At 39.5% G+C, this 57,671-nt stretch carries 49 protein-coding genes, 1 other RNA gene and 1 pseudogene (1 of these 51 running past the window's edge); 16 read left to right on the top strand and 35 right to left on the bottom strand.

Going from position 1 to position 57,671, the window contains the following annotated elements; all coding sequences use genetic code 11:
- Positions 1-2,158: the 5' portion of a class 1b ribonucleoside-diphosphate reductase subunit alpha gene (gene nrdE, locus B2V22_RS00370; RefSeq protein WP_290489806.1), read on the bottom strand. It extends 26 nt beyond the left edge of the window; only the first 2,158 of its 2,184 coding nucleotides appear in the window; it begins with the start codon at positions 2,156-2,158; the stop codon falls past the left edge of the window.
- Complete coding sequence (gene nrdI / locus B2V22_RS00365; RefSeq protein ID WP_003142546.1) at positions 2,139-2,510, bottom strand: class Ib ribonucleoside-diphosphate reductase assembly flavoprotein NrdI; 372 nt, start codon at positions 2,508-2,510, stop codon at positions 2,139-2,141. Before nrdI ends, nrdE begins: the two co-directional genes overlap by 20 nt.
- Positions 2,511-2,943: 433 nt before the next feature.
- Here nrdI and B2V22_RS00360 point away from each other — a divergent pair, with 433 nt between their 5' ends.
- Entirely contained in the window at positions 2,944-3,405 is a 462-nt protein-coding gene (locus tag B2V22_RS00360; RefSeq protein WP_290489805.1) for a CopY/TcrY family copper transport repressor, read from the top strand.
- A gap of 4 nt (positions 3,406-3,409) precedes the next feature.
- Here B2V22_RS00360 and B2V22_RS00355 read toward each other — a convergent pair whose 3' ends face one another.
- Complete coding sequence (locus B2V22_RS00355; protein WP_290489804.1) at positions 3,410-4,090, bottom strand: uracil-DNA glycosylase; 681 nt, start codon at positions 4,088-4,090, stop codon at positions 3,410-3,412.
- A gap of 190 nt (positions 4,091-4,280) precedes the next feature.
- Between B2V22_RS00355 and B2V22_RS00350 the strand changes: the two genes are divergently transcribed.
- The 6 genes and pseudogenes from B2V22_RS00350 (at position 4,281) to B2V22_RS00325 (ending at position 14,856) form a co-directional block, all read left to right on the top strand.
- Positions 4,281-5,159, top strand: a complete 879-nt coding sequence (locus B2V22_RS00350; RefSeq protein ID WP_290489803.1) for a Cof-type HAD-IIB family hydrolase — start codon at positions 4,281-4,283, stop codon at positions 5,157-5,159.
- A gap of 480 nt (positions 5,160-5,639) precedes the next feature.
- Positions 5,640-7,193 (top strand): Ppx/GppA family phosphatase, encoded by a 1,554-nt coding sequence (locus tag B2V22_RS00345; RefSeq protein ID WP_290489802.1) that lies wholly within the window; start codon positions 5,640-5,642, stop codon positions 7,191-7,193.
- Positions 7,194-7,235: 42 nt separating this feature from the next.
- A pseudogene (locus B2V22_RS00340) lies at positions 7,236-9,392 on the top strand (RNA degradosome polyphosphate kinase); the annotation flags it as partial.
- 137 nt (positions 9,393-9,529) lie between these two features.
- Positions 9,530-11,161: an ABC-F family ATP-binding cassette domain-containing protein gene (locus B2V22_RS00335; RefSeq protein ID WP_290489801.1), complete on the top strand. Its 1,632-nt coding sequence runs from the start codon at positions 9,530-9,532 to the stop codon at positions 11,159-11,161.
- A gap of 133 nt (positions 11,162-11,294) precedes the next feature.
- Entirely contained in the window at positions 11,295-13,034 is a 1,740-nt protein-coding gene (locus B2V22_RS00330) for an ABC transporter ATP-binding protein (RefSeq protein ID WP_290489800.1), read from the top strand.
- On the top strand, positions 13,027-14,856 hold the full coding sequence (locus B2V22_RS00325; RefSeq protein WP_290489799.1) for an ABC transporter ATP-binding protein: 1,830 nt from the start codon (positions 13,027-13,029) through the stop codon (positions 14,854-14,856). The genes B2V22_RS00330 and B2V22_RS00325 overlap by 8 nt, the downstream gene beginning before the upstream one ends.
- A gap of 207 nt (positions 14,857-15,063) precedes the next feature.
- Here B2V22_RS00325 and B2V22_RS00320 read toward each other — a convergent pair whose 3' ends face one another.
- From B2V22_RS00320 to B2V22_RS00300, 5 genes are all read right to left on the bottom strand, one after another.
- Complete coding sequence (locus B2V22_RS00320) at positions 15,064-16,218, bottom strand: AI-2E family transporter (RefSeq protein WP_290489798.1); 1,155 nt, start codon at positions 16,216-16,218, stop codon at positions 15,064-15,066.
- 14 nt (positions 16,219-16,232) lie between these two features.
- On the bottom strand, positions 16,233-17,168 hold the full coding sequence (coaA, locus tag B2V22_RS00315; protein ID WP_290489797.1) for a type I pantothenate kinase: 936 nt from the start codon (positions 17,166-17,168) through the stop codon (positions 16,233-16,235).
- Positions 17,169-17,188: 20 nt separating this feature from the next.
- The gene (locus B2V22_RS00310; RefSeq protein WP_290489796.1) at positions 17,189-17,950 is read right to left on the bottom strand and encodes an acyl-[acyl-carrier-protein] thioesterase; all 762 of its coding nucleotides are present in this window, start codon (positions 17,948-17,950) and stop codon (positions 17,189-17,191) included.
- 131 nt (positions 17,951-18,081) lie between these two features.
- Positions 18,082-18,852: an ABC transporter permease gene (locus B2V22_RS00305; RefSeq protein WP_290489795.1), complete on the bottom strand. Its 771-nt coding sequence runs from the start codon at positions 18,850-18,852 to the stop codon at positions 18,082-18,084.
- On the bottom strand, positions 18,845-19,510 hold the full coding sequence (locus tag B2V22_RS00300) for an ABC transporter ATP-binding protein (RefSeq protein WP_290489794.1): 666 nt from the start codon (positions 19,508-19,510) through the stop codon (positions 18,845-18,847). The genes B2V22_RS00305 and B2V22_RS00300 overlap by 8 nt, the downstream gene beginning before the upstream one ends.
- A gap of 194 nt (positions 19,511-19,704) precedes the next feature.
- On the opposite strand from B2V22_RS00300, the gene B2V22_RS00295 reads away from it, so the two are divergent.
- The 3 genes from B2V22_RS00295 to B2V22_RS00285 all read left to right on the top strand — a co-directional run bounded on the left by B2V22_RS00295 (position 19,705) and on the right by B2V22_RS00285 (position 22,121).
- A complete protein-coding gene (locus B2V22_RS00295) occupies positions 19,705-20,001 on the top strand; it encodes a HesB/YadR/YfhF family protein (RefSeq protein WP_290489793.1) in 297 nt (98 codons plus the stop codon).
- Between the two features lie 99 nt (positions 20,002-20,100).
- Entirely contained in the window at positions 20,101-20,424 is a 324-nt protein-coding gene (locus B2V22_RS00290) for a hypothetical protein (RefSeq protein WP_290489792.1), read from the top strand.
- Between the two features lie 104 nt (positions 20,425-20,528).
- Positions 20,529-22,121 carry an ABC1 kinase family protein gene (locus tag B2V22_RS00285; RefSeq protein ID WP_290489791.1) on the top strand — a complete coding sequence of 531 codons (1,593 nt, stop codon included), beginning with the start codon at positions 20,529-20,531 and terminating at the stop codon, positions 22,119-22,121.
- Between the two features lie 128 nt (positions 22,122-22,249).
- Here B2V22_RS00285 and B2V22_RS00280 read toward each other — a convergent pair whose 3' ends face one another.
- The 3 genes from B2V22_RS00280 to B2V22_RS00270 form a co-directional block, all read right to left on the bottom strand.
- Positions 22,250-23,125: a DegV family protein gene (locus B2V22_RS00280; protein WP_290489790.1), complete on the bottom strand. Its 876-nt coding sequence runs from the start codon at positions 23,123-23,125 to the stop codon at positions 22,250-22,252.
- A 23-nt stretch (positions 23,126-23,148) separates the two neighbouring features.
- Positions 23,149-23,724 carry a DUF1836 domain-containing protein gene (locus B2V22_RS00275; protein ID WP_290489789.1) on the bottom strand — a complete coding sequence of 192 codons (576 nt, stop codon included), beginning with the start codon at positions 23,722-23,724 and terminating at the stop codon, positions 23,149-23,151.
- 114 nt (positions 23,725-23,838) lie between these two features.
- Positions 23,839-25,128: a YcjF family protein gene (locus B2V22_RS00270; protein ID WP_290489788.1), complete on the bottom strand. Its 1,290-nt coding sequence runs from the start codon at positions 25,126-25,128 to the stop codon at positions 23,839-23,841.
- 149 nt (positions 25,129-25,277) lie between these two features.
- On the opposite strand from B2V22_RS00270, the gene trhA reads away from it, so the two are divergent.
- Complete coding sequence (trhA, locus tag B2V22_RS00265) at positions 25,278-25,949, top strand: PAQR family membrane homeostasis protein TrhA (RefSeq protein WP_290489787.1); 672 nt, start codon at positions 25,278-25,280, stop codon at positions 25,947-25,949.
- A gap of 80 nt (positions 25,950-26,029) precedes the next feature.
- On the opposite strand, the gene B2V22_RS00260 is transcribed toward trhA, so the two are convergent.
- Positions 26,030-27,013 carry an aromatic acid exporter family protein gene (locus tag B2V22_RS00260; protein ID WP_290489786.1) on the bottom strand — a complete coding sequence of 328 codons (984 nt, stop codon included), beginning with the start codon at positions 27,011-27,013 and terminating at the stop codon, positions 26,030-26,032.
- A gap of 176 nt (positions 27,014-27,189) precedes the next feature.
- Here B2V22_RS00260 and B2V22_RS00255 point away from each other — a divergent pair, with 176 nt between their 5' ends.
- Positions 27,190-27,408, top strand: coding sequence for a DNA-directed RNA polymerase subunit epsilon (locus tag B2V22_RS00255; RefSeq protein WP_003142522.1), 219 nt, complete (start codon positions 27,190-27,192; stop codon positions 27,406-27,408).
- On the top strand, positions 27,408-29,081 hold the full coding sequence (rnjA, locus tag B2V22_RS00250) for a ribonuclease J1 (RefSeq protein WP_290489784.1): 1,674 nt from the start codon (positions 27,408-27,410) through the stop codon (positions 29,079-29,081). Before B2V22_RS00255 ends, rnjA begins: the two co-directional genes overlap by 1 nt.
- Positions 29,082-29,169: 88 nt before the next feature.
- On the opposite strand, the gene B2V22_RS00245 is transcribed toward rnjA, so the two are convergent.
- From B2V22_RS00245 to gshAB, 17 genes are all read right to left on the bottom strand, one after another.
- On the bottom strand, positions 29,170-29,802 hold the full coding sequence (locus B2V22_RS00245) for a response regulator (RefSeq protein WP_290489783.1): 633 nt from the start codon (positions 29,800-29,802) through the stop codon (positions 29,170-29,172).
- Positions 29,795-30,853 (bottom strand): sensor histidine kinase, encoded by a 1,059-nt coding sequence (locus B2V22_RS00240; protein ID WP_290489782.1) that lies wholly within the window; start codon positions 30,851-30,853, stop codon positions 29,795-29,797. Before B2V22_RS00240 ends, B2V22_RS00245 begins: the two co-directional genes overlap by 8 nt.
- Entirely contained in the window at positions 30,850-31,608 is a 759-nt protein-coding gene (gene liaF / locus B2V22_RS00235) for a cell wall-active antibiotics response protein LiaF (protein ID WP_290489781.1), read from the bottom strand. The genes B2V22_RS00240 and liaF overlap by 4 nt, the downstream gene beginning before the upstream one ends.
- Positions 31,609-31,790: 182 nt before the next feature.
- Entirely contained in the window at positions 31,791-32,270 is a 480-nt protein-coding gene (gene greA, locus B2V22_RS00230; protein ID WP_290489779.1) for a transcription elongation factor GreA, read from the bottom strand.
- 118 nt (positions 32,271-32,388) lie between these two features.
- Positions 32,389-33,024: a uridine kinase gene (gene udk, locus B2V22_RS00225; protein ID WP_290489778.1), complete on the bottom strand. Its 636-nt coding sequence runs from the start codon at positions 33,022-33,024 to the stop codon at positions 32,389-32,391.
- 127 nt (positions 33,025-33,151) lie between these two features.
- Positions 33,152-34,273: an endolytic transglycosylase MltG gene (gene mltG / locus B2V22_RS00220; protein WP_290489777.1), complete on the bottom strand. Its 1,122-nt coding sequence runs from the start codon at positions 34,271-34,273 to the stop codon at positions 33,152-33,154.
- A gap of 225 nt (positions 34,274-34,498) precedes the next feature.
- Complete coding sequence (locus B2V22_RS00215) at positions 34,499-37,114, bottom strand: YhgE/Pip domain-containing protein (protein WP_290489776.1); 2,616 nt, start codon at positions 37,112-37,114, stop codon at positions 34,499-34,501.
- Positions 37,115-37,132: 18 nt separating this feature from the next.
- Positions 37,133-37,612, bottom strand: a complete 480-nt coding sequence (locus B2V22_RS00210) for an RrF2 family transcriptional regulator (protein ID WP_094517893.1) — start codon at positions 37,610-37,612, stop codon at positions 37,133-37,135.
- Positions 37,613-37,793: 181 nt separating this feature from the next.
- Positions 37,794-38,093, bottom strand: coding sequence for a DUF1292 domain-containing protein (locus tag B2V22_RS00205; protein ID WP_197558944.1), 300 nt, complete (start codon positions 38,091-38,093; stop codon positions 37,794-37,796).
- A gap of 189 nt (positions 38,094-38,282) precedes the next feature.
- Positions 38,283-38,702: a Holliday junction resolvase RuvX gene (ruvX, locus tag B2V22_RS00200; protein ID WP_290489773.1), complete on the bottom strand. Its 420-nt coding sequence runs from the start codon at positions 38,700-38,702 to the stop codon at positions 38,283-38,285.
- On the bottom strand, positions 38,702-38,965 hold the full coding sequence (locus tag B2V22_RS00195; protein WP_003140964.1) for an IreB family regulatory phosphoprotein: 264 nt from the start codon (positions 38,963-38,965) through the stop codon (positions 38,702-38,704). The genes ruvX and B2V22_RS00195 overlap by 1 nt, the downstream gene beginning before the upstream one ends.
- Positions 38,966-39,029: 64 nt before the next feature.
- Complete coding sequence (gene alaS, locus B2V22_RS00190) at positions 39,030-41,672, bottom strand: alanine--tRNA ligase (RefSeq protein ID WP_290489771.1); 2,643 nt, start codon at positions 41,670-41,672, stop codon at positions 39,030-39,032.
- Between the two features lie 300 nt (positions 41,673-41,972).
- Complete coding sequence (locus tag B2V22_RS00185; RefSeq protein WP_290489770.1) at positions 41,973-44,531, bottom strand: ATP-dependent RecD-like DNA helicase; 2,559 nt, start codon at positions 44,529-44,531, stop codon at positions 41,973-41,975.
- Positions 44,532-44,717: 186 nt separating this feature from the next.
- On the bottom strand, positions 44,718-45,809 hold the full coding sequence (gene mnmA, locus B2V22_RS00180; RefSeq protein WP_059134596.1) for a tRNA 2-thiouridine(34) synthase MnmA: 1,092 nt from the start codon (positions 45,807-45,809) through the stop codon (positions 44,718-44,720).
- Between the two features lie 199 nt (positions 45,810-46,008).
- A complete protein-coding gene (locus B2V22_RS00175) occupies positions 46,009-46,353 on the bottom strand; it encodes a hypothetical protein (protein WP_290489769.1) in 345 nt (114 codons plus the stop codon).
- Positions 46,354-46,385: 32 nt separating this feature from the next.
- Positions 46,386-47,516 (bottom strand): cysteine desulfurase family protein, encoded by a 1,131-nt coding sequence (locus B2V22_RS00170; RefSeq protein WP_290489768.1) that lies wholly within the window; start codon positions 47,514-47,516, stop codon positions 46,386-46,388.
- Entirely contained in the window at positions 47,516-49,810 is a 2,295-nt protein-coding gene (gene gshAB, locus B2V22_RS00165) for a bifunctional glutamate--cysteine ligase GshA/glutathione synthetase GshB (RefSeq protein ID WP_290489767.1), read from the bottom strand. The genes B2V22_RS00170 and gshAB overlap by 1 nt, the downstream gene beginning before the upstream one ends.
- 190 nt (positions 49,811-50,000) lie before the next feature.
- Between gshAB and B2V22_RS00160 the strand changes: the two genes are divergently transcribed.
- The 3 genes from B2V22_RS00160 to B2V22_RS00150 all read left to right on the top strand — a co-directional run bounded on the left by B2V22_RS00160 (position 50,001) and on the right by B2V22_RS00150 (position 52,218).
- Positions 50,001-51,272: a replication-associated recombination protein A gene (locus B2V22_RS00160; protein ID WP_290489766.1), complete on the top strand. Its 1,272-nt coding sequence runs from the start codon at positions 50,001-50,003 to the stop codon at positions 51,270-51,272.
- Between the two features lie 96 nt (positions 51,273-51,368).
- Positions 51,369-51,556, top strand: a non-coding RNA gene (gene ssrS / locus B2V22_RS00155) — 6S RNA.
- A gap of 197 nt (positions 51,557-51,753) precedes the next feature.
- Positions 51,754-52,218, top strand: coding sequence for a universal stress protein (locus tag B2V22_RS00150; RefSeq protein WP_290489765.1), 465 nt, complete (start codon positions 51,754-51,756; stop codon positions 52,216-52,218).
- 92 nt (positions 52,219-52,310) lie between these two features.
- Here B2V22_RS00150 and B2V22_RS00145 read toward each other — a convergent pair whose 3' ends face one another.
- The 6 genes from B2V22_RS00145 to B2V22_RS00120 all read right to left on the bottom strand — a co-directional run.
- Positions 52,311-53,477, bottom strand: coding sequence for a M20/M25/M40 family metallo-hydrolase (locus tag B2V22_RS00145; protein ID WP_290489763.1), 1,167 nt, complete (start codon positions 53,475-53,477; stop codon positions 52,311-52,313).
- 62 nt (positions 53,478-53,539) lie between these two features.
- Positions 53,540-53,902, bottom strand: a complete 363-nt coding sequence (locus tag B2V22_RS00140; RefSeq protein WP_290489762.1) for a Spx/MgsR family RNA polymerase-binding regulatory protein — start codon at positions 53,900-53,902, stop codon at positions 53,540-53,542.
- Positions 53,903-54,113: 211 nt separating this feature from the next.
- Entirely contained in the window at positions 54,114-54,977 is an 864-nt protein-coding gene (locus B2V22_RS00135) for a MurR/RpiR family transcriptional regulator (protein ID WP_290489761.1), read from the bottom strand.
- Positions 54,978-55,063: 86 nt separating this feature from the next.
- Entirely contained in the window at positions 55,064-56,560 is a 1,497-nt protein-coding gene (locus B2V22_RS00130; RefSeq protein WP_290489760.1) for a PTS transporter subunit EIIC, read from the bottom strand.
- Positions 56,561-56,579: 19 nt separating this feature from the next.
- A complete protein-coding gene (murQ, locus tag B2V22_RS00125; protein WP_290489759.1) occupies positions 56,580-57,473 on the bottom strand; it encodes an N-acetylmuramic acid 6-phosphate etherase in 894 nt (297 codons plus the stop codon).
- Between the two features lie 15 nt (positions 57,474-57,488).
- Positions 57,489-57,671 (bottom strand): DUF871 domain-containing protein (locus tag B2V22_RS00120; protein ID WP_290489758.1); only part of this gene is annotated, 183 nt, incomplete at its 5' end.

Below are 57,671 nucleotides of genomic sequence, written 5' to 3'. Positions count from 1 at the left end.
TTGCGCCAACTTCTTCGTTGTTATCTGTGAATGTACGTACGTAGTAAATAGATTTGATGCCACGTTTCCATGCGTAACGACGCAAGATGTTTAAATCACGTGTCGTCATTTTGCTTGTACGCCCTTCTTTCCAAGGGTATAAACCTGCAGGAATATCTGAACGCATGAATAAGGTTAAACTCATACCTTGATCAATATGTTGTTGAGCAGCTGCATAAATATCGATAATACGACGGTTATCGATGTCGTAAGCAGATTGGTAATAAGGTAGCGTCTTATTGCTTAAGAATGGTGCTGGATAGTAAGTCTTACCAGTTTTCTTTTCTTGACGCTCTTCAATCAATTGAATGATTGGGTGTAAGCTTGAGCTTGTTTCATTTACGTAAGAAATTGAACCGGTAGGCGCAACTGCTAAACGGTTTTGGTGGTATAAACCATGCTCTTGAACGGCAGCGCGTAAGGCTTTCCAGTCTTCTTGAGTTGGGATGTGAATACCTTCAAATTGTGCTGCAACTCTTTCAAATTCAAACGTTGTTTCTTCATTGATGTATTTGTCAAAATATTCACCCGTCGCATAAGTTGAGTTTTCAAAGTTTTCGAAAGTGATACCACGTTCTTTAGCGATTCTATTAGATGCTACTAACGTATAGTAGTTTAATAGTAAGAAGTATTTGTCTGTAAATTCAATCGATTCTGGTGAACCATAGTGCATTTCATTTAAGGCAAAATATGTATGTAGTCCCATTGCCCCTAAACCGATAGTATGAGCTAAATCATTACCTTTTTTTATTGAAGGTACTACGTCAATAGCTGATGCATCTGTTACATATGTTAAACCGCGAACCATTGTATCAACTGATTTACCAAAGTCTGGTGAATGCATTAAGTTATTGATATTTGTTGAACCCAAGTTACATGAAATATCTGTACCTAATTCTTCAAATGTTTGGTCGTTGTTGATAATTGAAGGACGTTGTACTTGTAAAATTTCTGAACACAAGTTACTCATAACAATTGTCCCATCAATTGGGTTTTGGTCATTTACAGTATCGATATTGATGATGTAAGGATAACCAGATTCTTGTTGTAATTTAGAGATATCGTCTTCTAAATCACGCGCACGGATCTTGGATTTCTTGATTTCTGGGTTGTTTACCAAGTTGTCATACTCTTCTGTAATGTTGACATAGGCATAAGGTTTCCCATAAATACGTTCAACATCGTAAGGACTGAATAAGTACATCATTTCGTCTTTTTCTGCTAATTCATAGAATTTATCGGGTACAACTAGACCTAGTGATAAAGTCTTCACACGGATTTTTTCATCAGCGTTTTCTTTTTTTGCAGATAAGAATGATACAACATCTGGATGGAAGACGCTAAGGTAAACTGCACCTGCACCGTTACGTTGCCCTAATTGGTTAGAGTAAGAGAATGAATCTTCTAATAATTTCATGACTGGAATGATACCTGAAGAAGCATTTTCAATTTTCTTAATTGGGTCTCCGGCTGCACGAATGTTTGTTAGGTTAACCCCAACCCCACCACCTAAACGAGATAGTTGAAGTGCTGAGTTGATTGTACGACCAATTGAGTTCATGTCATCTGTTGCTTGGATTAAGAAACAAGAAACCAATTCTCCACGACGTTTACGACCAGCATTTAGGAAGGTAGGTGTCGCTGGTTGGTATCGTTGGTTAATCATTTCATCACGTAAATCGCTCGCTACTTGCTCATCACCATTTGCTAAAAATAAAGCAGTAAACACGATACGGTCTTCGTAACGCTCTAAATAACGTTTACCGTCGTTTGTTTTTAGTGCGTATTGTGTATAGAATTTGTAGGCACTCATGAATGATTTGAAACGGAATTTAAAGTCATACGTTTCCTGCATTAAACGTTTCACAAATTCACGGTCGTATAAATTCAAGAATCCTTCTTCTAAGTAGTCATGTTCAACTAAGTAGTCGATTTTTTCATCTAATGTATAGAAGAATACGGTATTTGGGTTAACGTGCTCTAAAAAGTAAGCCCGTACCGCTTCTTTATCTTTCTCGATTTGAATTTTTCCGTCTAGTGGACGGTTAACTTCGTTATTCAGCTTGAAATATGTAATTTCTTTTTCTTGTACTACTGCTTTAGGTTGGTCCAATTTCATTCACCTTTTCTTTCATAATTGTCACGTCGTTCACATTTCCCTGGAATTCAAAAGTTAACAGCAAAGGTACATTATACGCTTCTGCTAGATCTTTTGCAGTAAAACAATAAAGTTCATTGAAATTTAAATTACCTGAACCACAAACGCCTTTTAAATACGTTAGATTTTGGCCAGTTTCAATAAAATCATTTAGTATTTCGGTCACTTCAATATCATAAGTTGGAGCAATCACGATATAGGGTTCGTTAATTTCTTGAAAAGCATTATCCATTGTAATTCGCAGGCTGTCCATTTCAAGTTTATTTACAAACTTGTGTGTCTGTCCGGTTAGAGACATGTACACAATTTTCACATCACATTCCTCCTATTCAAAAAAACGACACCACTACATGTAGTGGTGTATTTATGTTACGTATAACTATATATTGTTCATTCTGTAATTTCAACTATTTAAGACCGGTATTGTTTCAGGAAAAAATAAACAAATCCAGATAGCCAGAGGTTATTATAAAATACAATCATTAGTCTAAGCCAACAATTAAGGCAATTCATCTGAAGCTTAAATAATTTTTCGGGCCTTTTTTGCCCACAAATAAATCTTTTGCTTGAAAATTTTATTTTAAATTATGAGATGATTTATACAAAAAATGTTTTAAGTCTATTTTATGCAAATCTATTATTACAAATTAACTACATAAAATCCATTTGGCTTGCTTTTAACCATCTACAAATGTAAACTAAAATTGATTCAATCATCTGGTATCTACTACTGAAAGGAGTCAGCGATGACAAGCAATATTATCCAAGAAAAAAAACAAGATTTCCAAGATATTTCCGCTGCTGAGTGGGAAGTCATGCGGGTCGTATGGGCACAAAAAGAAACGAATTCCCGCACTATTATCGCCTCATTAGAGGACAAAAAAGATTGGAAAGCCGCAACGATTAAGACCTTAATTGGCCGCCTAACTAAAAAAAAATGGCTAGAAACGACTAAAAATGGTAAATCCTTTATTTACCGTCCGGCAATCGATGAAGACACTGCCTTAGAAAACCAAGCACATACTCTCTTAAATGGTTGGTGTAATACCGATGCTGACAAGGTGATTTCTGCACTTATTCAAGCCTCTGTATTAGACGATAAGATGAAGGATAATATCCTCAATGCCCTAGACAGAGCCACTTACGTTGACCATGTTACTTGTAATTGTGCGCCCGGTCAATGTATCCACCATCCAGAAACCCATTAACCATCTATTCTGACACTTGCCAATCAATTGGTGTCCGCCCTGATTTTTCCAGCAATTCATTTGCCTTGGAAAATGGCTTACTCCCGAAAAAGCCACGTGAGGCGGATAAGGGACTCGGGTGCACTGAACTTAGAATGTAATGTTTATTTTCATCAATTAAAGTAGCTTTGGCCTTTGCAGAATTACCCCATAAAATAAAGACAATGGGTTCAGTCGCTTGATTTAAGGCACTGATAGCCGCATCGGTTAAAACTTCCCAGCCTTTACCTTTATGGGCATTGGCGTTTGAATCTGGCACTGTTAAGACCGCGTTCAATAATAGGACACCTTGATCTGCCCACTGTCTTAAATCACCATGATTAGCAGGCTGGATATTTAGATCTGACTGCAGTTCTTTATAAATGTTTCGTAAAGAAGGTGGAATTTTCACACCTTTGTTAACTGAAAAACTCAATCCTTGTGCTTGACCTGGTTGATGGTAGGGATCTTGTCCTAAGATGACTACTTTCACTTGGTCAAATGGTGTATGCTCAAAAGCTGCATAGATATGATTTTGGTCTGGGTAAACCGGGCCTTTTTCATATGCTTGTATGATAAAATCTTCTAGTCGTTTAAAATTCTCAGACCCTAATACTGGCGCCAATTCTTTGGCCCAGTCACTTGGCATCTTCCCTAATCGTGTCATGCTTTTCGCTCCCCTCTTCTTTATAGTCCATCTTTCATTATAACATGGATGAGGTCTTTTGTAATTCACTGCCTAGTCAAACCCCTAGTTAGATTGGGTTGGTATCTGTTCTTCCATGCACCGTTTGACTAGTGAATTTAAATTGCCCGTGGTAAACTGAAATTAACTTAATTGAGATAGGAGCTTACAAATGATTGAATTAATTGTTTCAGATATGGATGGCACCTTATTGGACGAGCATATGGATATTCCACAAGCAAATATTGACGCGATTATGCATACGTATAATAAAGGGATTCCATTTGTTGTATGTACTGGCCGTAATTTTACCGAAGCTAAAGTTAAATTGGATGAAGCGGGTATCCGTTGTCCGATTATCGGCTTAAACGGCTCAATCCTTTTTGACAGAAATGGAAATGTAGAATACGAAGTAGATATCGAAGACCAAACAGCCCTTGATATCCTGAATAAAGGGTATGAGGCAGGCTTTTATATGGAGGCCATGACCAGTAAAAATGTCTACTCATCTTCATTAGAGCAACGTATTCTTGCCATTACTGAACTGATTCACGAGATGAATCCGGAAATGTCATTAGAAGAAGCGAGGACGCGTGCAACCCAATCGAATGAGGTAACAACTATCGATTATCGTGATGATTTAAGAACTTTGATCACTGAAGAAGGTCAAGCCATTATAAAGATTACTTTCGTGGATGCTGATCCAGAAAATACCATTAAACCAATGGCTGCAGAAATCGGAGAACAATACCCTGATACCCATATCACCTCATCGTTTAAGTACAATATTGAGATCAACCATGCTGATGGGACTAAGGGTAAGGCTGTTGAAAAATACTGTCAAGACCATGGTTACAACATTGATAATGTCGTGACAGTTGGGGATAATTTCAATGACGTATCTATGTTAAAAGTTGCTGGCTATTCGTTCGCAATGGCCAATGCGGAACCGGAAGTAAAAACATACGCTAAATATGAAACAACTAGCAATTATGACGGTGGTGTGGCGAATGCCATTTACCAGTCACTGAAAATGGCTGAGAACAACTAAAATATAGCGGCTAAAAAATCAATACATAGTCACTATTCACCCAACCACTAGACTTTATAGTAAGTGGCATCAGATGCCACTTACTAAGTAACCTCACAAGTATATGGCGCAACCGGTGGTAAACCAGTTCATTTATAGTTCAAAAGAGGTGCTACGACAGTCGCTTATACTCAACGCAATAGACTAAAAACCGACCAATACTGTCAGGGAATTGGATTATTTTAACAAATATCATAAGAGTTTGACTTTCGTAGCCCGATAGATATTACGGCTATCGTTAAATAGCAAGTATGGGGCTTGTGGCTTTTGGGTCACGGGCCTCTTTTTCTAGAAAGCCCCATAAATTTTCACGCAAAAATAGTCTTTTACTTATCGGGAAATAATATTTCGAATTTACCTAAATTACGTTATACTAAGCTTAAGATAAATTTCATTTTAGTTGTTACTGAAGCACATAAGAAACGAAAGGACACAATAGTTATGAAAGAACGAATTGGTTTGATTGATATAGGTTCAAACTCTATTCGCCTTGTTGTCTTTCAAGTCGAAGATAATTTAGCCATGCGAGAAATTCAAAACATTAAAATTCCCGCACGGATTTTTCAATATATAAATGAAAATCACGAAATGTCACAGGATGGTATTGATACCCTAGCCCGAATTATTGGCGCCTTTGCCAAAGAAGCGGCTATTTTAAAAGCTGACCGCATATTGCCAAAAGCAACTGCAGCCATCCGACAATCAAAAAACAAAGATGACATCGTCAATCAAGTGAAGAAAAAAACTGGTGTCACCATTGAATTAGTGCCAGAGGAAATGGAAGCTTACTACGGATTCTCTGCAGTCATTCACTCTATGAGTGATTCTGACGGTGTATCCATTGATATCGGTGGTGGCTCAACAGAAATCACAGTCTTTAAGGACAAAGAATTGGTTGAAGCCTTCTCTTTCCCATTTGGGGCCGTATCATTACAAGAGAAATTCTTTAACGGGAAAGACTTCAATGATGCTAAAAGCATCAAGGAAACACGTAAATTTGTCCGCCAAGCCTTTTCTGAACAACCCTTCTTTGAAAACTTAAACTTACCGATTTTTGCGATTGGTGGTTCTGCGCGTAACGTTGCCCGTGTCCACCAAATGCAGTCAAATTACGGTATGGCAGGTTTACACGAATATACAATGAAACCTAAGCAAATTGACCAAGTCTTCGATACTTTTGTCGACTTGTCAATGAAAGAGATGCTCAAGCTAGAAGGTCTGTCATCTAACCGAGCAGATATTATCGTACCAGCGACAATTGTTTTCCAAGAACTCATTCAAACTGTTGATTCACCAGTATTTAAGTTCTCACAAGAAGGATTGCGTGAGGGTATTGTGTATGAATATTTAGAGGAAAAATACCGATCTGCCTTCGACATCCATCGAGTGGCCCAACAAACAGTTGAACGATTATCTAGTATTTACCAATTTTCAATGCCTGATTCAGCGCAACGAATGGTGATTGCTCGCCAGTTATACACGGCCTTAAGTGAAGATGGCTATTTGAAATTGAATGACCATGAATTAGAGTTATTGAATTATGGGACATATTTGTACAATCTTGGGGAAATGATTGAACCAGGAAATGCATCGCAACATACCTTCTATTTACTTTCTAACTCTAATTTAAATGGATTCTCGCACCCTGAAAGATTAGCCCTTTCTATTTTAGCTTCATATAAAAATAAAACTTTATTTGACCAATATTTAACAACCTATGGAGAAATGCTAGACGATAAACAAGTGGAAAACCTTCAACACATTGGAGGACTGATCAAGTTTGCTGAATGTCTAAATGATTCTCATAACAATATTGTGAAAAGTATGGATACTGTGATGAAAGGTAATAGCCTGATTCTACGTATCTTCTACCAAGGAGAATTATTATCCGAAGTCTACCGTTCTGAGGACCAAAAGAAACATGTAGAACGTGCAATCGGCAAAGACATTACCCTAGAGTTTATACATGCAAATTCATATCGGGCCATTTTATAACAGTTACTAGTCTCTCCGTAGCTTAATGAAAAGGAGAATACAAAAATGACTGAACAAATCAAATACGACCTTGATAATCCTGATTACTATGAAAACCGAGAAGTCTCTTGGTTAAATTTTAACTACCGTGTATTACAAGAAGCTGCCGATGACAGAAACCCTTTATTAGAGCGATTAAACTTTCTAAGTATTGGGACGTCAAATTTAGATGAATTTATGATGGTTCGTGTAGCTGGCCTACAAGATCAATACCATCTAAATGTCAATGAATTAGATTCTAAGAAACAATGGACTGCTGAACAGCAACTCATCGCCATTGCAGATAAAAACCATGAAAACAACGAATATCAATATGCTCTATACCAAGAATTGAAGAAAGAAGTGGCAAAACACAATATCCACTTTATCCGTTTCAACGAAGCGCCTACGCGTCGCCAAGAGAAAATAAAAACATTCTTCTTTAATGAAATTTACCCAACGCTTACACCACTTGGTATTGATGCTTATCGTCCTTTTCCAAGTTTAAACAACAAATTAATTCATATTTTTGTGAACTTAAGTCGTGAAGGCGAACAGCAGGTAGCTATTGTCCCAATTCCACAATTGGTTAACCGTTACTTCCATTACGAAGAAAATGCTCACTATTACTTCATTAATCTAGAAGATATTGTGACAAACTTTCTTGAAACCTTATTTACTGGCTATACTATCGAATCTAGCTTCTTGTTCCGTGTGACCCGAAATGCCGATCTAGATATTCAAGAAGATGGCGCGGAAGATTTATTAACAGTCATTGAAGACTACTTAGTACAACGACGTAACGGTATGGCCGTTCGTATCGAAATTCAACAAGAAGAAAATTATGATCAAGAATATATCCATGCAGACCTTGAATATTTGCTAGAAGAATTGGGTCTATTAGAACGTGACCTCTACTTCGTCAACGGTCCACTAGACTTAACTGGACTTGGGGATGCCATCGATGTCTTGGAAAATTACTTTCCTAACTTGCGCTATGAACCATTTAAACCGGTTTACCCTAGCGAATTACAAACCACTAATTTATTCAAATTAGCTGAAAAACGTGATATCTTTCTACACCACCCTTATGATTCGTTCAAACCAGTGGTCGAATTTATCCAAGATGCAGCCAATGACCCACATACGCTTGCGATCAAGCAAACTTTATACCGAGTATCGGCGAATTCACCAATCATTTCAGCCTTAAAAACAGCTGCTGAACGTGGTAAACAAGTAACAGTTTTAGTGGAATTGAAAGCACGTTTCGATGAAGAAAATAATGTCCAATGGGCAAAAATATTAGAAGAAGCTGGTTGCCATGTAATCTATGGTAAAACCCATCTTAAAACGCACTCTAAAATTGCCATGGTTGTGAAACAAAAGAATGGTCGCGTTCACCGTTACGTCCATCTTGGAACTGGTAACTACAATGATAAGACTGCCCGTTTCTACACTGATATGGGGATCATCACAACTAACGAAGGGATTGCAGAAGATGCAACAGATTTCTTCAACTACCTAAGTGGCTACTCTAACCAACCAGACTACCACTACCTACATGTATCACCTTTTGCGATTCGTGATAACTACATTGAAGATATAGAGGATGAAATTCAAGCTCACAAAGCGAATGGTAATGGTCATATCATCGCCAAAATGAATTCTTTAACCTCAAAAGATGTCATCAAGAAATTATACGAAGCTAGCCAAGCTGGAGTAAAAGTAGATCTGATTATCCGTGGTATTTGCTGTCTGGTACCAGGTATTCCTGGCGTATCTGAAAATATCAATGTCATCTCAGTTGTCGGTCGTTTCTTAGAACACAGCCGTATCTACTGGTTTAACAATAACGGAGATGAGAAACTATTCTTATCATCTGCTGATATGATGACTCGTAACATGATCGGCCGTGTAGAAATCGAGTTCCCTATTTTAAATGAACACATTCACGAAGAAATTATGGAAATCTTGAAAGTATACTTAGAAGATAATACCAAAGCGCGTTATAAATTACGTGACTGTACCTACCAATATGTACAAAATGATTTAGCGCCAGTAGACTCACAACAAATCTTCATGCAAAAGGCTTTAAACGAAGCCGAACAAGCCAGAACATCTGCCCCGCGCAGTAAAATGACTTGGTTTGAACGTTTGCAAAATAGACTAAATACAAAATAGCGATGGCCATTAATAATCGATCACAATAAAAATAGCACCTTTGGATTAAATGTATTTGATTCAAGGGTGCTAATCATGTACCATGAGTATGGTTAGGCGTTTTACGCCACGAATCTTATGGAAGAAAGAGGATCAAGATGTTAACTGTAAATAATGTAAGTGTACAATTTGCAAGTCGTAAATTGTATGATGAAGTAAACTTAAAATTCACACCTGAGAACTGCTACGGCATTATCGGTGCCAATGGAGCGGGTAAATCTACCTTCTTAAAAGTATTATCTGGCGAATTAAGCCCAACAACTGGTAACGTATCCATGGGTGATGACGAACGCCTATCAGTTTTAAGCCAAAATCACTTTGGTTTTGAACAATACACAGTTTTAGACACTGTTATCATGGGTAACAAACGTCTTTACACAGTTCGTGAGGAAAAAGATGCTCTATACGCTAAAGCTGACTTCTCTGAAGAAGACGGTGTTCGCGCTGGTGAATTAGAAGCAGAATTCGCTGAAATGAATGGTTGGGATGCTGAAAACGAAGCATCACAATTATTACGTGGTTTAGGTATTGGCGAAGACATGCACTACCAAACAATGAGCGAATTAGCTGAGCAAGAAAAAGTAAAAGTCTTGCTTGCACAAGCTCTATTCGGTGAACCTGATGTCTTACTACTAGATGAGCCGACAAACGGTTTGGATTCAGACACCATCGAATGGTTAGCTGAATACATCATCAACTTCCCGAACACTGTATTAGTTGTTTCCCATGACCGTTACTTCTTAAACAAGGTATGTACGCACATCTGTGACGTAGATTACGGTAAAATTCAACTTTACGTTGGTAACTACGACTTCTGGAAGCAATCTTCAGAATTAGCTGCTAAATTACAAGCTGATGCAAATGCGAAAAAAGAAGAGAAAGTGAAAGAGTTACAAGACTTTATCGCCCGCTTCTCTGCTAACGCATCTAAATCAAAACAAGCGACATCTCGTAAGAAAACATTGGAAAAAATCGAATTGGATGACATCCGTCCTTCAAGCCGTAAATATCCATTTGTTGGTTTCGAGCCAGAACGTGAAATTGGTAATGATGTATTAACTGTAGAAAATCTTTCTAAAACAATTGATGGCGTGAAAGTGTTAGATAATGTATCGTTCATTATCCGTCCAAAAGATAAAGTCGCTTTTGTATCTCGTAACGATATTTCAACTACTGCTTTAATGGAAATCATCACAGGGAATATGGAACCAGACTCAGGTTCATACAAATGGGGTGTCACTACAAGTCAAACTTACTTGGCACGTGATAACTCAGATGAATTTGAAAACAGTCAACAAAGTATCCTTGATTGGTTACGTCAATTCGCCAATGGTCCAGAGGAAGAAGATAACACATTCTTACGTTCATTCTTAGGTCGTATGTTATTCTCTGGTGACGAAGTAAATAAAAACCTAGATGTATTGTCAGGTGGGGAACGTGTTCGTTGTATGTTATCTAAGATGATGTTATCTAAAGCCAATGTATTGGTGATGGATGACCCAACAAATCACTTGGACTTGGAATCTATTTCTAGTCTGAATGAGGGCTTAATCAAATTTAAGGAAGTCGTCTTATTTACTTCTCATGACCGTGAGTTTATCCAAACAATCGCTAACCGTATCATCCATGTTACACCAAATGGTGTGGTTGACCGTATGGATACTACTTACGAAGAATTTTTAGACAATAAAGATGTGCAAGACCGCATCCAAAAATTATACGCTGAATAAAATTGTGTGTTGTTAAAACACAAACTGACAAAAGCAGACCGATTTCGGTCTGCCTTTTATTCACTTTACCTATAATTTATTCATTATATTTTTCAATAACTACTAGACAAAATAAATTTAAGGAGGAAAACGTTTGAATTTTATCTGGAAATACGTAAAAAAATACCCTGGTAAATTGCTGATCACCTTCATTGCTACCTTTGGGACGGCAGCAGTAATGATTGGTTTACCTACCCTATTAGCGCAAATGATTGATAATGCCATTATTACCCAAGATATCCCCCTGTTATGGCGCTATACATGGATAATGATGGGATTGGTGGTACTATCCCTCGTTTCACGGACGATCACCGCTTATACCGTTTCTAATATCGTCAATGACATGGTCATGAACATCCGAAACGATGCCTATAAAAAAATGCAAAACCTATCTCACCATGAGTTTCAAGAGTTGGGTGTGGCATCTTTAACGACACGTATTTCAACTGATGCCTTTGTGATTTTACAATTTATGGAGATGACTTTAAAACAAGGTCTAGTATCCCCTATGATGCTAGTTTTCTCGATCATCATGATCTTCTCCATTTCACCAGCATTAGGCATTTACGTGATTCCCGTTTCTATTATTATCATCTTATCTGTGATTTTTATCGCCAAATACACTTTGCCGATTTCTGAAAAACAACAGGCAAGTTTAGATAATATCAACCGGATTCTACGGGAAAATATTACTGGTTTACGTGTAATCCGGGCCTTCAATAATGAGCAATTCCAAGAAGGCCGATTTAAAGACGTTAACCAATCTTACAAGAAACAATCTGGTAAATTATTCAAAACCATCGCAGTTACACCGGCCCTATTCTCTCTATTATTGAATACCGTGATTATTGCGATCCTTTGGTTTGGAGCTGGTTTGATTGAGACTGGCTCTATGCAAGTCGGTATCATGGTTGCCTTCATCGAGTACGTATTCCACGCATTATTCTCATTATTAATGTTTGCCAACATCTTTATGATGTACCCACGTGCGGCGGTATCAGCGGGTCGTTTACAAGAAGTGATGGATATGCCAATTACAGTTGCTTCACCTGATCCACAAGTGGCGATTACTGAATCTGATGAATTTGGTACCCTAGAATTCCGTGACGTTGACTTTGCGTATCCAGATGCCTCTAAGCCCGTTCTACGGAACATTTCCTTTAAAACAAATCCTGGTGAAACAGTTGCTTTTATTGGGTCAACTGGATCTGGTAAATCAACGATTGTTAAGCTAATTCCTCGTTTCTACGACGTGAGTAAGGGTCAAATTTTAATTGACGGGATTGACGTTCGAAACTATGACTTGAATGCTTTACGGTCAAAAATTGGGTATACACCGCAAAAAGCCTTACTATTTACTGGGGATATCGCGGAAAACTTACGTTACGGTAAATTCAATGCGGATGAAATGGATTTTGACCGAGCGACTAACGTTGCGCAGGCTTCTGAATTTATCAACCGTTTGGAAACCAAATACGCAACCCATTTGGATGAAGGTGGGGCCAACCTATCTGGTGGACAAAAACAACGGTTGTCTATTGCTCGTTCAATTATTGCGGACCGAGAAATTTACATCTTCGATGACTCGTTCTCAGCACTAGACTACAAGACCGATGCTGCAGTGCGCCAAGCTTTAAAAGACGAAACACAGAATGCAACAACTATCATCGTTGCCCAACGTGTAAGTTCTATTATCCATGCTGATCAAATCATCGTTCTAGATGAAGGTGAAGTGGCTGCGCGCGGTACCCATAAAGAACTACTTAAAACGTCTGAACTTTACTATGAAATTGCATCATCTCAATTAAGTGAGGAGGAATTAAATCGTGGCTAATACAGAAATTGAAAAACGAGAAATTCCAACTAAGGAAATCTTAGGCAACCTATGGCGGTATATCAAACCCTATAAAGGCCAGTTCTTTTTGGCCATGTTTGCCACTGTTTGGATGAATATTGCCGGTGTTTTAGAACCGATCGTACTTGGTTTAGCAATCACTGAATTAACCAGTAATGTAGTAGATTTGATGAACCAAGTACCTGGTGCAGGTATCAACTATGAATACGTTGGTTACATTGCCTTGCTTTACTTTATCCGTGGTTGCTTCTTCTGGTCAGGTCAATACTTAGGTCAATATTGGCTAACAAACGTGGTGCAAAATGCTATATACGACCTTCGTAACGATGTTGCTAAAAAAGCCAACAATATGCCTGTTTCTTATTTTGACAGCCATCCAACGGGCGATATCTTATCACGGATGACCAATGATATTGATTCAATTACCAATGCTTTGCAACAGTCCTTTATTCAGTTCGTGAATGCGATTCTTGGGATTTCCTTTGCGGTTATTTCTATGTTCATTATCCAATGGCACCTAGCCTTAATTATTGTGACCACAATTCCATTGTCATTCATTTTTGCTAAATTGATTATCAACCAATCACAATCAGCCTTCCAAAATCAAGCGAATGCCTTGGGGAACTTATTTGGTTATACCCAAGAACAGCTGTCAGGTTTCACCGAAATTAAGGTCTACAGTCGTCAAGAGGAATCGGTGGCAGAATTTGAACGCCGAAACAAACAATTGCGGGATTACGGTTTTAAAGCTAGCTTCCTATCGTCACTAATGATGCCGCTACTGAATACGGTAAGTAACTTGGGTTACGTGGCCACTGCAATTGCCGGTGGTTTATATACCCTTGCTGGCAAGTTGACAGTTGGTAATCTACAAGCCTTAGTCCAATACGTGATGCAAATTACCCAACCGATTCAAATGTTGACCCAATTATCTGGTGTCTTACAATCAGCCCTAGCTGCAGCCCACCGTGTATTCGACTTCTTAGACGAGGAAAATGAGATCCAGGAAGAAGTTACCGGCCACCTACCTGCGAAAGTGACTGGTGCTGTTGAATTCGACCATGTACGCTTCGGTTACGACCCAGAGAAACCGTTGATGCAAGATATCTCATTCAAAGTTGAGCCTGGTCAAACAGTGGCCATTGTTGGCCCTACAGGTGCGGGTAAAACGACTTTAATCAATTTGTTGATGCGTTTTTATGACGTGGATGCTGGTGCGATTAAAATTGATGGTGTACCTACTAAATCAATGACGCGCGGAGAATTACGCAAGCACTTTGGTATGGTATTACAAGATGCCTGGTTATACACAGATACGGTCTTAGAAAATATTCGCTTTGGTAAATTGGACGCCAATGATTACGAAGTTCAAGAAGCGGCAGAAGTTGCCAACGTTGACCATTTCATCAACACCCTACCTGGCGGTTATGAAATGGAAATCAATGAAGAAGCTAACAATATTTCATTAGGGCAAAAACAATTGATGACCATTGCTCGTGCAGTGATTGCGGATCCAGATATCTTAATTTTGGATGAAGCGACGTCATCGGTAGATACCCGTCTTGAAAAACTGATTCAAGAAGCTATGAATAAGATTATGGAGGGCAGAACCAGTTTCGTAATTGCCCACCGTTTATCAACGATTCGTGACGCTGACTTGATTCTCGTTATGCAACAAGGGAATATTACTGAACATGGTACCCATGATGAATTAATGGCTGCAGACGGCTTCTACGCTGATTTATACAACAGTCAATTCTCAGAAGAAACACCAATGGATGTTTCAATGGGATATTCTTAATAAATGATACGCATATAATCGTACAAAAAAAATAGTGTTGGTGGAAAATGCACAATCATTTCCACCAGCACTATTTTTGTGTACAAGAAATTCATTTTAACACGCCCTTTTTAAGATGAATTTTGGAAAGGAATTACCTGCAGCCAGCAAAAAAGACGATAACAACTCGGTTATCGCCCTTTTGCAAGAATTACTAGTCAATAGATTCTATTTAATATTATTGGTTTCTGTGGTTACTTTGATATTGTCTTGGGCTAAATTGTAATTGATGGTTGCGGATGCCAGTTTGTAGCATAGGGCAAAAATCGGCACTGATAGTAACATTCCGGCTAGCCCGAAGAAAGCACCTGAAACGGTTACTGAGAATAAAACCCAAATGCCTGGTAGACCGACTGACCCACCAACAACTCGCGGGTATATGATATTCCCTTCCACTTGCTGGACTACAATAATGAAAATGATAAACCAAATGGCTTGTACAACATCAACAACAGCGATTAGGAAAAAGCCGACAACCCCACCCATGATGGCCCCGTAGATAGGGACCAAGGCCATTGCACCAGTTAGGACCGAGATCGATAAGGTGAATGGGAAGTTGAAAATGGTCATTCCTATAAAGACCAGTACCAGTAAAATAACGGCTTCAGTTACCTGTCCAGACACATATAGGCCAAAGGTTTGATTGGCTTCAGCACCTAAGTTAACGGTAAAATTGGCCCTGTGCTTAGGCATAGTGCCGTAAATAATCTTTTTAAATTGTCTAGTTAAGGTTTCCTTTTTAAAGAGGATTGAGGTACCAAAGATTATAGCTACAAAGGCATTAAAGACGCCATTCACAAGGTTACCAACAAGACTAAATATGGTATCCAAAATACCTGATGTAAATGATTGGACGATTGAGAACAATTGGTCTCTCAATTGGTTGGTGTCCACATTCAATTGGTTAACAGTTTCTAGTATTTCTGGATTGTCTGCAATATACTGGTTAATTTTGTTATAAAGTAAATTGATTTCCGCTGGTACTTGGCTAATAAATGATCCTAATGTTTCCTGTAAATCCGGTACTACTAGGAAGATAATAAAGGCAATCACCCCAGCGATGATCAGGTAACCAAATAATATCCCCACGATTCTATACCAAGTGTAATATTTCCCAACTAACTTAGTCATATGTTTCTCGAAAAATTTCAAAGGTAAGTTCAGGATGAAGGCCAACGCTGCACCTAATAAGAAAGGCAAGGTGACAGAAATAATTGAATCAAATATCCCTTTAATGGTCCCAAAATTATTGATTGCCCAGTAACCGACAATCACAACAAACAACAAACTGACAATTCTTCGCCATGTAAATTTCTTCTTCACTATTCGCCTCCTTTCTAATATTTCTTGATCCACAACTCATTGATGTAGTGGTTCTTTTCTTTATGAATGACAATATTAGCTCTATTGCGTGTTGGTAAGATATACTCTTGCAAGTTAATCAAGTTGATATTGCTCCAAGTATGCTCTGCTCTCTCCATGGCCTTTTCATGGGGCACTTGGGTAAATTGATAGTAGAAGTCATCCGGGTGATTAACGGCCTGGTCAACTAAGAGGTTGAATCGTTGGTAGAACCATTCTTCGATTTGCTTTTCATCTGCATCAACGTAGACGGACAAATCCCAGAAGTCACTCATATAAACCGTATTATTCTCTGATGTTTGTAGGACATTAATCCCTTCAACAATTAGGATTTGAGGGTTGGACAATACATTCTCCTCGTCCTCTACAATATCATAAACGGAGTGGGAATACTTTGGATAATAGATTTCACTTTTATTGCTTTTCACATCTGTTAAGAAAGTTTCCAAGGCCTCCATGTTATAAGATTCTGGGAACCCTTTACGGTCCATTAACCCTTTTTCTTCAAGCACTGCATTTGGGTATAAAAAACCATCTGTAGTCACTAATTCGACGTTTAAATTAGGATAGGCTTGCGCTAAAAAAAGCTTCAGCAATCGAGCTGTTGTACTTTTACCAACTGCTACCCCACCGGCAATGCCAATAATAAAGGGCGGGATTTCTCCAGTGATGCCGAAGAAATTGGCCCGCTTTCTTTCTAGGTTCTTATAATTTTCACGGTAAATGGCAATCAATTGGGTTAAAGGTTTGTATACTTCGTTTGCGTCTTTTAAAGATAGGGAATCGTTTAAAGATGTTAGCCGGTCCAATTGTTCATTGGTCAGCTTGATTTCAAACTCTTCGTTTAAGTCTTTTAAGTATTGATTCCATTCCATTCGTTCAATAATATAATAGTCTCTATTTACTTGCATACTTACTCCAAACTAGCTGGTTATTTAACCTGCCAAGTGATTTCTGTTAAACAGTGGGCCTTGTCTTCACTATCAATAACATGTTGCGAGTTGAATGTATCCCCTGACTTTAAATCTTCAGATACAGCTGAAACGTCTGAGTGAACGGCCCCTTCTTGGTGCAAATACATCTCTTTCTCATAGGCAACAGTGAAACTTGTTGGTGTATAGTTTTCAAACCATTCCATACCTAGTGAATTGGTAATCCAACGTAAATAGATGGTATTGTTCACGTGATTATTCAAATCAATATCTAAGAATTTTACTTCAAACCGGTCTACTTTAGATTCAACCGCGACTTCCTTACTTAAACGTTTACGGCGAATTGGACGTTCTTCTTTTTCAACTTGGTACCATTGAGCTACAATTTCTGGGATGCGGACTATTGACCGTTGATTTAAATCGATTAAGGCAAATGTTGTCTCGGCTTGGGCTAAAACTAGACCGTCACTTGTTTTCAAGGCGTAATGGCGCTTGCTGAAAAACTTGTTATACGTCGTTGCCTCAGTTTCTGCAATGATATCTTCGTTGTATCGTGGTAAACGATTGATGTCTATTTGATTTTGCGTGATGATCCAAGCCCACCCCTCTTGGCGAAAACCTTCTTTCGCTTCTGGAATCGTCGCTTCTTGATTATTGGATGCAATCAACATGATATCCAAGATTGCAGGAAGTGTCATCTCACCTAATGCATTACAGTGGTAGTGACGCACTTTGACTGACTCTTGATATAATAAACCCACTCTTTTACCTCCTTGAACTTTCGAAGTTAGTTTTGTACCCTAACTTCTACATAACATACCCTTCATTATACGGATATTTGGCTTTTTTAGCTAGCAAAAAAGCCTTCACCAGGCTCCCTTGACCCACTCTCTTATGAGGGGATTTGTAATTGTCCATAACTACTGTAGAAATGCTTATAAGCTAAGTAAACAGCAATCATAGAGGTGATTGCAGAAGTTGCAATCATCATAAAATAAATCAAGATCTGATACATAATCGCACTCAAAGGAACTGCACCTGCTAGCATCATCCCTGTCATCATACCTGGTAGCAAGACTAATCCGACTGTTCTCGCTGTATCAATAGTTGGTTGCATTGCCCCTCTAATTGCTTCTCTGACAATACCTGTAGAAGCCAATTTAATAGACGCACCAAGGGCCAATTGTTCATTGACTTCCTGTTGTGATTTGGCGAATTCGTTATTCAAATTTCTGAAAGCCAATCCGATAACTGACATGGCATTTCCCACTAACATTCCTGTGATTGGAATAATTTGCGCTGGTACAAATTGAATAGAGCCTGAAAATACTAAAACGAGGATTGACGTCACTACTCCACCAATAATGGCAATTAAAGAAATTTTGAAGGCATTGGGAATCTTGTTGGCTCGTTTTCCTGCATTATAAGCCGCGTTGACAATCATAAAAATCATAATGATGGCCGTTACGATAACTGAATCGATTTGGAAAATGTATGTCAGCACGTAACCGATGATGACCAATTGAACGACCATTCGAAGCATGGCCCATAAGATATCCTTTTCCAACCCCAATTTTTCTTTATAGGAGATCAAGACCGCGATAATCACTAGAATAAACGAAAAAGCTAAAGTTGTTGGGGTTGTTGTTAATGCATTAGTCATTTATAACACGCTCCTCAATTGTCATTTCTTGGTTGGCAATATGGAAGATTCGATTAGGTTGGATAGACCCGTCTTGGATATGACTCACCCATATAATGGTGACCCCATGTTTGGTTTTATAATCCAGTAAAATCTGCCATACCAATTCGCGATTGCCCTCGTCTAATGATGAAGTAATTTCATCTAGTAAGAGGACTTTAGGTGGAAAAATCAGATGTCTGATTAAACCAATCCGCTGTTTTTCCCCACCGGATATTTTATGAATCGATTTGTCGAGTGCGATATGGCTTAAGCCAAAAGCTTTCATATAAGACAATACAAGCTTTTCGTCAAAGTCTTGATCGCGAGCTTCAAAAACCAATTCAAAGTTATCACGGATGGTTTCGCCGAATAATAGTGGATTTTGGGCCACATATGAAATGTTTTGTCGGTAAGTTTGATAAGCTACTTCTTCTAGTGGCTGGTCTAAGTAGGCAATTTCACCTGAATTTCTCGGAATAAGCGCTGCAATTAAACGCAACAAGGTACTTTTTCCGCTTCCAGAAGGTCCTTCAACGCGAATCATTTCATTAGCATATATAAAAAAAGAAATGTCTTTTAATAGGGCCTGGTCGCCTGATTGAAAGGTCACCTGATCAAATTTTACGATAGTTTGCATGTTGATAATCCTCCCTTGGTTTGCATGAACATTTTATCATATTCACAAGTGGTATCCAACGATTCCTCAGTTAATCTTTAAAACATTTGAAGAAATTACAGAAATCCCCTTAAAAAACACCAAAAAATTGCTTTCAAGAAACAATACGTTATAATAAAACTAACAAATTTCAAGATTAATGGAGGCGTCAAAAGATGAAACTAACAATTACACCAGCAGCGCAAGGATACTTCAAAAATGACATGGGATTGTCCTCGGGTAGCCAAGTAGGATTCCATAGTCGCGTCTACGGTAAAACGGCTGTCCATGAAGGATTTTCGGTTGGCTTATCCGTAGAATCGCCAGACGGTGCCCTCTTAATTGACGAGACAATTGACGGTATCCAATACTATATTACGGAAAATGATGACTGGTTCTTCAATGGCTACGATTTTGAAGTCGACTTTTCTCCAGAAGAAGAAAATTTTATTTATCGTTTTATTGAACAATAAGCAACTTTCTTATACTATATAAGTAGTAAGTGGCAAAATTTCACATATCTATCCTACCTAAGTACATGAACCCAAAGCAGAAAAAAGGAGTGTTTCTATATGAATCCGATTAAAAATTTATTTCTAGCAGCAGTAGGTGGCACACGATTAACTTATGAGAAAGCCGATGAAGTGTTAAAAATCCTCATTGAGAAAGGACAAATTTCTGTAGCTGAAGGTAAGTCATTAAGTGAAGATATTCAACGGGTAGCTAAGGGCCATGCAGAAAGTTCAAACACATCAGATCCTTTAGACCAAACCTTGTCTGAACGCATCTTAGCCCTACAAACACAAGTCGAAAATTTAACCCAAGAAGTCCAATCATTAAAAGGGACAAACACTGAATCTGGGGATGAAGATGCCACAGGAGACGTCATTCAATAATTTTAGATTATATAGCGATCAGATGAGGCTGAGGCACTTTTGCCCAGCCTCATCTGCCATATACAGTTTTTTAATAGGACTTGCTTTGAATTGACGGTGATAGCATGCAAAGAGAGAGTAGTCGTTTCCGTGAAATCGTCTCTATATTAGGTAGGTACGGGTTCGGTGAGATACGATATCGACTAAAAAAGAATGAAGAAGACGATCGACCTAGAGCGCTAAGACAAGCTTTTGAAGAATTAGGCCCTAGTTTTATTAAGATTGGACAAATCTTGTCGACTAGAAGTGACCTCTTATCGACAGAATATTTAGTAGAATTAGAAAAGTTACAAGAAGATACCCTGCCCATCCCTTACGTGGTTATTCAACAAACGTATTTTGAGTCTGTGGGCAGGCATATTGAGGATGATTTTGCTACCGTCAACAAGAAACCTATGGCTTCAGCCTCAATTGCCCAAGTCCACCTGGCCCAGATGAACTCTGGTGAGCAGGTCGTCCTAAAGGTTCAGCGACCTGAAATTGAAGACCAATTGATTCGCGATTTAAATATTTTTATTCGGGTTGTTGAAGCCATCCCATCAATTTTTATTGATGTCATTATCAACCCGGTAGAAATTTTAAAAGATATTAAAATCCAGATATTAGAAGAGATTGATTTCCTCAATGAAGCCCATAATATGTTGCTATTTGCAGAAAATCACAGACAACGGACGACCATTTTGAACCCGATTCCTCATTTAAGTCTGTCGACCAAAAAAGTGTTGGTGCAAGAATATATTGATGGCATTTCAATCGGTCGCCATTTTGCCTTAAAAGAGGAAGGCTATGACCTCAATGATCTAGCCAGCAAGTTCGTCCTGTCCTACTTGTACCAAGTGTTTGACGATGGCTTTTATCACGCTGACCCCCATGCCGGTAATATCATAATTAAAGACGGGAAGATTGTTTTTATTGATTTTGGTGCAATGGGGAAAATTTCTCCCGGCCAAAAACAGCTATTGGTTGAAATCTTGACTTCTTTAGTCAGTAAAGATATCGATGGTTTAGTCAACGTCTTGCTACAAATTTGTAAGCCGAATAAACCTGTAGACAAGGTCGTTTTATATCGGGATATTGAAAGCTTGTTCAATCGCTACCTAACCACCGGGATGGAAGCCTTAGAAATTGACGATATCTTCCAAGACCTGCTTAAGTTTGGTCATAAACACGGACTGACCTTCCCCTCTGAATATATTTTACTAGAGAAAACCATTGCCATGGTTCAAGGAGTTGCACAAAATTTAGACCCTCATCTAGATTTTATGGCTATCTTTCAGTCGTTCTTCTTGTCTAGTGGCACCATTACCTGGGAAAAATTTTTAGACCCGAATGCTCTTGGCCGAGAAGCCTTTAGGACTTTGAATACCACTAGAAGGATGCCAACTAAGATAGAAAATTTAGTGGACAACATCAATAACGGTCGTTTGAATGTACGACTAACTTTTGAAAATATAGATGACCGGATACGAGACATTAACTCAATGATTAACAGAATTATTTTTGGGGTAATTCTATCCGCCCTTATCTTGGCCTCCACGTTGATTATTACTTCAGCACAAACCTATTATGCAGAATTGCTGGGAATTTTCTTTTTCGTCATTACAGCGCTTATTGGATTGATCCTTCTGATATCCATGCTTCGGGCCCGAAGGAAATAGCGTCCCTGAATTTGCTACGATTGAAATAGCCACAAAAACAGGCGATATGCCAGATGAGATTTCATTTCGCATACCGCCTGTTATTTTTAGTTAGCTTATCCTATTCTATAAAATAGGCCCCTCATATTTTATTTGAACAAAGGTAAAATCGAACAACCTATTAATTCAGGTCCAGTATGTACCGCTAAGGCTGATCCCAGTTGTACGTCGTAGGCTTCTTCAAAATCCGGTAAAGCATCTTTAAGTTCTTCCAAAAGCTTGGCAGATGTCACTCTAGCATCCGGATTACCGCCACAAGAAGCCAATAAGAATGCTTGGTTTTCAGGAACAACACCCTTCACTAAATCAACCATCTTCTTCATGGTTTTGGCTTCATTATTGGTTTTTGAAGCACGGATTTTAGCGATTGTTGTATAAATCCCCTCTTCATCACAAGTGATGATTGGTTGAATATTTAATAAGGTACCCACTGCACCAGTCACCCGTCCAATTCGGCCACCGGCAATTAGATATTTTAAGTTCGGAATATGGAAAAATACATGACCTTTTTCAACTGAATCCTGTAATTTCTTGGTAATCGTTTTGAAGTCATTCTTCATTTCGAAGTATTTTGTTGCAGCGATCATGAATAGACCTGAACCGATACCAATGTTTTTAGTATCTAAAAGGAAAAACTCCACCTGAGGAAAATCTTCCGCAATTAAACGAACCGAGTTATTAGTACCAGAAAGGTTTGATGAAATGGTAACAGCGATAATATGCGTACAACCTTTTTCAATTAAGTTTTCAAAGGCTTGAGAAATCAATTCACCACTTGGTAGGGAGGTTTTCGGGATTTCCGATGCCATGCGCTCAAATACTTCTTGTGGTTGAATAGTTACCCCATCCAAGTAATCGCCATCATTAAAGGCTACCTTTAAAGGTAATACTTCGATTTCAAATTTGTCGACAAACTCTTTGGGGACATCTGAACCAGAGTCCACAATAAAACCTATTTTTTCCAATTAATTACCTCCAACTATAAGGGTTATGCTTCTGTTTCTATCTCTGTGATATCTTGATCTACAAAAGAAATGAATTTCTTTGCAAACAATAAATTAGTGATTGTTTCGCAAGCCAAATAGATAATATACTTATCAAAATCTTTTGGATCTGAATAGTCTGTTTCAATTTCGTCATCAACGGCCACTTTTAAATATACATGCCCTTTTCGTTTGATGGTCATTTCTAATAAGGCACAGAATTGATCGTAGGCGTTTGAATTGCCTTGTGACTGTGCTAGAAAAATCAATACACGACGGATGTCTTGAATTGAAATGACTTCTTTAAATAAGGTAATGACAATTAAATACGCGATATGTCGTTTATTGTAATGTCTCTTGATTGGCTTTGGAATTAATCCAAGTTTAACATAGTTATTGACCATTGAAGATGTTACTGGTTTCTTATCTGAAGAAAAAATTTGGAATGGTTCTAAATACTGGGTTACAACTGCAATGAGTTGATCCATGTATAAAGGAATATCTGTAATTTCTTCCCATCTTGGCATGTTGACGTCGTCTAAACTTTTGACCCAGTTTTCAAATTCTATTTGTTTTTCCACTTATACTCACCCACTATTTCATTATACCTGTATTATACCATAAAGTTATCATCACCATGAACAATAGTTTTTGAAACGAGGTGTTTTATTTTGAATTCGAAAAATACAGTATTATCATTCTCGTTTTCGGTTTCTAAATGACCATTTTGGCCAGTTAATACGGGCCTTTTGCACATTTTCTTTTACTTTATCATCTAGAGGCGTTTCTCGGCTAGCTTCCTTTGCTTTGTTCCGCTCAGCATCTTGACCCTTTTTCGTTTCTATATCTGCCATGGCAGCTTGAAAATCGGGGTCATTTTGCCCGCGTTGCAGTCTCTGTCCGTATAAATCTTTCATCAATTTACGGACCGTTCGTGGACTGACCTCTTCACCGTTAGCTTCTGCTGTGGCGATAACAGTCAGGACTTCGATGTACGACATGGCTAGGGCTGTGGTGATGATTGAGGCAGTTGTGCCTGAAATCATCCCACCTGCCACAGACCCGATACCTGGGATAAATTTCACCAAGTTAGAAACAATCAGGCGTCCTAGATAGGTCGCTGATCCTGTTCCACCAATAGCCCCTAAAATTCCTAAGGTAGTCGTTCGGTCCATGGAAATGCCAAATATAGCTGTAATGTGGGCCATCATGCCTATTTGCATGGGTACGAGGACGGTTGCATCGGAAAAAGGAATGGGGGTGAATCCAACACCAAAGGTTGTGACAATATATCTTCGCGCCCAACGTCGCGCTGCTCGACCCTTTCGTTCAATATCAATCTGTTGGGCATTATTAAAAGCTGTGTGGACTTGATGAGGTAATAAGCCAAAAGTTCTTTCAACAAGCTCTTTTAGACCGTAGGCGGGGATGATAAATTCGTCTGTAATCTTATAATCCTTAGCCATTAAACGGATAACGGCTTGAACGGGTAGATTTTGATTGACTAGGTACTGCTCAAAATTCAAGGCCTGTTCACCAACTGACTGGGTTAAGACTAAGATAACAGGTATCTTACTAGCCAAATACTCAATCAAACGAATCTCCATATCTTCCATTCTTGAAGATGAGGCATTAATACAGTAATAGGCCACGTGCATGTGTTCCTGGTTTTGAACCATTTCTGCTAGTGTCTCATCAATTTCACCTGTCACTTGCATTTGGGTTTCCGTATCCAGCTCCAACCCTCTTGTATCATAGAGGACCATTGGCACACCCTCTTTTTCGATTTTACGCAAGTGTTTGGTAATCGGTTGACCAATACCAGTTTCCGCTAACTTTTCCCGGAAGATACTGTTGATTAATGTTGATTTTCCAACGCCTGTTTTCCCAACAACCAAAATATGTACTTTTTCAATTTTTTCAATTTCTTCTTGCGTTTTCTTGGTTAATTCTCCAGCAAGAGACCAATCCATATTTCTCGCCATATCCGCTCACCTCAACTATTTTTATTCATATATATATTTTATCAGATAGTTTTTAAATTAGTATTAATTGAATTGGATTTCCAAAATTACCTCATAGAATATGCTATACTACATGTGTAAAAAACACATCCTACCAAAGGAGGAAAATGATGTCTGCTAGTTCACGTAGTCAAGAAAAAATCAAATTACCTTATACGAAAGCTTATTATATCACGAACGAGGTCCTGAATTCAGTGACACATGGTATTGGCTTTGTCCTTTCAATTGTTGCCACCGTTTTTCTCATCCTTAAAGGTCTTGAAAACCAAAATAGTATCGAAACTTTTTCATACGTGATGTACGGCATCTCTATGTGTGCCCTATACTTGGCTTCAACCTTATACCATAGCTTTTCTTTTACCAAAGCTGCGGGTATCCTGAAAATTATCGACCATTCATCGATTTTCATTTTAATTGCTGGATCGTACACCCCCTTTGCCTTAGTCGCTATTGGTGGTGCCTTTGGGTGGTTTATCTTTATTGCACAATGGGCCATCGCCCTATTTGGGATTATCGGTAAAATCCTCTTCCTAGATAAGATGAAGAAGTTTTCCACCCTTTTATATATTTTGATGGGCTGGTTTGGTGTTATCGCTATTCCTCAAATGGCTACAGCTATCGGTTCTGGTGGTATCGCTTGGCTAATCGCCGGCGGGGTAACTTATACAGTCGGCACTATCTTCTACGCCCATGATAACTTGAAATTCTGGCATGTCATTTGGCACTTATTTGTACTCGGTGGTTCAATCGCGATGTACTTCGCCGTCTTATTATATGTGTAAGAATGAAATGATTTATATACGAAAAATAAAATACCAAACAAAGTTTAGTAGTCCTGCTACTCAACTTTGCTTGGTATTTTTTATTTGCTTTGTAAATATTTTAACCGGTGCCTAGATTTATAAAATTCGTATTTCAGATTCAAGAATTTTTCGCAGTCTAACAAGATATCAAAGAGCATAGACCGGGTTTCAAATTCATTTCGGCTTTGTGGTAAAGGTTGCTTTCTAAACCGTGACTTTAATTGGTCCAATTCATTCCGAAGTTTGGCCGCTGTATTAGATTCCGACAATTGTTGACTAACATGTCGAAAGAAACCACTCAAGTCATAAGTCTGATCAGTTAATTCATAAATATTATCCAAGGAATTGTTGATATCATAGAGGATAATCAGTTGGGTCGACCGCATGGAAAAATAATTCAAATAGTAATTTTGGACATCTCCAGTGATATTATTCTCAGCTTCCTTCAATGCCAGGAATTCACCGTGCTTCGCCAGTTCGTAAGCCTGGTTGATATGTTCATACAAGAGGGGGTCCTCATGGTTAGGGGTATCCATTTTGTCAGCGAGTTGATTTAAAATGACTTGCATTTGCCCTTCAATTTCACCTTTCAACTTGTCCATCTCGCCACTGGCTGATGTCTGATACAAATTAACAATTACTGCAATCCCGACACCGATCACTAATAGAAGCATTTCATTGACCCACCAATTAAAATCAGAAGCTTGTTCAAGCAGTAAGTGGGAAATAAATACGGCACACGGGGCAATGGCATTGTCACTCTTGAGGTAGACAGAAACGGGATAAGTAATCAGTAGGTAAAGTGAAAACACCCAAATTTCATAACCAAAAAGATTAAATAATACGGTGGCAATCAACAAACTTAAAATCATTGTTAAGGTCAAGTTGCCGATGTATTGGACAGTTTTCTTACTGGTTTCTGCTAGGGAGAGGATGGCTATAACACCGGCTGATACCGCATAATCTAGGCCCAACCATTGGGCTAAAAATATGGCAATAAAAGTAGCCACGGCATATTTTGCACTCTTAATCGCTACACGCATTTAATCGCTCCTTTAACTTCATTCATGGCTATTTTAGCATATAATCTGAAAGCTATTTAATGAAAACGTACCACATCAACAAATTTCTAAAAATGTGCGCAAAGATAATGAAATATGGTAGAATAGTGTAAGCGAGTAAGATCACATTTTTAATAAATTTATAAAAGGAGCAAAAAATGATTTTTAAAGTAACTTATCAAGATTCATTGACTGAAGTACCACGTCGTGAATCAACACACACTATGTATGTCCAAGCTGAAACTAAACGTGAGGTTCGTGCCCATCTAGAGAATGAAACCCCCTATCTAGTAGAGTTTATCCAACCACTTGAAGGTGCGCATTTAGAATACGAACAACAAAATCCAGACTTTAAAGTTGTGGAGCTTTCTAATTAATGAAAGTTGATATAAAAAATAATGAAGTTGGCGTTTTCGCTTTCGGGGGATTAGACGAAATCGGTAAAAACTCTTATGGAGTCCAATTTCAAGACGAAATTTTATTATTAGACGCTGGGGTTAAATTCCCAGAAGACGATTTGTTAGGTATTGACTACGTTATCGCTAACTACCAATACTTAATTCAAAACGAACAAAAAGTAAAAGGTTTATTCATCACCCACGGTCATGAAGACCATATCGGGGGTATTCCTTTCTTACTGAAACAAATTAACATTCCGATTTATGCTGGCAAATTAGCCATGGCTCTAATCAAAAATAAATTAGAAGAACACGGTTTATTACGTGACGCAGAATTACATATTATCGATGAAGACTCTGTGATCAAGTTTAGAAAAACATCCGTATCTTTCTACCGCACGACCCACTCTATTCCTGACGCAATGGGGATTGTTGTAAAGACCCCACCAGGAAACGTGGTATTTACCGGTGACTACAAATTTGACTTCACCCCAGTAGGTCAACCTGCTGATATCCATAAAATGGCTAAAATTGGTGAAGAAGGCGTGCTATTGTTACTTGGTGACTCAACAAACGCTGAGATTCCAGGTTTTACCCAATCAGAACGTGCTGTTGGTGAATCATTGGCAGATATCATGTCAAGTATTGAAGGTCGAATTATCTTCGCCTCATTCGCTTCAAATATTTCCCGTCTATCACAAGCCATTGACGTGGCTGTAGCCCAAGGTCGGAAAATAGCTGTCTTTGGTCGATCTATGGAAGCTGCCATCCGAAACGCTATCGAACTTGGCTACTTCAACGTTGGTGAAGATGCCTTCATCCAAAGTAATGAGATCAACCAATACCCAGCAAATGAAATCTTAATCATGTGTACAGGTTCTCAAGGTGAGCCCATGGCGGCCCTATCTCGGATTGCTAACGGTACCCACCGTCAAATCTCTATCCAACCCGATGATACTGTGATCTTCTCATCTAGCCCAATCCCAGGTAACACCTTATCTGTAAACCAAGTGATCAACCAATTGCTTGCTGCAGGTGCGGAAGTTATCCATGGTAAGGTAAACAATGTTCATACTTCAGGACACGGTGGTCAGCAAGAACAAAAATTAATGCTGTCATTGATGAAACCGAAGTACTTCATGCCAGTCCACGGTGAATACCGTATGCTATCTATCCAAGCGGAGCAAGCTGAATTAGTTGGTATTCCACACGACAACATCTTTATCATGCAAAACGGTGAAGTCTTAGCTTTAACACAAGACTCTGCTCGTCGTGCAGGTAGCTTCCCTGGTGAAGCAGTCTACGTTGATGGTAAAGGTATTGGGGATATTGGTAACATTGTTTTACGAGACCGTCATAACCTTTCTGAAGACGGTTTAGTTCTAGCAGTTGTATCTGTTGACTTTACTAAGAATGAGTTACTCGCTGGTCCTGATATCGTTTCTCGTGGTTTCATTTATATGCGTGAATCAGTTGGTTTAATCCAAGATGCACAAAAAGTAATCCGTACCACTGTTATCGGTCATCTAAATTCTGGTAAGAAGGTTAACGAAAAAATCTTACGTGACGCTATGCAAAATGCTCTACAACCATTCTTGTATAAACGTACTAAACGTAACCCAATGATTATGGCAGTCGTAATGCCTGTTTAATCAAGATTATTCATAATAAAAAATAAACCTGCGATGTTTAACTAAGTTAGCTTTCATCGCAGGTTTTTGCTTTTCTGTTATCAGTAATCTATTCAACCAACTGGTTTTGGAAGGCGTATATCGTCGCTTGGGTCCGGTCTTCCACCCCAAGTTTGGACAAAATATTAGATACATGGGTTTTGACAGTTTTCAAGGTGATGAACAATTCGTCAGCAATCTCTTGGTTTGATTTACCAGCCGCAATTAACTGCAAGACTTCTCGTTCACGTGTGGTGAGGTCGTCATGAAGATGGTGGCGGTTGGCTTCAACTTCATGGGCAATCAGTTTTTCATTCACTGTGGGGGCAATGACAGATTCACCAGCATAAGTTCGGCGAATGGCTGATGCAATTTCACTGGCAGAAGACGTTTTTAAAATATAGCCCTTAGCCCCAGCTTCCATAGCTGGATACACCTTTTCATCATCAATAAAGGAAGTGATGATTAAAATATTGGCTTCTGGCCATTCAGCTAGGATTTCTTGCGTAGCTTGAATCCCATCCACATTGTCCATGACCAAATCCATCAAAATAATATCTGGTTGCAGGGATAAGGCCATTTTCTTGCCCTCTAACCCGTCTTTAGCCTCTCCTACTATCTTTAGGTCTGATTGGGTAGATAAGTAGGTAGAAACGCCTAATCTGACCATTTCATGGTCATCTACTAACAATACGCTAATCATACATTGCCTCCATTTTTCTTGGTATCACGATTTGTATCAAAGTTCCCTGTTTTTCAAAGGAAATAATATTGGTAGAGCCACCAAGCTGAGCCACCCGCTCTTGTATATTTTTCAGGCCATAACCACCAGTTTGTAGCAGTTCCTTATCGGTATCAAAACCTACGCCGTCATCCGAAAATCGCAAATAGATATTCCGATCTTTTTCATATAAATGACACTCTATAATCTGCGCTTTAGCATGACGTAAAGAATTGGATAATAATTCCTGAACGATTCGGAATAGGTGGTTCTCTACCTCGGGTAATAGCTGGACATCCGTTACGGAGGCTTCAAAGTTAATTTTAACCTTGGTTTCCAACTCCCTAAAGAGTTGTTCAATCCCCTCAGCAAGGCTTTGATTGGTTAAGGAAATTGGCCGCAGATGGAGTAGTAAGGAACGCATTTCAGCTTGTGCCTGGTCCACCATATCTGCCACCTTACCGATTAATTGCCGGTTTACAGGATTCATATTGTCCGCCTGCTCTTGAATGGCCGATAAAATCATGGTCATAGCAAATAATTGCTGACTCACTGAATCATGCAATTCCCGCGCAATCCGTTGTCGTTCCTCTTTGATTAGTTCGTTTCGGTTCATCTCATAAGTTGCCTCATCTGCCACCGTTTTGGCTTGTAAAGCCATTTCCATATTCTGAAACATGGCCCTCAACCGCTCGATTTGTGCATCCACTTGCTCGCTGGTATGGATGCCCGCACCTTCTTGAAAAATGGGTGAATCATATTTTCTAGCAGCCAAGGCAGTTAGCTTAGCCGTTAATTTATGCTCATCCTTGTATAGAAAGAAATACAAGACAAAGCTAGCAATCAATGAAATCATTATATTAATGACTAACAGATAAACGAAGGGCAGAGCCAACCGTGCTAATTCAAGATATGACCGATCGATATTTATGGTATTTGGTACAACTATGAGGAATAAATATACCCCAATCGCTAATGTCAAAAGGGATAACCATATAACTAGGAAAATAGTTAAAAAGCGACGGCTTCTCATAGAAAGACCACCTCAACTGTCCCCCAACCTTGAGAAACTTGCAAGTAAATTTTTCGGTTACTTTGCTGATAAGTAGCGCTCTCAAAGGTTTTGCGCTCGTTGTTTAGGGCCACTTTTTCCCCATTCCAATTGACTTCAGTACGAAAACCATTGGCATGTAATTCAAGACCTACCCCTTCAGGTACAACCAGTTTCGTCTGACCGATTAGTTGGTTAATTACGACCACATTGGTACCAACAGGGACAATTGTTGACCCGAAATCGATAAATGTATTGGCATATAGATGATACATTTCCACATCTTCCCAAGCGTATACCGCTTCCTTGTAAGGACCGTTGTTGAACAAGTAGTCGAATTCAAGGAAAGCTACCTTCTCTTGATCCTTATATGCACCCTCTTCAGCATCTACAATTTTGGTTTGTCGTAAGGTTAAGTCATGATGGTCATTTTCCGACTTGTCTCTCACAATCGCATAGTAGATCAAGCCAACAATCACCATAGTCAATAAAACACTTGAAATATATGGCAAAGTCACAATCCCAATAAAAATCAGAAAACACCCTGTGGCAACAAGAATTAAGTTTAACCAACTTTGTTTTTTCTTATCTGCAGTTATTTTTAATTTTACCCGGTTACTTACAGCTAATAGCCCGCAACCCACAACAATGGCAATCAAATTTTCTGGCTTAATTAATAAGCCGGTAAAAACAATCAATCCGGCAAAACAAGCTAAAATCATCCAAAGATTTCTCATAATGCCCTCCATTCTAATTATATACTCTAATCATACCACTTCTACATCTCACTATATATGACCATTTTATGAGAGCTGAATGCCTTTTACATTGGACCTAAGCCTTAAAGTTTACCATTACAGTAAAAAAGACATATCTTCACCACGCGAATGGTAGAGATATGTCTTGAAATTTGCTTGAATTAGATTGCGTCAACGCTTGTGATTTTAACAACCATGTCGCCGCCTGGTGTTTCGATTGTTACTTCATCGTTCACTCTTTTACCAATCAATGCTTGTGCAATCGGTGATTCATTAGAAATTTTACCATCTAATGGATCTGCTTCTGCACGACCAACAATTGAGTAGACTTCTTCGTCGCCATCAGGTAACTCAATAAAAGTTACTTTACGACCTAATGAAACAATACCCTCATCGATTTCATTTGGATCGATAATTTTAGCGTAACGAACCATTTTTTCTAATTTTTGAATTTGCCCTTCAACGAAAGCTTGTTCATCCTTAGCTGCTTCATATTCAGAGTTTTCTGATAAATCTCCGTATGAACGTGCGATTTTGATTCGTTCTACGATTTCTTTACGTTTTACAATTTTTAACTCGTCTAAATCTTGTTGAATTTTCTCAAGACCTTCTTGGGTCATTGGGTATACTTCTTCTGCCATACTTTTACTCCTAACAACAATAGTAATTTCAACTTATCAAAAGTGAATAGACCCACAATATCATGGAACTAGAAATTTTGCAATACACTTTATCTGATATCGTCTAATAAAATTTTAATTAATCAATTTTTAAATCATTTGGAATGATTGAACGGATTTTTGTCGTCATCAAATCGATTGCCACATTATTTGACCCACCTTCAGGGATGATAATATCCGCGAATTTTTTTGTAGGTTCAATAAATTGCTCATGCATCGGTTTAACAATCGATGTGTACATGTCGATAATTGAATCTAATGAACGGCCACGTTCAGCCATATCACGTTTAATACGACGGATGATACGAATGTCGTCATCTGTATCTACAAAGACTTTAATATCCATCAAATCACGAAGCTCATTATCAGAGAAGATTAAGATACCTTCAATAATAATCACTTCTTTAGGTTCTACACGAATCGTTTCTTCTGCACGATTGTGTTGAGTAAAATCATAAACCGGCATTTGGACAGCTTGTCCATCTAATAATTGTCTAATATGGTCGCTAAGTAAGTCGTTGTCAAAGGCAAATGGGTGGTCGTAGTTAGTTAACACACGTTCATCCATTGTTAAGTGACTTTGATCTTTATAATAGGCATCTTGTGGAATATAAGCTAAACTTACATCTCCAAATTCCTCAATAATTTTACGGGTTACAGTAGTCTTACCAGAACCAGTACCCCCTGTTACACCGATGATGATTGGCTTACGCATTCAAAACACACCTTCCTGATATAAAAATAAGCTCGAATTCACTGCTATTAAATATAGAGAAAAATGTTCTCAATTGCAAGTAAATTCAAGCTATTTTTATTTTTTTAATCGCATTAGACCCATCTGATTATAAGTCAGCATTCTCCTCAGATACATATTGTTCAACTAAAGCATCATGCTCTTCGTATGTTTCTGAATAATATACTTCACCGGTTGTTAAATCAGCCACAAAGTATAGGTAGTCAGATTCTGTTGGATTCATAGAAGCTTCGATAGCTTCAATACCAGGGTTGTTAAATGGTCCCGGGCCAAAACCAGTGTTGATGTACAAGTTATACGGTGAATCAACTGCAGCATCCTCATTCGTTACGTATGCAGAATGCGTATTGTTCGCATATAAAACTGAAATATCTGATTGAATTGGCATATCGATTTCTAAACGGTTGATGAATACACCAGCAATCATTTCACGGTCTTCTAGCGAAGATGCCTCTGCTTCAACCAATGAAGCTAAGGTTAAGAATTCGTGGAAGGTGAAACCAGACGCTTCAATTTCAGCAGTATGGGTTTGTCGAACATTTTCCATTTCACCAACCATCATAGTCACGATGTCTGCGACCGTTGCAGTGGATGACAATTCATAAGTTGCTGGGTATAAGTACCCTTCCAACTTGTAGCGCACGTCGTCATTTTCCGATACGTCAGTCAATAAGTCTGGATATGTCGCCAATAATTCATCGAATAAAGCGTCATCCGTCATTTGTGCTAAAGCGTCTTCTTGTTCAATGCCAAGTGCGTCTGCAATAATTTGCGAAATGGCCTCTAGTGATGAACCTTCAGGAATAGCAACTGAATCAACTTGAGCTGTAGCCCCTTGTTGTAGTTCGTTATTCGCATCTGTATAACCTAGATTCTTGTGTAAGGTGTAAGTCCCCGCTTCAATCGCGTCGTCCCCAAAGAATCTTAAATAAGTTGTAAAAAGGAAATCGTTAAAGATAATGCCTTCATCATCCAAGATACCTGCAATATCAGCTGTTGTCGACCCTTCTGGTATGGTAACTTCGACAGTTTCATCAGAGCTGCCGATACCTCCTGTAAAAATCATAAACGATAGGGATAAACCAACAACCACAATAAGTGCTGCTGCAACCACTAAAAACCATTTAGCTATTTTCGAAGCAGTAGATTCTGCTTTACGATCAAGATCTTTTTGCTTTTTGTAAAAATCTTCGCGTGCTTTCTTAGACATATAGCGACTCCTCTTCTAGTAAAATCATTACTCTCATTATACATGAAAGGGTAATTTTTCTATATAAATGTTAGATAAATACAAACAAACGTAAGAAAACTGTAATATTGCACAGGATGAGAGCGCGGGCGGTCAGAAAGGATGCGAAATCCGACTACAATTGAATCCACATCAAAAAACACGGTAAGGTAACATTCCCTTAACCGTGTTTTTAACAAAATTGCACTACACTGCTGCTTGCGTCTTAAAGTCATTTGCTTTCAATTTCTTGTACTTTATAGTGTAGAAGAGAATGATTAAAAGCGTGAACACAATCAGAATTGACGTTAAAACAAATACATCAGTGCGTATGCTACCACCTATACCGAATAATTGTCTGTAGGCATCTACAGAATAAGTAATTGGTAGGTAGGGATGGATCGCTTCAAAGAATGGATTTGACAATTGAATTGGATAGGTACCACCTGAACCTGACAGTTGTAAAATCAAGAAAATTAACATTATGAAAGAGCCAATTTTATCAAACAATAAATTAAATAACATGACAATCGAAATTGAAGTTAAGGCCGTTATTATCGTTACGAGTAATGTTTTACTCATAGAAAATGTTTCTAAACCATTCACTGTATGTAATAGAAATACCATAATCAAGGATTGTAAAATACCAACCACTGCCAACACAGAGAATTTACTTGCCCACCAGCTGATGCCATTTTTAGGGCGACCTTTAGGTGTATAACTATCGAACATTAGATTTAAGGTAATTGCACCGATGAATAAAGCAACAGACATCATATATGGCGCCATCCCTGTACCATTATTTGGAATTGGTGCGGTTTCAGTTTGATTAGTGTCGACTGGTTCTGCCATCATGTCATACGTATTGTCAGTTGCATCAACTTCGTTCAGCGTTTGACTACCATTCGCTAACTGTGTACTTAATTCAGATGTACCAACAGCGATTGTGCCTAGGCCGTCACCTAATGTTTGTGAACCATTCGCCAATTGATCTGCCCCATCTGCAATTTGCCCTGCACCATCTGCAAGTTGGCTAGTACCATCAGTTAATTGACCGCTATTAGCAACTAGTTGGCCAGTACCATCAGCCAAGGCTTGTGTACCTGCTTGCAATTGAATGGCGCCATCAGCCAAAGTGCCTGTTTGGCTATTTAATGTATTTAGACCTTCACTCAATTGATTAGAACCATCTGTTAGTGATAAACCACCCGCATTCAATTCTTGGGTACCGTCATTCAGTTGACTCATACCTGAAGCTAATGCAGTAGCACCACTTTGTGCTTGATCTATTCCAGCATCCAGTGTCTGTGCGCCCGCTAATAAGGTATTGCTACTAGATGCCACTTGGTTAACGCCATCAATTAAGGTATTGGTACCATCATATAAAGCATCATACCCTTCAGTTAATTGATGAACACTTGCTTGTAAATTAGCAATCTGGCTACCAATTGCCGTGACATCAACGTCTTGCAAACTAGATAGCGACGATAAATCAGTAGAAATCGTTTGAACTGAGCCCGCTTGAGTAGTGGCCACTGTCGTAAATTGGTTTGCAACAGCCGTACTAACTGCAGCCTCTTGTTCAGGCGTTAATTCAGCCCCGCTTGCTTCAATTGCTGTTAAAATAGCTTCTGTATTACTAGTTGGGTCACTAACTGCTACAATACTGGTCAATTGTGTTTGCACATCTGCCATTGCAGTTGATAATGTCTCTAATTGGCCAGTAACATCTGATAAGTCTCCAGCTAAACTTGAATTCTGTAAACTACTATCTAAATTATCTAAACCTGATTTCATTTGATCTAATCCGGTTTGTAAAGCTGTTATTTTCGCAGCCTGTTCTTCGCTTGTTAGATTCGCATTTAATTGTGATAAGCCATCTGTTAAAGCCTGACTCCCTTCAGCTAATTGCACCATGCCATCGTTCAAACTATTAGCGCCATCTGCTAATGTCACTGTATTATCAGACAAAGTAGTTAACCCAGCACTTAGAGTAGCACTACCATCAGCTAAATCGCCTGCACCGCTAGTCAATTGACTTACGCCCGATGTCAAGGCAGGCATACTATCTGTTAATTGACTGGTACCTTCGTTTAAAGCCGTAGCACCTTCGTTTACTTGACTGACACCATCAATATATGTGTTTAAACCAACATCTAAGCTATCTGCCCCATCAGCAAAAATTAGACTTGATGATGCTAAAGTGTTTAAATTTTCTGTTATTGTAGCATTTCCATCTGCAGCTTCTTCTACACCGTCTTTAATTTGACTACCACCATCCGCAGCATCTTGCATTTTATCTGCCACAGTTTGTAATTGTGCAAAAATTGTTTCCGCGTATATTTTAGTCACTTCGCTAGATACCGAATCCTTAATCGTATTAGCTGCAGAAGAGGTTAGCTTGGAGGCAATATAAGAATGTCCCGCGCTGGTTTCATAATTTAAGGTCATTTGTTTGGGTTCATCTTCAAGTAAGCTCGTGGCGTTTTCTGAGAAATTTTCGGGAATGGTGATGACCATATAGTAATCACCATCTTTTAATCCATCCTCAGCATCTGATTTTGACACAAATTCAAAATCCATTTCATCTGAATTTTCCAACTCATCCACTAAATTATCCCCTATTGCTAAGTTTTCATCATTATATTGAACTGCCTTGTCTTCATTCACAACGGCTACTGGTAAATTCGAAAGTTTTCCATATGGATCCCACATAGAACTCAAAAAAATTACTGTGTATAACGAAGGAATAAAAGCTATCCCTAGTAAAATAATGATCATTTTTTTCTTTGTAAATATTGATTGCCATTCTTGCTTAATCAAAGCAGCACACGTCCATTCTTATTCTTTTTCGTTAGAAGTAACAATTGATTCCCAATCTATAACATTCACTTCATTAGTGCCTGCCATTAATAATGATTCAAGTGTATATTTTTGTAATCGTTGTTTAAATAATTGCTCAGCATCAGAAAATACATCTAATACTTCGCGTTTTTTATTCTTAATTTTATCAGCATGTAAAAATACTTTTTCTGCTAAATTTGTTGGTCGAACAAAACTTTCTTTGCCCTCAATCGCTTCATAAATATGTAACATCGTCATATCTTTAGGTGATTTCTTTAATACAAAACCGCCATCCTTACCAGCTATAGAATGCACCAAACCTGAAACCACCAAAGAACGCATGATTTTTTTCAGGTATGAATCAGACACCTCAAGACGCCGACTTAAAATTGTACTTTTTATGGGACGGTGATCGGCCTGGGTTGCCAGCATAATCATTATACAAAGGGCTTGTTCAACCCCACTTTTCATCTTCATTGAATACCCTCCATTCCTGGACAAAATTTATCTATGGATACATTCTATCTCTTGATTATTTCATTTACAAGTATTTTCCACTCTTCTCATCAATTATTTATTTAGTTTTTTCCATGAAAAAAGCACCCAAAATCAATTGGATGCTTTCTCTCTTTTATTGACATTTACTTAAAGCGACAGATTATAAATCTTCGTCTTCGATAAATGTTGCTAATACTTCTTCTACCATATCCCATTCTTCTTCAGTTTCAATAGGATTTAATTGACCTTCAAAACCGTCTTCACTTTCAACGTAAGAGAAAGCTTGTAGTTCTACGCCCTCTTCGTCAGATACGCCTGCTGGGTAGACGATAACATATGATTTACCGAAATCTTCTGAATCAAATGTAAACAGAATTTCGAATAATTGCTCGTTACCTTCCTCGTCAACAATTGTAATGTGGTCGTGACCTTCGTGGTCGTGTTCATGATGTTCAGTCATTTGTAAATCTCCTTTTTTCTCTCGTGTGTTGAGCCTGTAACGGACTCAATCAATATCTATCAATAGCCATCATATTAGGCTTGAAAAGTCACAATTATCCGACGCTTACTAAATTGCGCCAATTACTTTACAGTAACTGTTCGGTTTTTGGACCAGCGCGTCAATTCTAAGCGACTTTCCGTACACTTACTACGATGGGTGGGCATCTAAATAATTCTGCAGAATCAATACCGCAGCCAACTTGTCAATCACTTTCTTACGCTTCTTACGACTGACATCGTTGGCAATTAACATCCGTTCTGCTTGAACAGTTGTTAACCGCTCATCTTGATAAAAGACTGGCAAATCAAACCGTTCTTTCACAAGTTCGCCGTATTTTTGTGAGGCTTCAGCGCGTGGACCGATAGAATTGTTCATATTCTTGGGTAAACCAAGAACTAATGCTTCTACCTTATACTCAGCAATTAATTCACCAAGCCGGTCCAAACCGAATTCTTCTACTTCTTCATCGATTGGAATGATTTCTACCCCTTGGGCCGTCCAACCGAATGGATCAGAAACAGCTACACCTACTGTTTTAGACCCAACATCTAACCCCATGTATCGCATTACTCGCGACCAGATTGTTTCATGTAATTCACAATTAATTCTTCAAGAATTTCATCGCGGTCATGATAACGGATAATGTTACGCGCTTCGTTATGACGTGGAATATAAGCTGGATCACCAGATAATAAATAACCAACGATTTGATTTACTGGGTTGTACCCTTTCTCTTTAAGAGAATCATATACGATTTCTAATGTCTCTTTGACATCCTTTTCGTTGTTTTCTCCGAAATTGAATAGGACTGTTTCATCTTTATTACTCATCAGAACACCTCCAAATATTATCTATAGTTTACCTAATTATCCGTATTTTAACAAGAAATCGTCATTATTTGCCAATAATTTCTTTCGCAAACGTAAGTGCTTCATCAATTCCTGTTGGATTTTTACCGCCAGCTTGGGCCATGTCTGGACGACCACCACCGCCCCCACCAATTTTAGGTGCGACTTGTTTAATCAGGTCACCAGCTTTAACACCCGCTTTGACAGCATCTTGACCAACAGCAATTAATAGATTTGCTTTATCATCTACTGAAGTCGCTAGCACAAGGATATCAGAAGCGTCTTTTTGTTTCCACTCATCCGCAATCTTACGTAAATCGTCCATTGAACGGTTTGGTACGTGCTCAGCGATCACTGTGTAAGCACCAGCCGTTTCAACATGGTCAAAAATTTGTCCTGCAGCTTGCGCATTCATTTTATCACGTAAAGCACTTAATTGCTGTAAAGTTTCCTTATGTTCTTCTCTAAATTGTTGTAAACGTGAAACAATATTTGAGAATTTACCAGCTTTAAGATTTGTAGCGATTTGTTTCAAGATATTTTCTTGAATCTTATATTCTTGGATAGCTGCTAATGAAGTTACGGCTTCAATACGACGAACACCAGCCCCAATACCAGATTCTGAAGTAATCTTAAATAGACCGATTTCAGCTGTATTGTCAACGTGTGTTCCTCCACAAAGTTCGATTGACCACTTATTAATATCTACCATGCGCACTTCGCTACCGTATTTTTCACCGAATAAAGCTTGTGCACCAGCGGCTCTTGCTTCAGCAATTGAAGTCACTGTTGTGATTACTGGGAAGGCTTCCGCGATTGCTTCATTTACTTTCGCTTCCATTTCAGCTAATTCTTCGTCCGTAACTTGCCCGAAATGAGAGAAGTCGAAACGTAAATGGTCAGCTGTTACCAATGAACCCGCTTGGTTAGCATGGTCACCTAAAACATCTTTCAATGCTTGGTGTAATAAATGGGTTGCTGTATGGTTTTTCTCGATTGAATGATGGCGACGACGGTCTACCTTTAATTGAATAGTTTGGTCCAAGACGATTGCTGCGTCTAATTTCACTTCATGTAAGTGTTGACCATTTGGCGCACGAACAACATTTACAACATGTCCAATTAATTGACCATCTTCGTCTAAGACGTCACCTGTATCCGCAATTTGCCCACCCATTTCAGCGTAAAATGTTGTCTGCTCAGCAACTAGGTATACCTCATCCCCAGCTTCTGCTGACGACACCAGTGCGTCTCCTGACACAATGGTATTCACGCGTGTTTCAACGAATAATTGGTCGTAACCAACATAAGTTGATGGCACATCAATTTCGCTTAACACTTCAGATTGCACAGCCATACCAGTTGAATCTTTACGTGCTGCACGTGCACGTTCTCTTTGTGCTTTCATCGCTTCTTCAAAGCCAGATAAATCAACATCAATCCCCACTTCTTCCAAGTATTCTTGGGTCAATTCTAATGGGAATCCGTAAGTATCATATAATTTAAAGGCTTGCGCACCAGACATCACTTTATTATGTTCTGCTTCAAGCGTTGCAATCACTTCTTGAATAATTGCTTCCCCTTCGTTGATTGTTTCGTTAAAACGGTCTTCTTCTGTTTTGATCACATCTTGGATAAAGTCTTGATCTGCTTTTAATTCAAGGTAGAAATCGGCCATAATATCCCCAACAACGGGCACTAATTTCGTTAAGAAATTATCTTTAATACCTAAACGGCGCGCATGCATAATCGCACGACGAATTAAACGACGTAAGATATAGCCCCGCCCCTCATTTGAAGGTAATGCACGGTCACTAATGGCAAAAGTTACTGCACGAACGTGGTCTGCGATCACTTTAAAAGATACGTCTGTTTCAGGTTTTTCACCGTATTTTACAGATGTTCCTAAAGTTTCGATTTCTTTGATGATTGGTAAGAATAAGTCTGTTTCAAAATTTGTTGGTGCATCTTGGATAACAGAAGTCATACGCTCTAGTCCCATACCAGTATCAATATTTTTATGTTTTAAAGGCACATATTCGCCGTTTGGCATATGGTTGAATTGTGAAAATACAATATTCCAGATTTCTAAGTAACGCTCATTTTCCCCACCTGGGTACATTTCTGGGTCAGAATCCTCTAAGTCTTGATATTTCTCACCACGATCATAGAAAATTTCGGTATCAGGACCACAAGGACCAGCACCTAAATCCCAGAAGTTGTCTTCAACTGGAACATAGTGGTCATCAGATAAACCAGTTGCCTTACGCCATAATTCAACTGTTTCAGTATCTTCAGGATAGTAAGTCATATACAATTTCTCAGGATCTAAGCCCAACCATTTCTCATCAGTTAAGAATTCCCAAGCCCAAGGAATCACTTCCACTTTGAAGTAGTCCCCTATAGAGAAGTTTCCTAACATTTCGAATAAAGTATGGTGGCGAGCCGTCACACCAACATTTTCAATATCATTAGTACGAATTGATTTTTGTGAATTAGTGATACGCGGGTTTTCTGGTACCACAGAACCATCAAAATATTTCTTCAAGGTCGCAACACCTGAGTTGATCCATAATAATGATGGGTCTTGAACCGGTACTAATGAAGCACTTGGCTCCACACTATGACCCTTAGATTGCCAAAAATCTAGCCACATTTGGCGAATTTCTGCTGATGTTAACTGTTTCATAATTGTCCTCCTCAAATAAAAAAACATAGCAATGCAAATTGAGGACGACTTTGCGCGGTACCACCTCATTTGCAATGCTATGTTGACATTACCTCTCTACTTGCTGGATAACGCTAGCGCGTAGCCTTTCGACTAAATGTTTAGAAAGAGAGCATTTTATGGTTGGATGCTTGCACCTAATCATCCTCGCTAAGGTTCATAAAATATGGTTCTTTCCACTTGTAGACTTTTTGGTCTATTCACATTCCAAATTATACTGACAGAATGCCTGATTTGTCAAGTTTTCAAGCCAGTATCCAATTAAAAATCATCCGGCTTAATCCCTTCCATCCCAATCATAGGGTCAATTGTATGACTCAGGACTAAATCAGCTGTCAGACGAAAATCTTCAACTTCTGGATCACTGTTAGCTGCCAGTTCCAGTTCTACGTGCGCTTCAGTGGCATCTCCTGTTTCTGGACTGGCATTTTCCGTTAAATCATCATCTGATGACATTTCTGCCCGACTTTCAGCTTGATCTTTTGCTACTGTCCCATCTTTTTTTTCTATTTCTACTTCAACCGCAGTTGCCATCCGCTCATCAACATCTACAGCTTCCATCAGAAAGTCCTTTAGTTGGGTTTGCCGACTAGCGTCCACATTTTGAATGGCCGTTTGAAAGGCCTCGGGTTCACCGCACATAATCAGGGACTGCTTGGCCCGGGTAATCCCCGTATATAATAAATTTCGCTTCAGCATCCGGTGGTGTTGCGGAACTAAAGGCACTATCACAATTGGAAATTCCGACCCTTGCGACTTATGAATGGATGTACAGTAGGCTAAGGTAATTTCATTGAAGTCATTACGTTCATAGGTCACTTCAACCTCGTCGAATTCAACCACAATCTGGTCCACCTTGTTAGTCGTCTCCTTGGCAAAAAAGATTGCTACTATCTCACCTAAATCTCCATTGAAGACGTTTTTCTCAGCTTGGTTTTTTAGCTGCAAGACCTTATCCCCAACTCGGAAAGTCTGCTCAAAATAGACGAGCTCCCGTCGTTTGCCGTCGTCATTGGGATTTAAAACCGCCTGCAAACGTTCATTGATATGATTAATCCCGGCCTGTCCTTTATAGAGTGGCGCCAAGACTTGGACATCTCTTTTTTGATAGCCTTTGTCAACAGCGCGCTTAGCTACAATAGCAACTAAGTCTGCAATTTGATTCGCTTGCACCTTGAAGAATGATCGGTCACGTTGATTCATCATCAAGTCTTTTGGGACGACACCTTGTTTAATCTGATGAGCTAATTGAACAATGGTCGACTGGTTTTTTTGACGGTAGATTTCATCTAATTCACGCGTTTTAACTGTCTGTGAAGATAATAAGTCAGCTAATACTTGTCCAGGTCCTACAGAAGCTAACTGGTCTTTATCCCCCACAAAAATGACTTGCATAAATGAAGGGACATTTGAAAGTAATTTATAGGCAAGCCATGTATCCACCATGGACATTTCGTCAATAATCAACAAGTCAGTTTCTAGTTGCATGCCTGATACTTCGCCGTCTTCGCTGTCATCCTCTTCACCTGTTAAACCAAGTAGACGGTGAATAGTAGAAGCTGGCAGGCGGATCATCTCAGTCATTCGTTTAGCGGCTCGCCCTGTTGGAGCGGCTAAAGAAATTGGAAAAGCACCTGGGTCATATTCTTCTACATTTAAGGAAATATCATTTAAACGAGCATACAATTGGACGATGCCGTTTAATACCGTTGTCTTACCTGTCCCTGGTCCCCCAGTTAAGATAAACATTTTGGAAGTTAAGGCCTCTTTAATAGCTTTCTTTTGAGCCTGTCCGTAGGAAATACCTAAGTCTTGTTCTAGTTTTTGAATTTCTTCGTCTAAATCAACACCCGGATATTGGGGTTGATACTGAGGTTGCTGCATTTGCCCCATCATTTTGGCAATACCCACTTCAGCAAAGTATAAAGTTGGCAAGGCAACCCGCCCTTCTTCAGATAAGATCAACTTACCTATTTCGTTCATATCTGAAATGGTATCTTGAACGCGTTTAGCTTCAATAAATTGTGATTGACCATGCATCAAGACTTCTTGGGTTTTCTCAATCAGTGGCGCTTCCATGACATAGGTATTCCCCGATTCAAAGGTTGCCAAGTTTAGGACAAACATGATCCCCCCTGCAATCCGAACTGGTGAATCCAAGGGAAAACCAATATTTAAAGCGATTTGGTCTGCTTTTTGGAAACCAAAACCACGAATATCGTCGATCAAAATATATGGGTTTTCTTCAATCATTTCGACCGCTTCGTTATGGTAGAGGCCATAAATTTGCCCAGCCAACCGCGATGAAAAGCCCATCTCAGCTAGCTTAACGAAAACTTGTTCATTCCCTCTTTGTTCAACCATCCGCTCATGTAACATCGTTCTTGTCTTTTTAGACAAACCTTTAACCACTTTTAAGGCTTCTACATCATTTAAAATAGTATCAATGGTTTGGTCGCCAAAAGCATCGACAATACGACTGGCAATCGTATCCCCAATTCCTGGGAATTGTTCGGATGATAGAAAGCGAACTAACCCTTCTTTAGAAGTGATTTTTTGTGCTTCATATGAAGTCACTTGGAATTGGACACCATATTTAGCGTGGTCCACCAATTTCCCGTTAAAGTGATAGGTCGTCCCGTCCTGAATAGTTGGGAAGTTTCCCGTCATCACGATTTCCTTTTCTGAATACATGGTATTGGTTTCGTCTATTTCAACGGACATTACCCGATAAAAGTTGCTTTCATTAAAAAAGAAGGTCGCCTTTACCTCACCTATGACATAATCTTCACTTGTTGGTTGATTTTGATTTTGTCGCATGTTGGCTGCTCCTTCCTCGTCTTAGTAATCTTACATATTATAGCATATTCAACCAGTTCAGAATGGATGGATTTATAGGTCATTAAGTCATTCTGGCTGTATAAATATAATAGAAAAAAAGACGTGACCATGACATCACGCCTCTTCTATGTTAGTTTGAGTTGTTTCAATAGTTGATTGAAGTGTTTAAACGTATTGTAATTCTGCTACTTCTGAGTTTTTGAATGCAGCATCGATTGTACCGCCACCTAGACATTCTGGACCGTCGTAAAAAACAACTGCTTGCCCTGGGGTGATTGCACGTACTGGTTCTGCAAAAGTGATTTTCGCAGTCCCATCTTCATTGATATCAACATGGACTTGTGTATCTTTTTGACGGTAACGGAATTTCGCTGTGCAATCAAATGATGTTGCCGTAAATTCGTCATCGACAAATGATAAATCACTCGCCATTAAGTAGTCTGCATATAATTTATCGTTGTGGAATCCTTGACCAACGTATAAAACGTTTTTAGCTTGGTCTTTCCCTACAACGAACCATGGTTGATCAGATTCGCCACCGCCACCGATGCCTAATCCTTTACGTTGGCCGATTGTATAGTACATTAAGCCCATGTGGTCACCCATTACAGTCCCATCTTCAGCAATCATTTTACCAGGTTGTGCAGGTAAAAAGTTACCTAGGAATTCTTTAAAGTTCTTTTCACCAATAAAGCAAATACCAGTTGAGTCTTTTTTCTTAGCGGTTGCTAAGCCTGCTTCTTCAGCAATGCGACGAACTTCTGGTTTTTCTAAATGGCCTAATGGGAACATGACACGTTGTAATTGGTCTTGGGATAATTGGTTAAGAAAGTATGTTTGATCCTTATTATTATCTAAACCACGTAACATGTGTACTTTGCCCTTAGAGTCTCGTTCAACTTGCGCGTAGTGGCCAGTTGCAACATAGTCAGCCCCAAGTTCTAATGCATAGTCTAGGAAAGCTTTAAATTTGATTTCCTTGTTACACATTACATCCGGATTGGGCGTCCGGTCGCGTTTGTATTCATCTAAGAAATAAGTGAATACCTTGTCCCAATATTCCTTCTCAAAGTTAATCGAGTAATAAGGAATACCGATTTGTGCGGCTACTGCGGCAACATCTTTGTAATCTTCCGTTGCTGTACAGAAACCATTTTCGTCTGTGTCATCCCAGTTCTTCATGAAGATACCGATGACATCATACCCTTGTTGTTTCAGTAATAAAGCTGTCACGCTGGAATCAACGCCACCACTCATACCGACTACCACGCGGGTATTTTTGTTTGGATTATTTTCTACCACAACATCACCATCTTTCTGCCATAATTTTACGATTGAAGGTCGTATATTAGGTTGTTAGTAGAGATTATAAAATCACAAGTACAAATTATACAGGCTATAACAAAAAAAGCAAGCAATATGCTTACTTTTTCCGAGTATATTTATGCGTTATAATCTATGCAATTTCTTCAAGGATACCCATAGTGACCATATCCGATTGTAATCGTTCAACCGCTTCTTGCAGTGGCGCCATTGAATCGTTTTTATAAACATTCACCACTTGCATCCCGTTTAAATTGGTCACGGTCATAGAAAAACCATCCAGACTGCTATTCACTTTCATTTTGAATAAGACTTCACGGCTATCATTAAATGATGCGGTTACTACGCGTTCGAATTCAAAGTTTCCTTGTTTACCTTCTTGGAATCCGTAGTCTCTAAGGGTATATTTCTTCACTGTATCGGCCAGTTTAAATTTCTTGCTAGCACCTTTTAACTGGACACTTGCTGTCATTGCCATATTCTGCTCTCCTCCACTAGAAATCAAAACGACTATTTAATTGAAGCAAAAATATCTAAAATTTGATCAATATCTGAAAATTCGGTCGGGTCTCCAAAAGAAAGTCGTAAACTTTCTGCGATTCGTGGCGAATCCGCCCCGAACATAGACACAAGCACACGTGATGGTTCAAGTGATCCTGCTGTACATGCTGAACCTGCTGATAAGTAGGCATCTCTTAAGTCTAGTTTGATTAAAACTTGATCAGACGGGTGACCAGGCCAATAGATATTTAAGACATGGGCCAATTCTGCTTCAGCCGGACCATTGATTTGGAAGTCTAACCCACGTTCCCGAGCACCCTCCAAGAAATGTTGACGCAAGGCCTTTAAGTGGTCTTGGTGCTTGTCCATATTGTCATATTGTTTTTCGATGGCTTTAGACATGCCCAAAATTAAAGGTAAGGCTTCTGTTCCTGCCCGATGTTTATTTTCTTGGTTACCGCCACGTACATAGGGGGTAAAATCCGCCTTCGCATTACGGTAATACATAAAGCCAATGCCTTTTGGCCCGTATATTTTATGGGCAGACATAGACAAGGCATCGATGTGCATTTTTTCCACGTCTAAAGGTATATTCAAATATGTTTGTACAGTATCTGTATGGAAGAAAATATCCTTTTCATCTAATAGATCGCCAATAGCTTGAATGTCTTGCAAGGACCCGACTTCGTTATTGCCGGCCATAATGGATACCAAAATAGTGTCTTTTCGAATGCTTGTTTTCAATTCTTCAAAGTCTATATGACCTTCTTCGTCAAATTCTAGATAAGTCACTTCAAAACCTTGTCTTTCAAGGTGACGCATAGTTTGGTAAACAGAAGAGTGTTCTGCAGCGGTTGTAATTAAATGTTTACCCTTATCCGCTAAACGCGCAACAGTTTGGTTGATGGCTGAATCATTGGACTCGGTGCCACCAGACGTAAAGATAATATCATCTGCATTAGCGTTAAGTGTACGCGCAATTTGTCTGCGAACGCCTTCTACCTTCTGCTTAGATTCACGCCCAATCTTGTACAAACTTGAAGCATTACCAAAATCATCATGCATGGCATTGGTAATGACTTCGATGACTTCTGGGTCAACTGGTGTTGTTGCGGCGTAATCTAAATAAATGCCTTTCATTATTTTCCTCCCGTAAATTTTGTTTTCTCTGGGAATAGGAAGTTTAACAGGTCTTTTGTGATCCGTTTCCCTTCTCCCACTGCTGGATAAATGTGCATCATCATCATTGGGTTGAAGTTGGCTTCAATTAATGCGTAGTTATCTGCACTTGCTGGTTGGTGAATGTCTTCAATCATTAGGTCTAATCCGGTAATATTCACCCCTAAAACAGCCGCCATCTTCACAGCAATTTCCTTATAAGAATCATGCATATCGGCTAAGACTTCAATAGAATCTCCACCTGTTGAAATGTTTGAATTCTCTCGTAAAATTACTTGTTGCCCTTCAGGCACCACATCCGTTGGTGTAAAGCCTTGTTGTTTCAAGGTATTCACTTCGATATCCCCTAATTGGATGATTTCTAGTGGTGAACGGTGGTCCCGTCCTCGTTTAGGGTCTTTATTCTTTTCAGCGACTAATTCTTCAACTGTTGACTGACCGTCTCCAATCACATTAGCCCCTACACGGTTGACAATAGACAGGACTTCCCCTTCTTGCACGTAAAAACGGTACTCAGTACCAAATGCAAAGTCTTCGATTAAAACTGTATGGTCTTCTTTAAAGGCGATATCTAAAGCTGCTTTAAATTCGTCCGCCGTCGCGCCTTTCTTAAAGATCGAAATCCCAATCCCCATATTGGTTGATTTTGGTTTAATCACAAAGGCCTTGTCTTGGTATAAAGCTGCTACTTTCATCGCTTCATCAAATTGGTTAAATTCTAAACTTTTTGGTACATGAATGCCGTGCTCAGCTAATAGCGCCTTAGTGACTACCTTATTTTCCATTACATAGTGGCCAATATAAGGGTCTTTGCTAGTAATGTTGGCATTCTTCACGATTTCCTTGTGGTTCTTGTATTTTAGACGAAGCATCTGGTCATTCCGGTCCAAAATAGCCATTTGGTAGCCTTCTTGGATAGCGTCGAACATCAAGATTTGTGTGGATAATTCCATATCTTCAAAGCCACCTAGAGCATAAGGTTTAGCCCAGGCTGACTCGTAGACCTCTTCCGCGAATTGACGCCCTGCTTCTAGGTAGCCATCAACATCTTTCATAGTCGTCATCATTTGGCCAGCTGGCGTTAATGCTGGGTCTTTCATCCGTTCTACCATCAATTGTGTCGTTTCAATAACTGATTGATCAGCTTCAATTGCTACTAACATGTCTTGCATGTCTTGCAAAATAGCTAACCCTTCATCCATGGCTTGCGTTTTTTGGAAAGTTTCTTCTTCGGCAACTTTAGTTTTCAAGTCAATCCCGTAATGAACATCTGCCATATTAGCATCTTTACAAGACCAGATTAAGTACAAGATGAAGTATTTCATAAAGTCAATGTCAGTTGCTTTAATCCCGTAATCGGCATCCGGTTGAATATCTAACAGTCTAAATTCTAGGTACTTAATCCCATTATTCAGTAAAGACCTGGCTTTGTTGGCACCACGTAATCGAACATTTGAGTAAAATTCTTTCTCAGCGATTAATCGGCCTTCAGTCACGTTGGCCTCTAATTGCGTCACATAGTCCTCTAAATTGTCATAAGTAAAGGTCACGTCATCTTTGTTGATGTAACCTAAATGAGAGTTTCGAATTGACCGCACTGGGTGGTCAAATTTATCTGATGGCACACGGAAAAAGCTGTCATCCGCAATTGGCGTCGCCCCAAATAAATAAACTAAAATCCACTGGTAACGTAAGAAATTACGAGATAAACGTAGATAAAAATCAGATTGGAAATCTTTTAGCGATTGGCTATTGCCGTCTATTTTTTTCGCTTCTTCATGGACTAGTTGAATGAAAGCAGGTGAAATCTGCATATTATAGTGAATACCAGAAATCATCTGCAATTTTTTACCGTATACTTCCACTAAATAGTCCCGGTAGTCAACAGCAGCTGGATCTTCTAAATCGGCCACTTCAATCAAGTCATCCGCCGGCAAGGCAGGTGGCATTGAGTATGGCCAGATCCGTTCATTTTCCGTTAATGACTCAATAGCCACTTCATGTATCGCTTGCAACCATTCCATGACATGGTCCGCAGAATAAACTGGTGGAGTCACCAATTCTAATTGAGATTCCGCAAAGTCCCGTTGAATATAAAATGACGACGTTGACCCATCCACTTTTTTAGGGTGCGGGGTTAAAGCCAACTGCCCCTCAGGTGTAATCCGGTGACCCTCTCGTTCAATCCCTACCGATGCCTCTTTGAAGGCGTGGCGAATCTCTGCTTGTTGAATGAATGACTGTAACCAATTCATATGTAATCTAACTCCTCATCTACTCTTCTACCATCCGTATAGCAATGGTTGTTCGACTTATTTTATCACTAATGTGCTTATCAGACCATTTTTCTGTCTTACTTTTTATTGGAAAACGAACGTATATTCGCTAAGATGCATCACCTATGTTATAATTAATGGGAGTATAGTCAAGAGAGGAGCCAGGTAAATGCCACAAAACAATCCCTTAGCCTTTCGCATGCGACCTCGGTCAATCGAAGAAGTTGTCGGCCAACAACATCTGGTTGGAGAAGGCAAAATCATTTTCCGAATGGTAAAGGCCATGCAATTATCATCCATGATTTTATATGGACCGCCGGGCATTGGGAAAACGTCTATTGCCTCAGCCATCGCTGGGTCTACTAAATATGCATTTAGAAAATTAAATGCCGCTACAGACAGCAAGAAGGACTTACAGGCGGTCGTTGAGGAAGCTAAATTTTCTGGCGGTATCGTCTTATTACTAGACGAGATTCACCGACTAGATAAAACAAAACAAGACTTTCTACTACCCCATTTGGAATCAGGTTTGATCACCTTAATCGGGGCAACAACTGAAAACCCCTTTATTAACACCAGTCCAGCCATCCGCTCTCGGACCCAAATCTTCCAATTAGAACCACTGAATGAAACAGATATTAAGACTGGTTTAGAACGGGCTTTAACCGATAGTGACCGCGGATTAGGCAGTTTTCCAGTTGATATTGATGCAAATGCTATCGATCACTTTGCCCATGCAGCCTTTGGGGACTTGCGGTCGGCCTTAAATGCCCTAGAACTAAGCGTTAAATCAACAGATGAAAATGCGGATGGCCGTATCCATATTACTTTGGATATTGCGGAAGAAAGCATGCAGATGAAATCATTCTCCCACGATGCAGACGGAGACATGCATTACGATGTTATTTCAGCCTTTCAAAAATCTATCCGTGGAAGCGACGTGGACGCTGCCCTCTTATACGCAGCGCGCTTAATTGAAGCCGGTGAATTAAATATTTTATGTCGGCGATTATTAGTCATAGCCTACGAAGATATTGGTTTAGCTAATCCTCAAGCAACTGAACGAACGGTAGCTGCAGTTCAAGCTGCCAACCAATTAGGCCTACCAGAAGCTCGAATTCCTTTAGCCAATGCCATTATCGATTTAGCTCTATCGCCTAAATCCAATTCGGCCATTGAAGGAATTGACGCTGCGCTTGCTGACGTACGGTCCGGTAAGTCTGGTATCATTCCAAAACACTTAAAAGATGCCCATTACAAAGGAGCAGCAAAACTAGGTCACGGTAATGAATACAAGTATCCACACGCCTACCCTAACCACTGGGTAGCCCAACAATACCTGCCAGATACCCTAGTTGGTCGACAGTATTACCAGGCTGGAGACACCGGGAATTATGAACGAGCCTTAGCTGAAAACCGCCGTAAACGTGAAGGTAAATAATCACTTATAAATGTTAAGAATATAGTAATTGTCGGCTTTTTCAGGTCCTAAAACTTGAAATTATCCTCAAAAGCTTGTATGATATTTATAAGAAGAATTCCTCTGTAGTGTTCGCGATTTCTTTACATGTGTTGACCGAACAATTAGCTATCTAGGGAACTGCCAAGGTTTATGGATATAACGCCTCATCACGAGGACTATTGAAGTAGATATGTGGTTCCCACCTGTATATCAATGCGGGTTCAATACAGATAGATCTCATCACGGCACATAACGGAGCTCTTTTATAAAATTAACTTTTTAGAGGATGCGTTTATCGCATCCTTTTTTGTTGTCTTTTACTTTTACTTTTTTTGCTTCTGCTTGCCTGCAATACAGGGATATTTCTATCGTTTTTTTCCTATATAACTGAAAAATGATCCTTAATCGCTTACTTCATGCTTTTTAAGTGGTATAATAAAGACAAAGGAGCGTGAGGAAAATGTATCAAGAATATACACGTATATTAGCCCCAATTGATGGTTCGGACGAGTCTAGATTAGCGTTTAAAAAGGCTGTAGCTGTTGCTAAGCGTAACAATGCTACCTTAATTGTTGCCCATATTATTGACACCTCTGCTTTCCAAACAACAAATATGTATAATGAGGTCATTCCTGAAGCCGTGACGACACGTGCTAAAGTCATGTTAACTGATTATGAAGAAGAAGCACGTAAAGCTGGGATTGAACGAGTGGAAACTGTGATTGATTATGGTTCTGCCAAGTACCAAATTTGCCATACTTTAGCGCCTGAAAATAAGGCCGATTTAATTATGATTGGTGCGACTGGTTTAAATGCTGTTGAACGTTTATTTATTGGCTCTGTTTCTGAATATGTGATTCGCAATGCCCCATGTGATGTGTTAGTGGTTCGTACGAATTTGGACAATAAACAAATGGCTGACTAAATTTTCAGCAAAAGATTTATTCAAACAAAAATAAACCGCCAACTAGCTGATGTCATTTCCCTGGTTGGCGGTTATTTGATTTGTTTACTTTATTATAAATCTAAAATGGCTTGGATGGATAGTGTGACTCTTGGTCTAAGTGAGGTCAAATCAGCTTCCTCCTCAAGGGTATGGGCACCTGTCCCCACAATGCCCAAGCCGTCAACAACGGGAATGTCTACTAAGGATGCTAGAGAGGCATCGGATGCACCCTGGCTTTCGACTTTAACTAGAGGACCGTAACCCAATTTGTCGGCCGTGGCTAAGTAATGGTCTGCTAATTGATCGACTTTATCGGTGTAAACCATGGCATCTACGCCAGATTCGATTTCAAATGTGGTCACTGTATCTGCTATATAGGGTTCAGCAATAACGCGTTCGATGTCCGCGATAATTTCCTCTTTAATAGTCTGGTTTGGAAATCTGAGTGAGAAGTTTCCTTTTGCAGAACCTGGAATCGTATTTGCTGAAACGCCCCCATTGATAATCCCGCAATTGATCAATTTCTTGCGTTTGATATCGGTTAATGCTTCTAGGGTAACGACTTTCTGAGCTAATTCCACAACGGCTGACCGGCCGATTTCAACTTCCATACCGGAATGACCTTGGACCCCTTCGACGGTTACTTTCATCATCATACCACCTTGACGGCCGACCACAATTTCATCAAAGGTTGGTGTGGGTTCAAAGTTCAGCATTAAGGCTGCGTCCTGTAATTCTCCAATCATTTCCTGGCGGGTATCTGAATACCGGTGGAGGGTTTCTTCATCCGGTATAAAAATTAGACTTAGGGGGTGTTTTTGATAGCCCATTTCAATCAGGTTTTTCACTACGTACATGGCGATGACAAGGCCACCCTTCATATCCATCAGGCCGGCACCCTTTGCGAATCCTGGTTTATCCGGTAATATACGGAAATGATGGTCTTTTGTTACACCAGCATTGAAGACCGTATCCATATGCCCAGATAAAACGATGGGTTGCTGGTCCTTGTTTTCGGCTGTTTTATATTCAGCAATCAACAAGTCCCCTGCTTGGTCATGGGGAATGGTCCGGGTGGTCATGCCAATATTTTCACACCATTGGCTGATAATTGTCCCCACTTGATTAACACCAGAAATTTGATCAATGCCTGATTCCGTATTCACCAATTCTTCTAAAAAGGCGAACATGTCACTTTCTTGCCCTGCAATTAAATCCTTTAACGCTTCAATTTCCAATAAAACCCCTCCAAGAACCTTTATCCTATAATTTCCCTTGTTTTGACCTTATTTTCCTATCCTCATTTGCTTAACCAGACCTGGTCCAGAAAGTCGACTTTTGACCCTGCTGTAGCTACTTGGTCACCTACAATTAATGGTCGTTTAATTAACATCCCCTGTTCAGACAGTAAGGTTAAAAAGGCCTCTTTTGACATATCGGCTAGCTTGTCTTTTAAACCTAATTCACGGTACAAACCGCCTGATGTATTTAATATTTTTGTATATTTACCGTCCACTTGGTCCAGTGCCCAAGCAATTTCTTCAGCCACGGGTGGTTGATCACGGATGTCGATAATTTCCCCAAAGGTTAACCCTTCATCTTCCAAGTGTTTTTTCACCTTTTGTGTTGTGGAACATTGTTTTAAGCCATATATTTTTAGCACCTGACTTCAACCTCTTTCTTTCAAGTTTATACCTACTATCTTAGCAAATTTTGTCCTTTATTAAAAGACGATTAAATCTCTTTGAAAATGACCACTCTTCGCAAAGCTGAATGATTAAAGAAAAAAACTAGCCCTTTGGAAAAGAGCTAGTCTACTTAGCAGAAATTTGCTTTCAGTTTTAAATATGTGCTGTCCTTATTTAGCACCCTTTTTAATCTTGATAAAAGCTTTCGATTGCGGTGGTTGCTTCTTTAGTTAAAGCCAAATTTTTCACATGGGTGTCATAGTTTTTGGTCATATATGAAAAGAATAAGAGGTCAATGGCATAAAGTTGGGCTAACAAGGAAATGGTTGCCCCACTCCGTAACAAAGCCTCCTTGGTGTCCGCTGTATGTAAAGGAATATCCGCTAAATTGGCAAGGGTATTGGCACCTGTCTTTGTTAAGGAAACGGTTTTTAAACCGAGTTCTTTAGCCATTTTCATGACAATAGTCCCTTCAGCTCTTTCACCTGAATTAGAAATCCCAATATATAGGGAATCTTTTGGGGCAATGGCCATGGCTGCGACTAATTCGTGTTGGTCTTGGGTTACCATGACTTGCTTACCAATCCGGGTAAATTTTTGCCGGAAGTCTTGGGCTACAATATTTGATGCACCGAGTCCGTATAAAAAGACTACTGGACTGGCCATAATCCAATCCGTAACTCGATCGATATCTTGGTTTAAGAGACTAACATTGGTATCCGATAAGACTACACTGGCATTGGTTGCCAACTTTTCTTTGATGGTATCAAGACCTTCGTCTGCATCAATATCCGTATAATTTAAATCGCCTCTTTGACTTGTTTGAGCAGATAAAGCGAGTTTTAACGCGGTAAAGCCACTGATCCCAATCGAATGACAAAAACGGATAACCCCCGCTGGACTTGACTTGGCCTCTTTTGCGAGCTCGGTTGCGTTCATCTGGATAACATCTTTTGGCCGCGCTAAAACAAGTTGACCAATTTTTTGTTCAGACTTAGGTAAGTCTTTCAGCATTTCATTGATTGTTTGAAGGATATTTCTTGCCATCATGGCACCTCTCTAACGTTGATCATTTCACAAATTTAAAGGGCTGTCAGCAAGGAGTTGACAGCCCTTTTCCAGTTATTCATATCTTACTATAAATTGTCTAATGCTTCCATGGTATTTGATGGTGATCCTGTAATCTCACTTGGGGCTTGGGCAGTTTGGGGCACACCGAAGAAGTAAGTCAGGATGAAGCCACCTATATAAGCTGCAACAAGACCCATGACATATGCTGGCCATTGTCCGTCAGCAATCAATGGAATTAAGGCAACACCCGATGGTCCAATGGCAGTAGCACCAACGCCACCGATTGCACCTAAGACTGCACCACCGATACCGCCCCCTAGGCAGGCTGTGACAAAGGGACGACCTAAAGGCAGGGTTACGGCATAAATCAAGGGTTCACCGATGCCTAAAATACCTACTGGTAGAGACCCTTTAATAATGTTGGTTAATTGCTTGTTCTGGCGGCATTTTAACCAAAGCGCGAAGGCGGCACCAACTTGACCGGCACCTGCCATAGCAAGGATGGGTAAAAGGACGGTTTTCCCTGTAGCTGCAATCATTTCAATATGAATTGGTGTAAGGATTTGATGTAATCCAAACATGACTAAAGGTAGGAATGTTGCACCCAAGATAAAGCCGGCAAATGCACCACCTACTTGTAATATCCAGTTGATGGCACCAACAAGTGAAGTGGAGATAAACCCTGCGATTGGCATAATCAAGAAAATGGTCATCATCCCAATAACTAATAGGGAAATGGTTGGAGTCACGATGATATCGATGGCATCCGGAATGACTTTACGTAACCCTTTCTCAACTAGTGACAATAGGTAAACGGTGATAATAACCCCGATGACCCCACCTTGACCGGCCGCTAAGTCGCCACCTGTAAAGATATTTGGTAATGGCGCTTCTGGTAACATACCAGTTAAGTAGGTGACCCCTGCGACAACACCACCAAGCCCTTCTGTTGCACCAAATACCCGGGCGGCGTTAATACCAATATAGATGTTTAAGTAGACAAATAACCCGTTTTGAAGGATTTTAAGGACAAGAAAAATGTTGTCCCACATACCTGGCTCCAAAGCCCCAGCCGTCAGCATATTTTGAATAATTGAGGCAATCCCCCCAATAATACCTGCCCCAACGAAGGCTGGAATTAATGGCACAAAGATTGACGCAATCACTTTCAGTGCTTGTTTAAAAGGTGTATTGTTCTTTTGTTTTTGTTTATTTTTATTTTCTGCAGTGATTCTTTCAGCTTCAGACCGACCAGAGGTTAAGTCTTGGTCAAGATTTTCTTGAACTTGCCGTCCTTGTTGGACATGACCTTGGTCAGCCATAACAGTGGCTACTTTGGCTGCCGTCCCTGGACCTACAACCACTTGTAAGGTGTCCCCGTCTTCAACGACACCCATGACGCCTTCTACTTGTTTCAAGGCTTCCATATCTACTTGTTGGTCGTCTTTGATATCGATCCGGACTCTTGTCATACAGTTATAAACTTTACTGGTATTATCTGGACCACCAATATGTTGGTAAATTGCTTGTGCTAAACGTGCTTCATTACTGATTTTAGCCATGATACCCATCCCCTTATCATTATAATACTTGATTTACAAAACCATTGGCTGCATTAATTTTTTGACTGGCTTCTTCCGCATTTAAATTGGTTAAAATCATCACGATGGCGACTTTGACATTTTGATTGGCTGCTTCAAAATACCTTGCTGCATCTTCATAAGTACATTCAGTTGCGGCCATAATTATTCGTTTTGATCGTTCCTCAAGCTTTTCATTCGTTGCTTGGACGTCTACCATTAAATTTTGATATACTTTCCCGATGCCAATCATCGAAACTGTTGATAACATATTTAAAATCAACTTTTGGGCAGTCCCAGCTTTTAACCGTGTAGATCCAGTTAAAACTTCTGGCCCACAATCTACTTCAATAGGGATTTGAGCAAAACGGCTAATCTTCGCTTGCTGATTGCAGGCAATAGAAACCGATTTCGCACCAATACTTTGGGCGTATTGCAAGCCACCTATGACATAAGGCGTCCGTCCAGAAGCAGCAATCCCAACAACTGTATCATTGGCATTTAAGTTTAACTTCCTGAAATCTTCTTCCGCCAAAGTTAGTGAATCTTCAGCGCCCTCAACCGCTTCAACCATGGCCTTGTCACCACCCGCAATCAAGCCGACCACTAAGTCTGGTGAGACCCCAAAAGTTGGGACACACTCAGCTGCATCCAAGACGCCTAGGCGACCAGACGTCCCAGCGCCAAAATAAATTAACCGGCCACCAGCTTTTAAAGACTGAATAATCGTTTCAACTGCCGCTTCAATTTGTCCAAGCGCTTCTGCGATCGCTTCAGGCACCTGTTGGTCTTCCTTATTCATCAGCTCAAGTACTTGACGAACTGACATCTGGTCCAAATGCATCGTATTCGGATTGCGCCTCTCAGTCGTTAACTGATTAATTTCTACACTCATATCTTTCTTCCTCCCTTACTTATGCAATAATTTAAAGGTTTGCCCTGGCCCAATGAAGGCGATCAAGTCTCTATCATCTTGAGTCACCCGTCCAACCACATTGACTTTCCCATCTTCTAGTAAATCAACCTTACAAATTTGTACTTCACCCTGATAGCGGCCGTAGCCTTCATTATCGACAGTGATAGCGCCATGTTG

Origin of the sequence: Aerococcus sp. UBA6277 (assembly GCF_002440555.1) — a bacterium.
Lineage (GTDB): Bacteria > Bacillota > Bacilli > Lactobacillales > Aerococcaceae > Aerococcus.
This window is presented reverse-complemented; position numbering and strand designations above follow the sequence as displayed.

Bases quoted from the DNA above. Each gene is read 5' to 3' on its own strand.
- B2V22_RS00360 (WP_290489805.1), top strand. From the start codon at position 2,944: ATGACAAGCAATATTATCCAAGAAAAAAAACAAGATTTCCAAGATATT.
- B2V22_RS00355 (WP_290489804.1), bottom strand. From the start codon at position 4,090: ATGACACGATTAGGGAAGATGCCAAGTGACTGGGCCAAAGAATTGGCG.
- B2V22_RS00350 (WP_290489803.1), top strand. From the start codon at position 4,281: ATGATTGAATTAATTGTTTCAGATATGGATGGCACCTTATTGGACGAG.
- B2V22_RS00345 (WP_290489802.1), top strand. From the start codon at position 5,640: ATGAAAGAACGAATTGGTTTGATTGATATAGGTTCAAACTCTATTCGC.
- B2V22_RS00335 (WP_290489801.1), top strand. From the start codon at position 9,530: ATGTTAACTGTAAATAATGTAAGTGTACAATTTGCAAGTCGTAAATTG.
- coaA (WP_290489797.1), bottom strand. From the start codon at position 17,168: ATGCAAGTAAATAGAGACTATTATATTATTGAACGAATGGAATGGAAT.
- B2V22_RS00305 (WP_290489795.1), bottom strand. From the start codon at position 18,852: ATGACTAATGCATTAACAACAACCCCAACAACTTTAGCTTTTTCGTTT.
- B2V22_RS00300 (WP_290489794.1), bottom strand. From the start codon at position 19,510: ATGCAAACTATCGTAAAATTTGATCAGGTGACCTTTCAATCAGGCGAC.
- B2V22_RS00295 (WP_290489793.1), top strand. From the start codon at position 19,705: ATGAAACTAACAATTACACCAGCAGCGCAAGGATACTTCAAAAATGAC.
- B2V22_RS00290 (WP_290489792.1), top strand. From the start codon at position 20,101: ATGAATCCGATTAAAAATTTATTTCTAGCAGCAGTAGGTGGCACACGA.
- B2V22_RS00285 (WP_290489791.1), top strand. From the start codon at position 20,529: ATGCAAAGAGAGAGTAGTCGTTTCCGTGAAATCGTCTCTATATTAGGT.
- B2V22_RS00270 (WP_290489788.1), bottom strand. From the start codon at position 25,128: ATGGCGAGAAATATGGATTGGTCTCTTGCTGGAGAATTAACCAAGAAA.
- trhA (WP_290489787.1), top strand. From the start codon at position 25,278: ATGTCTGCTAGTTCACGTAGTCAAGAAAAAATCAAATTACCTTATACG.
- B2V22_RS00260 (WP_290489786.1), bottom strand. From the start codon at position 27,013: ATGCGTGTAGCGATTAAGAGTGCAAAATATGCCGTGGCTACTTTTATT.
- B2V22_RS00255 (WP_003142522.1), top strand. From the start codon at position 27,190: ATGATTTTTAAAGTAACTTATCAAGATTCATTGACTGAAGTACCACGT.
- rnjA (WP_290489784.1), top strand. From the start codon at position 27,408: ATGAAAGTTGATATAAAAAATAATGAAGTTGGCGTTTTCGCTTTCGGG.
- B2V22_RS00245 (WP_290489783.1), bottom strand. From the start codon at position 29,802: ATGATTAGCGTATTGTTAGTAGATGACCATGAAATGGTCAGATTAGGC.
- B2V22_RS00240 (WP_290489782.1), bottom strand. From the start codon at position 30,853: ATGAGAAGCCGTCGCTTTTTAACTATTTTCCTAGTTATATGGTTATCC.
- liaF (WP_290489781.1), bottom strand. From the start codon at position 31,608: ATGAGAAATCTTTGGATGATTTTAGCTTGTTTTGCCGGATTGATTGTT.
- greA (WP_290489779.1), bottom strand. From the start codon at position 32,270: ATGGCAGAAGAAGTATACCCAATGACCCAAGAAGGTCTTGAGAAAATT.
- udk (WP_290489778.1), bottom strand. From the start codon at position 33,024: ATGCGTAAGCCAATCATCATCGGTGTAACAGGGGGTACTGGTTCTGGT.
- mltG (WP_290489777.1), bottom strand. From the start codon at position 34,273: ATGTCTAAGAAAGCACGCGAAGATTTTTACAAAAAGCAAAAAGATCTT.
- B2V22_RS00210 (WP_094517893.1), bottom strand. From the start codon at position 37,612: ATGAAGATGAAAAGTGGGGTTGAACAAGCCCTTTGTATAATGATTATG.
- B2V22_RS00205 (WP_197558944.1), bottom strand. From the start codon at position 38,093: ATGACTGAACATCATGAACACGACCACGAAGGTCACGACCACATTACA.
- ruvX (WP_290489773.1), bottom strand. From the start codon at position 38,702: ATGCGATACATGGGGTTAGATGTTGGGTCTAAAACAGTAGGTGTAGCT.
- B2V22_RS00195 (WP_003140964.1), bottom strand. From the start codon at position 38,965: ATGAGTAATAAAGATGAAACAGTCCTATTCAATTTCGGAGAAAACAAC.
- alaS (WP_290489771.1), bottom strand. From the start codon at position 41,672: ATGAAACAGTTAACATCAGCAGAAATTCGCCAAATGTGGCTAGATTTT.
- B2V22_RS00185 (WP_290489770.1), bottom strand. From the start codon at position 44,531: ATGCGACAAAATCAAAATCAACCAACAAGTGAAGATTATGTCATAGGT.
- mnmA (WP_059134596.1), bottom strand. From the start codon at position 45,809: ATGAGTGGTGGCGTTGATTCCAGCGTGACAGCTTTATTACTGAAACAA.
- B2V22_RS00175 (WP_290489769.1), bottom strand. From the start codon at position 46,353: ATGGCAATGACAGCAAGTGTCCAGTTAAAAGGTGCTAGCAAGAAATTT.
- B2V22_RS00170 (WP_290489768.1), bottom strand. From the start codon at position 47,516: ATGAAAGGCATTTATTTAGATTACGCCGCAACAACACCAGTTGACCCA.
- gshAB (WP_290489767.1), bottom strand. From the start codon at position 49,810: ATGAATTGGTTACAGTCATTCATTCAACAAGCAGAGATTCGCCACGCC.
- B2V22_RS00160 (WP_290489766.1), top strand. From the start codon at position 50,001: ATGCCACAAAACAATCCCTTAGCCTTTCGCATGCGACCTCGGTCAATC.
- B2V22_RS00150 (WP_290489765.1), top strand. From the start codon at position 51,754: ATGTATCAAGAATATACACGTATATTAGCCCCAATTGATGGTTCGGAC.
- B2V22_RS00135 (WP_290489761.1), bottom strand. From the start codon at position 54,977: ATGATGGCAAGAAATATCCTTCAAACAATCAATGAAATGCTGAAAGAC.
- B2V22_RS00130 (WP_290489760.1), bottom strand. From the start codon at position 56,560: ATGGCTAAAATCAGTAATGAAGCACGTTTAGCACAAGCAATTTACCAA.
- murQ (WP_290489759.1), bottom strand. From the start codon at position 57,473: ATGAGTGTAGAAATTAATCAGTTAACGACTGAGAGGCGCAATCCGAAT.